The organism is Stenotrophomonas sp. SMYL20 (assembly GCF_036320045.1).
Taxonomy (GTDB): Bacteria; Pseudomonadota; Gammaproteobacteria; order Xanthomonadales; family Xanthomonadaceae; genus Stenotrophomonas; species Stenotrophomonas maltophilia_A.
The window spans coordinates 46,388-96,417 of sequence record NZ_JAWIRT010000004.1 but is presented as its reverse complement, the minus strand read 5'-3'; the positions used below and the strand labels follow the sequence as shown (position 1 = coordinate 96,417).

The 50,030-nt window shown below is 66.9% G+C and carries 46 protein-coding genes and 1 tRNA gene; 18 read left to right on the top strand and 29 right to left on the bottom strand.

Annotated elements, in window-relative coordinates; translation table 11 throughout:
* The first annotated feature begins 213 nt into the window (after positions 1-213).
* The 5 genes from recQ (at position 214) to V3B48_RS04330 (ending at position 6,006) form a co-directional block, all read left to right on the top strand.
* Positions 214-2,019 carry a DNA helicase RecQ gene (gene recQ / locus V3B48_RS04350; protein ID WP_329893269.1) on the top strand — a complete coding sequence of 602 codons (1,806 nt, stop codon included), beginning with the start codon at positions 214-216 and terminating at the stop codon, positions 2,017-2,019.
* An 85-nt stretch (positions 2,020-2,104) separates the two neighbouring features.
* Positions 2,105-2,488, top strand: coding sequence for a CopL family metal-binding regulatory protein (locus tag V3B48_RS04345; RefSeq protein ID WP_329893267.1), 384 nt, complete (start codon positions 2,105-2,107; stop codon positions 2,486-2,488).
* A 75-nt stretch (positions 2,489-2,563) separates the two neighbouring features.
* On the top strand, positions 2,564-4,375 hold the full coding sequence (locus tag V3B48_RS04340) for a copper resistance system multicopper oxidase (RefSeq protein WP_329893266.1): 1,812 nt from the start codon (positions 2,564-2,566) through the stop codon (positions 4,373-4,375).
* Entirely contained in the window at positions 4,372-5,412 is a 1,041-nt protein-coding gene (locus tag V3B48_RS04335) for a copper resistance protein B (protein WP_329893265.1), read from the top strand. The genes V3B48_RS04340 and V3B48_RS04335 overlap by 4 nt, the downstream gene beginning before the upstream one ends.
* A gap of 81 nt (positions 5,413-5,493) precedes the next feature.
* Positions 5,494-6,006: a GNAT family N-acetyltransferase gene (locus V3B48_RS04330; protein WP_329893264.1), complete on the top strand. Its 513-nt coding sequence runs from the start codon at positions 5,494-5,496 to the stop codon at positions 6,004-6,006.
* Positions 6,007-6,085: 79 nt separating this feature from the next.
* Here the strand turns inward: V3B48_RS04330 and V3B48_RS04325 are convergent, their stop codons facing one another.
* Complete coding sequence (locus V3B48_RS04325; protein WP_032128518.1) at positions 6,086-6,400, bottom strand: zf-TFIIB domain-containing protein; 315 nt, start codon at positions 6,398-6,400, stop codon at positions 6,086-6,088.
* Positions 6,401-6,549: 149 nt separating this feature from the next.
* Between V3B48_RS04325 and V3B48_RS04320 the strand changes: the two genes are divergently transcribed.
* Together V3B48_RS04320 and V3B48_RS04315 are read left to right on the top strand one after the other, a co-directional pair.
* Positions 6,550-7,317, top strand: a complete 768-nt coding sequence (locus V3B48_RS04320) for a CPBP family glutamic-type intramembrane protease (protein WP_329893263.1) — start codon at positions 6,550-6,552, stop codon at positions 7,315-7,317.
* Between the two features lie 94 nt (positions 7,318-7,411).
* On the top strand, positions 7,412-7,837 hold the full coding sequence (locus V3B48_RS04315) for a response regulator (RefSeq protein WP_032128520.1): 426 nt from the start codon (positions 7,412-7,414) through the stop codon (positions 7,835-7,837).
* A 107-nt stretch (positions 7,838-7,944) separates the two neighbouring features.
* Here the strand turns inward: V3B48_RS04315 and V3B48_RS04310 are convergent, their stop codons facing one another.
* Both V3B48_RS04310 and V3B48_RS04305 read right to left on the bottom strand, forming a co-directional pair.
* Positions 7,945-8,883 (bottom strand): alpha/beta hydrolase-fold protein, encoded by a 939-nt coding sequence (locus V3B48_RS04310; RefSeq protein ID WP_329893262.1) that lies wholly within the window; start codon positions 8,881-8,883, stop codon positions 7,945-7,947.
* 84 nt (positions 8,884-8,967) lie between these two features.
* Positions 8,968-9,819, bottom strand: coding sequence for an alpha/beta hydrolase-fold protein (locus tag V3B48_RS04305; protein ID WP_329893261.1), 852 nt, complete (start codon positions 9,817-9,819; stop codon positions 8,968-8,970).
* 585 nt (positions 9,820-10,404) lie between these two features.
* On the opposite strand from V3B48_RS04305, the gene V3B48_RS04300 reads away from it, so the two are divergent.
* Entirely contained in the window at positions 10,405-10,722 is a 318-nt protein-coding gene (locus V3B48_RS04300) for a hypothetical protein (protein ID WP_049463266.1), read from the top strand.
* A 75-nt stretch (positions 10,723-10,797) separates the two neighbouring features.
* On the opposite strand, the gene V3B48_RS04295 is transcribed toward V3B48_RS04300, so the two are convergent.
* A tRNA-Lys gene (locus V3B48_RS04295) sits at positions 10,798-10,873 on the bottom strand.
* 177 nt (positions 10,874-11,050) lie between these two features.
* Here V3B48_RS04295 and V3B48_RS04290 point away from each other — a divergent pair.
* On the top strand, positions 11,051-12,007 hold the full coding sequence (locus V3B48_RS04290) for a DUF2268 domain-containing putative Zn-dependent protease (protein WP_329893260.1): 957 nt from the start codon (positions 11,051-11,053) through the stop codon (positions 12,005-12,007).
* A gap of 122 nt (positions 12,008-12,129) precedes the next feature.
* Here V3B48_RS04290 and queC read toward each other — a convergent pair whose 3' ends face one another.
* The 18 genes from queC to aspS form a co-directional block, all read right to left on the bottom strand.
* The gene (queC, locus tag V3B48_RS04285) at positions 12,130-12,795 is read right to left on the bottom strand and encodes a 7-cyano-7-deazaguanine synthase QueC (protein ID WP_049422913.1); all 666 of its coding nucleotides are present in this window, start codon (positions 12,793-12,795) and stop codon (positions 12,130-12,132) included.
* A gap of 78 nt (positions 12,796-12,873) precedes the next feature.
* The gene (gene queE, locus V3B48_RS04280; protein ID WP_329893259.1) at positions 12,874-13,575 is read right to left on the bottom strand and encodes a 7-carboxy-7-deazaguanine synthase QueE; all 702 of its coding nucleotides are present in this window, start codon (positions 13,573-13,575) and stop codon (positions 12,874-12,876) included.
* 217 nt (positions 13,576-13,792) lie between these two features.
* Positions 13,793-14,611 carry a tol-pal system protein YbgF gene (gene ybgF, locus V3B48_RS04275; protein WP_010481611.1) on the bottom strand — a complete coding sequence of 273 codons (819 nt, stop codon included), beginning with the start codon at positions 14,609-14,611 and terminating at the stop codon, positions 13,793-13,795.
* A 3-nt stretch (positions 14,612-14,614) separates the two neighbouring features.
* The gene (gene pal / locus V3B48_RS04270) at positions 14,615-15,133 is read right to left on the bottom strand and encodes a peptidoglycan-associated lipoprotein Pal (RefSeq protein ID WP_032128527.1); all 519 of its coding nucleotides are present in this window, start codon (positions 15,131-15,133) and stop codon (positions 14,615-14,617) included.
* Between the two features lie 64 nt (positions 15,134-15,197).
* On the bottom strand, positions 15,198-16,517 hold the full coding sequence (gene tolB, locus V3B48_RS04265; protein ID WP_032128528.1) for a Tol-Pal system beta propeller repeat protein TolB: 1,320 nt from the start codon (positions 16,515-16,517) through the stop codon (positions 15,198-15,200).
* Positions 16,518-16,801: 284 nt separating this feature from the next.
* On the bottom strand, positions 16,802-17,857 hold the full coding sequence (tolA, locus tag V3B48_RS04260) for a cell envelope integrity protein TolA (protein WP_111117711.1): 1,056 nt from the start codon (positions 17,855-17,857) through the stop codon (positions 16,802-16,804).
* A complete protein-coding gene (gene tolR / locus V3B48_RS04255; protein WP_049400778.1) occupies positions 17,847-18,275 on the bottom strand; it encodes a protein TolR in 429 nt (142 codons plus the stop codon). The genes tolA and tolR overlap by 11 nt, the downstream gene beginning before the upstream one ends.
* A gap of 24 nt (positions 18,276-18,299) precedes the next feature.
* Entirely contained in the window at positions 18,300-19,079 is a 780-nt protein-coding gene (tolQ, locus tag V3B48_RS04250; RefSeq protein WP_006438802.1) for a protein TolQ, read from the bottom strand.
* 10 nt (positions 19,080-19,089) lie between these two features.
* The gene (gene ybgC, locus V3B48_RS04245) at positions 19,090-19,521 is read right to left on the bottom strand and encodes a tol-pal system-associated acyl-CoA thioesterase (protein ID WP_071229045.1); all 432 of its coding nucleotides are present in this window, start codon (positions 19,519-19,521) and stop codon (positions 19,090-19,092) included.
* Entirely contained in the window at positions 19,511-20,551 is a 1,041-nt protein-coding gene (gene ruvB / locus V3B48_RS04240) for a Holliday junction branch migration DNA helicase RuvB (RefSeq protein WP_010481595.1), read from the bottom strand. Before ruvB ends, ybgC begins: the two co-directional genes overlap by 11 nt.
* 500 nt (positions 20,552-21,051) lie before the next feature.
* Entirely contained in the window at positions 21,052-22,971 is a 1,920-nt protein-coding gene (locus tag V3B48_RS04235) for a potassium transporter Kup (RefSeq protein ID WP_032128529.1), read from the bottom strand.
* 49 nt (positions 22,972-23,020) lie between these two features.
* Positions 23,021-23,614, bottom strand: coding sequence for a Holliday junction branch migration protein RuvA (gene ruvA / locus V3B48_RS04230; protein ID WP_329893258.1), 594 nt, complete (start codon positions 23,612-23,614; stop codon positions 23,021-23,023).
* Between the two features lie 13 nt (positions 23,615-23,627).
* On the bottom strand, positions 23,628-24,149 hold the full coding sequence (gene ruvC / locus V3B48_RS04225) for a crossover junction endodeoxyribonuclease RuvC (protein WP_032128530.1): 522 nt from the start codon (positions 24,147-24,149) through the stop codon (positions 23,628-23,630).
* A gap of 105 nt (positions 24,150-24,254) precedes the next feature.
* On the bottom strand, positions 24,255-24,986 hold the full coding sequence (locus V3B48_RS04220; RefSeq protein ID WP_032128531.1) for a YebC/PmpR family DNA-binding transcriptional regulator: 732 nt from the start codon (positions 24,984-24,986) through the stop codon (positions 24,255-24,257).
* A gap of 162 nt (positions 24,987-25,148) precedes the next feature.
* Complete coding sequence (locus V3B48_RS04215) at positions 25,149-25,781, bottom strand: alpha/beta fold hydrolase (RefSeq protein ID WP_032128532.1); 633 nt, start codon at positions 25,779-25,781, stop codon at positions 25,149-25,151.
* Positions 25,782-25,856: 75 nt separating this feature from the next.
* Positions 25,857-26,378 carry a GNAT family N-acetyltransferase gene (locus tag V3B48_RS04210; protein WP_032128533.1) on the bottom strand — a complete coding sequence of 174 codons (522 nt, stop codon included), beginning with the start codon at positions 26,376-26,378 and terminating at the stop codon, positions 25,857-25,859.
* A 31-nt stretch (positions 26,379-26,409) separates the two neighbouring features.
* Complete coding sequence (locus tag V3B48_RS04205) at positions 26,410-26,727, bottom strand: hypothetical protein (RefSeq protein ID WP_032128534.1); 318 nt, start codon at positions 26,725-26,727, stop codon at positions 26,410-26,412.
* A 16-nt stretch (positions 26,728-26,743) separates the two neighbouring features.
* Complete coding sequence (aspS, locus tag V3B48_RS04200) at positions 26,744-28,495, bottom strand: aspartate--tRNA ligase (protein WP_329893257.1); 1,752 nt, start codon at positions 28,493-28,495, stop codon at positions 26,744-26,746.
* A 158-nt stretch (positions 28,496-28,653) separates the two neighbouring features.
* Between aspS and V3B48_RS04195 the strand changes: the two genes are divergently transcribed.
* Entirely contained in the window at positions 28,654-29,397 is a 744-nt protein-coding gene (locus tag V3B48_RS04195; protein ID WP_032128536.1) for a DUF3011 domain-containing protein, read from the top strand.
* A gap of 133 nt (positions 29,398-29,530) precedes the next feature.
* On the opposite strand, the gene V3B48_RS04190 is transcribed toward V3B48_RS04195, so the two are convergent.
* The 3 genes from V3B48_RS04190 to blaL2 all read right to left on the bottom strand — a co-directional run bounded on the left by V3B48_RS04190 (position 29,531) and on the right by blaL2 (position 32,439).
* On the bottom strand, positions 29,531-30,172 hold the full coding sequence (locus V3B48_RS04190) for a hypothetical protein (protein ID WP_049422905.1): 642 nt from the start codon (positions 30,170-30,172) through the stop codon (positions 29,531-29,533).
* 55 nt (positions 30,173-30,227) lie between these two features.
* The gene (locus V3B48_RS04185; RefSeq protein ID WP_049422904.1) at positions 30,228-31,442 is read right to left on the bottom strand and encodes a cation:proton antiporter; all 1,215 of its coding nucleotides are present in this window, start codon (positions 31,440-31,442) and stop codon (positions 30,228-30,230) included.
* An 85-nt stretch (positions 31,443-31,527) separates the two neighbouring features.
* Positions 31,528-32,439, bottom strand: a complete 912-nt coding sequence (gene blaL2 / locus V3B48_RS04180) for a L2 family extended-spectrum class A beta-lactamase (RefSeq protein WP_329893256.1) — start codon at positions 32,437-32,439, stop codon at positions 31,528-31,530.
* A 176-nt stretch (positions 32,440-32,615) separates the two neighbouring features.
* On the opposite strand from blaL2, the gene ampR reads away from it, so the two are divergent.
* The gene (gene ampR / locus V3B48_RS04175) at positions 32,616-33,479 is read left to right on the top strand and encodes a LysR family transcriptional regulator AmpR (protein WP_012511908.1); all 864 of its coding nucleotides are present in this window, start codon (positions 32,616-32,618) and stop codon (positions 33,477-33,479) included.
* 73 nt (positions 33,480-33,552) lie between these two features.
* Here the strand turns inward: ampR and V3B48_RS04170 are convergent, their stop codons facing one another.
* On the bottom strand, positions 33,553-35,418 hold the full coding sequence (locus V3B48_RS04170; RefSeq protein ID WP_100437656.1) for an ABC-F family ATP-binding cassette domain-containing protein: 1,866 nt from the start codon (positions 35,416-35,418) through the stop codon (positions 33,553-33,555).
* 336 nt (positions 35,419-35,754) lie between these two features.
* Between V3B48_RS04170 and V3B48_RS04165 the strand changes: the two genes are divergently transcribed.
* Positions 35,755-38,142: a TonB-dependent receptor gene (locus V3B48_RS04165; RefSeq protein ID WP_197615804.1), complete on the top strand. Its 2,388-nt coding sequence runs from the start codon at positions 35,755-35,757 to the stop codon at positions 38,140-38,142.
* Positions 38,143-38,293: 151 nt separating this feature from the next.
* Positions 38,294-39,991, top strand: a complete 1,698-nt coding sequence (ybaL, locus tag V3B48_RS04160) for a YbaL family putative K(+) efflux transporter (protein WP_049461518.1) — start codon at positions 38,294-38,296, stop codon at positions 39,989-39,991.
* Positions 39,992-40,388: 397 nt separating this feature from the next.
* On the opposite strand, the gene V3B48_RS04155 is transcribed toward ybaL, so the two are convergent.
* On the bottom strand, positions 40,389-41,675 hold the full coding sequence (locus V3B48_RS04155; RefSeq protein WP_032128543.1) for an aminotransferase class V-fold PLP-dependent enzyme: 1,287 nt from the start codon (positions 41,673-41,675) through the stop codon (positions 40,389-40,391).
* A 181-nt stretch (positions 41,676-41,856) separates the two neighbouring features.
* Here V3B48_RS04155 and V3B48_RS04150 point away from each other — a divergent pair, with 181 nt between their 5' ends.
* The 3 genes from V3B48_RS04150 (at position 41,857) to V3B48_RS04140 (ending at position 44,827) form a co-directional block, all read left to right on the top strand.
* Positions 41,857-42,594, top strand: coding sequence for a response regulator transcription factor (locus V3B48_RS04150; protein ID WP_329893255.1), 738 nt, complete (start codon positions 41,857-41,859; stop codon positions 42,592-42,594).
* Positions 42,591-43,886 carry an ATP-binding protein gene (locus V3B48_RS04145; RefSeq protein ID WP_164080389.1) on the top strand — a complete coding sequence of 432 codons (1,296 nt, stop codon included), beginning with the start codon at positions 42,591-42,593 and terminating at the stop codon, positions 43,884-43,886. The genes V3B48_RS04150 and V3B48_RS04145 overlap by 4 nt, the downstream gene beginning before the upstream one ends.
* A gap of 140 nt (positions 43,887-44,026) precedes the next feature.
* Positions 44,027-44,827 (top strand): MipA/OmpV family protein, encoded by an 801-nt coding sequence (locus tag V3B48_RS04140; RefSeq protein WP_329893254.1) that lies wholly within the window; start codon positions 44,027-44,029, stop codon positions 44,825-44,827.
* Between the two features lie 72 nt (positions 44,828-44,899).
* On the opposite strand, the gene clpB is transcribed toward V3B48_RS04140, so the two are convergent.
* Entirely contained in the window at positions 44,900-47,485 is a 2,586-nt protein-coding gene (gene clpB / locus V3B48_RS04135) for an ATP-dependent chaperone ClpB (protein ID WP_329893253.1), read from the bottom strand.
* Between the two features lie 181 nt (positions 47,486-47,666).
* Positions 47,667-48,488 carry a DUF3014 domain-containing protein gene (locus V3B48_RS04130; RefSeq protein ID WP_329893252.1) on the bottom strand — a complete coding sequence of 274 codons (822 nt, stop codon included), beginning with the start codon at positions 48,486-48,488 and terminating at the stop codon, positions 47,667-47,669.
* Between the two features lie 154 nt (positions 48,489-48,642).
* Between V3B48_RS04130 and V3B48_RS04125 the strand changes: the two genes are divergently transcribed.
* Together V3B48_RS04125 and V3B48_RS04120 are read left to right on the top strand one after the other, a co-directional pair.
* Positions 48,643-49,134 (top strand): hypothetical protein, encoded by a 492-nt coding sequence (locus tag V3B48_RS04125; protein WP_049422957.1) that lies wholly within the window; start codon positions 48,643-48,645, stop codon positions 49,132-49,134.
* 95 nt (positions 49,135-49,229) lie between these two features.
* Positions 49,230-49,940, top strand: coding sequence for a glutathione S-transferase (locus V3B48_RS04120; protein ID WP_032128550.1), 711 nt, complete (start codon positions 49,230-49,232; stop codon positions 49,938-49,940).
* Positions 49,941-50,030: the final 90 nt, after the last annotated feature.

Below are 50,030 nucleotides of genomic sequence, written 5' to 3'. Positions count from 1 at the left end.
GGGGGGGGGGTCTCGGCGCCCGCGCCCCCCCCCCCCCCCCCCCCCCCCCCCCCCCCCCCCCCCCCCCCCCCCCCCCCCCCCCCCCCCCCCCCCCCCCCCCCGCCAACCCACGGATCACCCCAGAGCCAGCTGTTGCCTTTGAGGTTGCTCTGGCTTGTAGCAGGTGCAGGGCGCAGCCCTGCCGAGACACCCCCGCCGGGGTAAACTAGCCGGATGGCTTCCCGTCCCGCGCACGACCTGCTCCAACGCGTCTTTGGTTACGACGATTTCCGTGGTCCCCAGCAGGACATCGTGGAGCATGTAGCTGCCGGTCATGATGCCCTGGTGCTGATGCCCACCGGCGGTGGCAAGTCGCTCTGCTACCAGGTGCCGGCCCTGCTGCGTGACGGTTGTGGCATCGTCATCTCGCCGCTGATCGCGCTGATGCAGGACCAGGTCGAAGCCCTGCGCCAGCTCGGCGTGCGTGCCGAGTACCTGAATTCCACCCTGGACGCCGAGACCGCCGGCCGCGTCGAGCGCGAACTGCTCGCGGGCGAGCTGGACATGCTCTATGTCGCCCCCGAGCGCCTGCTGACCGGCCGCTTCCTGTCGCTGCTGTCGCGCAGCCAGATCGCCCTGTTCGCCATCGACGAAGCACACTGCGTGTCGCAGTGGGGCCATGATTTCCGCCCCGAGTACCGCCAGCTGACCGTGCTGCACGAGCGTTGGCCACAGATCCCGCGGATCGCGCTCACCGCCACCGCCGATCCGCCGACCCAGCGCGAGATCGCCGAGCGCCTCGATCTGCAGGAAGCACGCCACTTCGTCAGCTCCTTCGACCGCCCCAACATCCGCTACACCGTGGTGCAGAAGGACAACGCCCGCAAGCAGCTGACCGATTTCCTGCGCGGCCACCGCGGCGAGGCCGGCATCGTCTACTGCATGTCGCGGCGCAAGGTCGAAGAGACCGCTGAATTCCTCAACGGCCAGGGCTTCAACGCCCTGCCCTACCATGCCGGCCTGCCGTCGGAGGTGCGCGCCAACAACCAGCGCCGCTTCCTGCGCGAGGATGGCATCGTGATGTGCGCCACCATCGCCTTCGGCATGGGCATCGACAAGCCGGACGTGCGCTTCGTCGCGCATACCGACCTGCCCAAGTCGATGGAAGGCTACTACCAGGAAACCGGTCGCGCCGGCCGCGATGGCGAGGCCGCCGAGGCCTGGCTGTGCTACGGCCTGGGTGACGTGGTGCTGCTCAAGCAGATGATCGAGCAGTCCGAAGCCGGCGAAGAGCGCAAGCAGCTGGAGCGGTCCAAGCTGGACCACCTGTTGGGCTACTGCGAATCCATGCAGTGCCGCCGCCAGGTGCTGCTGGCCGGTTTCGGCGAGACCTATCCCCAGCCCTGCGGCAACTGCGACAACTGCCTGACGCCGCCGGCCTCGTGGGACGCGACCATTCCGGCGCAGAAGGCACTGAGCTGCGTCTACCGCAGTGGCCAGCGTTTCGGCGTCGGCCACCTGATCGATGTCCTGCGCGGCAGCGAGAACGAGAAGGTGAAGCAGCAGGGCCACGACAAGCTCAGCACCTACGCGATCGGCCGCGACCTCGACGCGCGCACCTGGCGCAGCGTGTTCCGCCAGCTGGTCGCCGCCAGCCTGCTGGAAGTGGACAGCGAGGGCCACGGTGGCCTGCGCCTGACCGATGCCAGCCGCGACGTGCTGACCGGCCGCCGCCAGATCAGCATGCGCCGCGATCCGGCCAGCAGTACCAGCGGGCGCGAGCGCAGCGCACAGCGCACCGGGCTGTCGGTGCTGCCGCAGGATCTGGCCCTGTTCAACGCCCTGCGCGGCCTGCGCGCCGAGCTGGCGCGCGAGCAGAACGTGCCGGCCTTCGTGATCTTCCACGACAGCACCCTGCGCAACATCGCCGAACAGCGCCCGACCAGCCTGGATGAACTGGCCAGGGTCGGCGGCATCGGTGGCACCAAGCTGAGCCGCTACGGCCCGCGCCTGGTGGAGATCGTGCGCGAAGAAGGGTAGCGGCTCTACATTGGTGCTGGTCCAACCTTGAACCGGCCATTCAGCCGGAAGTGCATCCGCGCCCGCTTGCAGCTAGATTAGCGTCATGTCCCTGGCCTCGACCCTGCTCCGTGTCGTGCTCATGCTCAGCCTGTTGCTCAACGGGCTGAACGCGGCCATGGCCAGCGGTCACGAGGAAATGGGCCGGATGGCCCACGCCGCAGCCGCTGTCGTTGATGGCGGCACCGCCGACTGCCACCACCACGCCGGCATGCAGGCCGACGAGGCTCCGCAGGCCAAGGCCCCCGCCCATGACGCTCATTGCCAGATCAAGGACTGCGTGCGCAGCTGTGCCCAGCACCCGCTGCTGGTAGTGCTGCCGTTGCCGGTCATGGCCGGCCCGGCGCTGTCGCTGGCCCCGCAGCCGATGCCGGCCACTGGCCGCCCGGCGCCGCCGCTGCCGCCGATCTCGCGTCCTCCCATCGGCTGATTCCACACGCATCGTGCGCCCTGCGCACCGCAGCCGGCCGCCTGCCGGCGTCTTTACGTGTCTGGAGTCACCACCATGAATACCCGCATTCCCCCCGGTCCGGGCGCTGTGCCCATGCCGTCGCGCCGCCTGTTCGTGCAGGGCCTGGCCGCCGGCGGCGTGGTTGCCGGCATCGCCGCTGTCGGCGTGCCGCAGCGCGCGCTCGCCGCCGCCACGGCCGCCCCACGGCTGGCCGGCGCCCCCGCCGTGCTCAGCGACACCCGCATCGAACTGGCCATCGGCGAATCGCTCGCCAATTTCACCGGCCGCACCCGCCCGGCGATCACCGTCAACGGCTCGCTGCCGGCACCGATCCTGCGCTGGCGCGAAGGCCAGACCGTCGACCTGTTCGTGCGCAACACGCTGGAACGCCACCCGACCTCGATCCACTGGCACGGCATCCTGCTGCCCGCCAACATGGACGGCGTGCCCGGCCTGAGCTTCAACGGCATCGGCCCTGGTGAGACCTACCACTACCACTTCGAGCTGAAGCAGTCGGGCACCTACTGGTACCACAGCCACTCCATGTTCCAGGAGCAGGCTGGTCTGTACGGCGCGCTGATCATCGACCCGGCCGAACCGGCGCCGTACCACCACGACCGCGAGCACGTGATCATGCTGTCGGACTGGACCGACATGGACCCGGGCGCGCTGTTCCGCCGCATGAAGAAGCTGGCCGAGCACGACAACTACTACAAGCGCACCCTGCCCGACTTCCTGCGCGACGCGAAACGCGACGGCTGGTCGGCGGCGCTGTCCGACCGTGGCATGTGGGGCCGGATGCGGATGACGCCCACCGATATCTCCGATATCAACGCGCACACCTATACCTACCTGATGAACGGCACCGCCCCGGCCGGCAACTGGACCGGCCTGTTCCGCAGCGGCGAGAAGGTGCTGCTGCGTTTCATCAATGGCGGGTCGATGACCTACTTCGACGTACGCATTCCTGGCCTGAAGATGACCGTGGTCGCTGCCGACGGCCAGTACATCCACCCGGTGAGCATCGATGAGTTCCGCATCGCCCCGGCCGAAACCTACGATGTGATCGTCGAACCGAGCGGCCAGGACGCCTTCACCATCTTCTGCCAGGACATGGGCCGCACCGGCTACGCCGCCGGAACACTGGCGGTTCGCCATGGCCTGCAGGCACCGATTCCCGCGCGCGACCCACGTCCGTTGCTGACGATGAGCGACATGGGTCACGACATGGGCAGTGGTGGCCACGGCGGTCACGACATGGCCGCGATGAAAAGCATGGAAGGTGGCTGCGGCGCCAGCATGGGCCACGGCGCGCACGGCGGCGGCGATGCCGCCAGCAAGGCACCGAAGCACCCTGCCAGCGAACGCAACAACCCGCTGGTGGACATGCAGAGCTCGGCCTCCGAACCGAAGCTGGACGACCCCGGCATCGGCCTGCGCGACAACGGCCGCCAGGTGCTGACCTACGGCGCGATGCGCAGCCTGTTCGAAGACCCGGATGGCCGCGAGCCGAACCGCGAGATCGAGCTGCACCTGACCGGACACATGGAGAAGTTCTCCTGGTCGTTCGATGGCATCCCATTCGCCAGCGCCGAACCACTGCAGCTGAACTACGGCGAGCGCATGCGCATCGTGCTGGTCAACGACACCATGATGCAGCACCCGATCCATCTGCACGGCGTGTGGAGCGATCTGGAAAACGCACAGGGCGAGTTCCAGCTGCGCAAGCACACCATCGACATGCCGCCGGGCACCCGCCGCAGCTATCGCGTGCGCGCCGATGCACTCGGCCGCTGGGCCTACCACTGCCATCTGCTGTACCACATGGAAGCGGGCATGATGCGCGAAGTGAGGATCGAAGAATGAGCCGCTCACTGCTTTCCCCCAGCCTACTGGCCCTGGGCCTGGCCGCTGCATTGCCCGTGTTCGCGCAGTCGCACGCTGGTCATGACATGGCCGCGATGGATCCGCCCGCGAAAACCGCGAAGACGCCGGTCGAACCTGTCGATCATTCGAAGATGGATCATTCGAAGATGGATCATTCGAAGATGGATCATTCGAAGATGGATTCGGGCGCGATTGACCACTCAGCCATGGATCACTCGAAGATGGATCATGGCGCGAGGCAGCCGGCGACGATGGACCATTCCACGATGGACCACGCCGCGATGGACCACGGATCGCCTGCACCGACCGAACCGCGCGAACCCATCCCGGTGCCGACCGACGCCGACCGCGCCGCGGCCTTCCCGCCCATCGCACACGGTGCGATGGAGCATGCGCCAGAGATCAACAGCCTGCTGCTGATCGACCGTCTGGAACATTGGGATGGCAAGAGCAGCAATGGTCAGGCCTGGGAGGCGACCGGTTGGATCGGCGGCAACATCAACCGTCTGTGGCTGCGCACCGATGGCGAACGCAGCCGTGGCCGCACCGAATCGTCGTCACTGGAAGCACTGTATGGCCGCAGCGTGTCGCCATGGTGGGACGTGCTGGTCGGCGTGCGCCAGGACTTCCGCCCGGCCGACTCGCGCACATGGGCGGCCGTCGGTATCCAGGGCCTGGCGCCGTACAAGTTCGAGAGCTCGGCCACGCTGTACATGGGCTCCGGCGGCCAGGTGCTGGCCAAGGCTGAAGTCGAGTACGACGTGCTGCTGACCAACCGCCTGATCCTGCAGCCGCTGCTGGAAGCCACCGTCGCGGCCAAGGACGAGAAGGAGTACGGCATCGGTCGTGGCCTGAACAAGGTCGAAGCCGGGCTGCGACTGCGCTATGAGTTCAGCCGCCGCTTCGCGCCCTACATCGGCATCAGCCACGAACGCACGTTTGGTGACACCGCCGACTACGCCGGTGACCACGCACGCGACACACGCTGGGTGGCCGGCGTGCGCATGTGGTTCTGAGCAGCAGTTCGTGAGCAATGGCCAGCCCCGGCAGCCGCCGGGGCCGGCTACACTGCGCCACGTTCCAATGCAGGCACCGCCATGTCGTTGCAGATCCGCCGCGCCACCCTTGCCGACGTCGACGCGCTGTCGGCCATCGCGATTGCCACCTACAACGAAACCTGGGGCGACTCGTATCCGCCGCAGGAGCTGCAGGATTTCCTGCAGGCGCACTACAGCAGCGAACCGCAACGCATCGAACTGTCCGATCCACGCAGTGCCATCTGGCTGTTGATGGACGGTGACGCCGTGGTCGGCTATCTGGCCGCCGGTGCCAACACCCTGCCGCACACGAATGCACGCGAGGGCGACATCGAACTTAAGCGGTTCTACATCCTGGCCGCACACCAGAACGACGGCCACGGTGCACGCCTGATGGACGCGTTCATGGCCTGGCTGGACCAGCCGCAGCGCCGCACCCTGTGGGTGGGCGTGTGGGAAGAGAATTTCGGCGCACAGCGCTTCTATGCGCGTTACGGCTGCAGCAAGGTTGGCGAGTACGACTTCATCGTCGGCGGCACCCACGACCGCGAGTTCATCCTGCGGCGGCCGTGATCACGCGCTCCATGTAGAGTCGAGCTTGCTCGACTATTGGTAACAAGAGCCAGTCGAGCAAGCTCGACTCTACAGCGCCTCAGAAATCGAACAGCTCCGACAGGAAGCTGTCCTTCTTCTTTTTCTTGTATCCATGGCCCCGATTGTCCTCGTAGCGCTGGCCCAAGTGGCGGGTATCACGGTGCATCACCGGCGGCGGAGAGGATGCCGGATGCTGCTGTACAGGCGCGGGCGGCGGCACGGCCGCACCGGCACCGGCACCGGCACGCTCGATGATCTTGTCCAGTTCACCACGATCCAGCCACACGCCCCGGCAGCCGGGGCAATAGTCGATCTCGATGCCATGGCGTTCGGCCATCTGCAGGGTCTGGGTCTTGCACACGGGGCACAGCATCGGCATTGCTCCTGTCGGTCCTGCATCGACTGTACCTGTGCGGTGATGACTGTGCGGCAACGCATGACCGATGGCACAGGGACTTCCGACGCGCGCCGATGCGGCGGCAGTCGCACACACTGGGCCCCTGTTCCGCAGGGAGTGCGTACATGACCGCGTTGTCCCGCCTGCCCACCACCGCGCGCCTGCTGCTGGTCCTGCTGGGCGTTGGCCTGGGCCTGAACCTGCGCGATATCGCCGCGGCCGCAGGGACTCCGATTCCTGCCCTGCCCATGCCCTACGGCGGCAGCCTGCTGGACAATGCGCTGGCGGTGCTGGCGGCACTACTGTTGGCCGCACTGCTGCGGCCCCGTGGAATGGGTCTGTCGGCCAGCCTCGGGCTGCGCGGAAATGGCTGGGGAGGCCCGATGTGGGTGCTGTTGGCCAGCCTGCCGTGCTGGCTGGGCCTGGCGCTGCTCGGTACCCCGAACACGGCGTTGACCACGCTGGATGCCACGATGCTGGGCGTGCTGTTCCCGCTGGCCGAGGAAGTGCTGTTCCGCGGCCTGGGCTTCGTGCTGCTGGTGAAGATCGTGCGTGGTCCGTGGCCGCTGCTCGCGCTGCCGCAGGCGCTGCTGTTCGGCATGGTGCACTGGCTGGGCTTCGGTGGGTTCGACGGTGGCGGCATCGCGCTGTTCGTCGGCGCGGTGATCGCCCTCGGCGGCTTCATCTTCGCCTGGCTCGACCACCTCGACGGTGACACCCTGTGGTGCGGCCTGGTCCTGCACGTTTCGATGAACCTGGCCTGGAATGTGTTCAGCCTTGACGACGCCGTCGCGCTCGGCTGGCAGGCCACCAGCCTGCGCATCGGCACCGCGCTGCTGGCGGTGGCGATGCTGGCCTGGCACGTGCGCCGCCAGCGACGCGGACAGCTGTAACGCCCACTTAGCTTGCCGTGCACGCCGGGATCACTACTGGCTTGCGCATACTTGCGCGCCTTTCGCTCCCCTTGTTGTCCGGAGTTGCCGCGTCATGTTGCTGTCCAAGCGCTTTGTGGAACCGCGCGTCCTGCTGATCGAGGACGCCGAGGAAACCCAGGAACTCAGTCGTCTCGCCCTGGAAAGCCAGGCCTGCCAGGTCACCGCTGTCAGCAGCGCCGAGGCCGCGCTGGGCCTGCTCAACGCCGGTGAACCGTTCGACCTGCTGTTCACCGACGTCTGCCTGGGCGGCATCAGCGGCATCGAAACCGCCAACCGCGTGCGTGAGCACCTGCCGCAGCTGCCGATCCTGGTCACCTCCGGCATGGACCAGCACCGCGTGCTGCCGCAGCTGCGCGCCGGCATCCACTTCCTGCCCAAGCCGTACAGCATGAGCGAGCTGCTCGATGCCATCCGCCTGTGTTTCCGCCATGCAGCAGATGCCACCTTGATACCGCCGCCGCACGCCAGCGCGGCCTGAGGCAATCATCCACGCCTGGCGTGGATCTACTGATTCCGTTTCTCTTCGGCATGGATCCACGTCAACACCACCGGTAGATCCACGCAATACGTGGATGCAGCCCTCCATCAACCGCCGGTGTACGGCCCTTCACCCGGCATCACCTCCAGCAGTGCGCGAGTGATCACCTGCGGGTAGACCGTAAGATGGTCCTCGCCGTCAATCACCACGTTGTCCACCTTCAACTTGCGCCCCGTGCGCTTCAGCTGGGCAGCGAAGTCCGCGGTCTGCTTCAGCATGTCATTGCCGGTGGAATAACGCGGCCCTGGCTTGTCCGTCTCGTAACTGCCCACCGACAGCAGCACGCGCGTAGGCTGAGCCGGAACCACAGCGGCATCCTGCATGCGCGGCAGCAGAAGCTGGTCGAACCACAGCGAAGGACTGGACAGGATGTAGGTGCTGAACATGTCCGGTTGTGTGGTCAGCACATAGGCACCGAACAGCGCGCCATAGGAATGACCAGCGAACATGCGCCGGGCGGGATCGGTGCGATAACGCGCATCGACCATCGGCAGCACCTGTGCGGCCAGGAAATCGCGGTAATGTGCCGCACCGCCGTAGGTGACGTCATCACTGTAATAGCCATCGACCGTGCGCGCCGGATTGCTGGGCGTGTAGTCGCGCGAGCGGCTCTGCTTTGAAGTCAGGCCTTCCTGCGGCGGCAGACCGACCAGGATGAAATTCTCGATGTTGACGCCCTGCTGCCCCACCAGATTGCGCACGCTGCGGACCAGCGGGAAGCTGTACAGCGCATCGGTCACGTACAGCACCGGATAGTGCTTTTCCGGATGCGCCGCATAGTCGGCCGGCAGCGCCACCCAGATCGGGTAGTCGCGCCCCACCGGGTCATGTACGCGCAGCGCTTCGGTATCCGGCAGCACTACGCCCGGCACCGCCGTTGCCGCGCTTTCCTTCGCGTCACTCTGCGTTGCCGGTGGTGCCACCGACATCGCACAGCCACCCACGGCCAGGCAGGCCGCCACACTCCATCCACGCACACGCTGCATCCACGCTCTCCCGTTGCGGGCGACGCCCTCAGGTGGCGCCGCTACCGCATCCTCACACGTCATGCGGTGCAGTGCCACGCCGGATCAGGGCGACGCCGGCGGCGGTGCCGGGAACAGCGTGCGCAGCGCCTGCAAGGCGGCTGGGTGATAGATCGTGGCGTGGGTTTCCTCCGGCAGCGGCAGGTACTTCACCAGCGGCGACGGCGACGCCTGCTGCAGCAGCGTGGCCAACTGCGCGGCGGACGCAGCCAGCTCCAGCTGCCCACTGCTGGCCAGGAACACGCGCGGCTGCGCACGCGTCACCGCCGGCAACTGCTTGGCCGCAGCGGCCAACATCGTGCCCCGATTCCACCACAGGCTGGGGTCCAGTGCGATGTAGCTGTTGAACAGTGTCGGCTCCTGCAGCAGCGTCTCGACCACGAACAGGCCGGCCAGCGATTCACCGATCAGCGCGCGCTCGTCGGTGGTCGGGTAGCGTTGGCGCACCTGCGGCATCAGTTCATCGCGCAGGAAGCTGCGGTAGGCCGCTGAACCGCCGATGCGGGGCGCGATCTTCTGGTCTTGCGGGTCGCTGCTGGGGCCCGTCATGTCGCGGCGGCGCTCGGTGTTCTCGATGCCTACCAGCAGGAACGGACGCATGCTGCCGTTGCCACTCAGCACCTGCACCAGCCCGGCCACATGCAGGAAGTCCTCGCCGATGCCGCCATCGGCCATGTACAGCACCGGCAACGCCGCCTTCGGGTCCAGGCCCCACGGCTGCGGGCGGTAGACATTGATGCGGCGGGTTTCGCCCAGCGCCTTCGATTCAATGGTGAAGGTCTCGCCGATGACCAGCGGGGTTGCGGCGGCGGCCTGTGCGGACGGTGCCGGCTCGGCGGCCATCAACGGCGCGGCGGAGACAGCGGACAACAACAGCGACAGCACGATCAAGCGCATGGAGCGGCCCATCCTGGGAAAGTGCCGAGCATAACGCCAAGGCCAAGGCGTCGGCCGATTCGGCAAGCCTGCACGTATGCTACGGCGCTGCGCGATGCTTGAACTGTATCGGGAAATGACTGCAATCGCGTTTGCTAGCATTCGTCGTTTCCTACAAGGAGTTGGGACATGGGGGGCTTCAGCATTTGGCACTGGATCATTCTTCTGGCGGTCGTCCTGATCCCGGTCGGCATCGCAGCCGTCATCGCAGCGATTGTCCTCAGGCGAAAGTAGATCCACGCCATGCGTGGATGCGCATTCTGGGGATGCCTCAAGCGCATCCGCGATGGCACGCGCGAAGCGTGCCGCCGTTGGCATGCTGACCGTGGCGGAAATGCTGCACGCCGCTGAGCGCTGCCGGTCGATGGCCACGCCCGACTGCCATCTGGATGAAAGGGGGGCGATGGGTTGTTCTTCGCCTGCCGCGGGCTGGCGGAACGGGTGTGCCGGGATATCCGGCCGGCGTACCCGCCGTTGCACCCAGAACCGGTCCATACTTGGGACCGACTGGTCACCAGCCACTTCGAAACCTACAAGGAGGTTTGCATGTTGAGTGCAGTACTCATCGCCGCGCTGGCCGCCAGCCCGGCCGCGCCCGTACCGTATGCCGATTGCCTGCTCGGCAACATCCAGCCCGGGCTGTCTGATCGTGCCGTGCAACTGGTGCAGGAGGCCTGCGCTGCAAAGCATCCGGAGAGCTTCGCCGCAGCAATGGAACTGGAACGCAGAACCAGTCTGCAGCGGCTCACCTATTTCGAGGCTGCAAGAGCGGAGGCGGCACGTTCTGCGAATGCGGCAGCAACGGCCGCACAGGAGGCTGCCGACGCGGCGGCGGCTAAAGCGAAGAATGCGCGGACAAAGTAGTTGCCTTGGACGAGCGCCACAAAAAAGGCACCGCATTGCGGTGCCTTTCTGAATGACCTGGGTCATTGAATGCAATGGTGGGCCGTGAAGGATTCGAACCTTCGACCAAAAGATTAAAAGTCTTCTGCTCTACCGACTGAGCTAACGGCCCATTGCACTGCCCCAGCCTTTCGGCGGGGTGGGCATTCTACCCTACTTTGCCGGGCCGGGTGAAACCCTGGTGCATGAGGTTGCCGGCCAGCGGCCGGCACTACCCGATCCAGTGAGCCCGCTTAAACCTTCCGGGCCTCCGTCGCATCCCATCTGTGATCCTTCCCCGGAGCCACGGATGCGCCTGCCCTTCTGCCTCATTGCCGCCCTGCTGGTGCCCTGCGCAGCACTGGCCGCCCCGCCCCAGGTCGTCACTGATGATATCGGCCGCTTCTGGGCTACCTATGACGCCGTGCGCACCGAGCCCGACGTTGAACGCCAGGTCGCACTGGTCCAGGAGCGCTACATCGATCCGGGCAGCCCCGGCCTGCATGCGCTGATGCAGGTCCGCAACTACACCGCCCGCGAATACGCCACGGCCATGCGTACGTGGCCGCGCTTCTGGACGTCGGTACGGCCATTGACCGCCAACGCGCAGCAGGCCAGCGCCACCCTGGAACGGGACCTGGCTGCGTTCCGGGAGCTTTACCCCGCCCTGCGCCCCGCCAACATCACCTATGCGGTCGGTGTTCTGCGTACCGGCGGCACGACGCTGGGTGACAAGGTGCTGATCGGAGCGGAGATGGCGCTGGGCGATGAGCGCGTGGACGTGAGCGAGCTGCCGGAGCCGATGCGCAGCCGCCTGCGGATCTTCTACGACAGCCGCCCGGGGGCGAACAACGCGCAGAACAACCTGCACGAGTACGTGCATACGCAGCAGCGCGAGACCACCGGCAGCCTGGCCCAGTATGCAGTGCGCGAGGGTGTGGCCGAGTATGTGGCGGAGCGGCTGAGCGGGCGCCGGCCAGCATTACCCTTCTACGACTACGGCGCAACACACGAAGCGGAAATCCGCACGCGCTTCATTGCTGAGATGAACGGGGAAAATCTCGACAACTGGCTCTACAACAGCGCCCGCAATCCGTTCGGGGTGAGTGATGTGGGCTATTACGCCGGGTATCGCATCGCGCAGGGGTACATGCGACAACAGGCTGATGAGAAGGCGGGGATCGCGCAGATGATCGAACTGGACTATGCCGATCCGGAGGCGGTGCGGGCGTTTATTGAAGCATCTGGGTGGTTGCGGCAGCGGTAGCGCCGGGCCCGGCCCGGCGGCCCGGGCAACCCCTGGTGGCCACCCCCGGGCCGGCCGGCCCGCGGCCGGCACTACCAGATTCCAGACCCCGGCGGCGCCGGGCCATGCCCGGCACCCGTATTTCAGGCGTACAGCGTCGGGTCGGCTACGCCGGCCTCAGTGAAGCCCTGCGCGCGCAGGCGGCAGGCATCGCAGTGGCCGCAGGCGGCGCCGTTGGCGTCGGCGTTGTAGCAGGACACGGTCAGGCCGAAGTCCACGCCCAGGCGCACGCCTTCGCTGACGATCTGGCCCTTGCTGAGGAACTGCAGCGGTGCGTGCACCTTGATGCCCGCGCCTTCCACGCCCGACTTGGTGGCCAGGTTGGCCAGCGCCTGGAACGCGGCCACGAACTCGGGACGGCAGTCCGGGTAGCCGGAGTAGTCCACGGCGTTGACGCCGCAGAAGATGTCGTTGGCGCCGAGCACTTCGGCCCAGCCCAACGCCAGCGACAGCATGATGGTGTTGCGCGCCGGCACGTAGGTCACTGGAATGCCGGCACCGCCGGCCTCGGGCACGTCGATGTCGTCGGTCAACGCCGAGCCGCCGATGCTGCGCAGGTCCACGTCCACGGTCTTGTGCGCGATAACGCCCTGGGCCTTGGCCACGCGGGCGGCGGCATCCAGTTCGGAGGTGTGGCGCTGGCCGTAGCGCACGCTCAGGGCATGCACGGCGAAGCCCTGTTCCTGGGCCATGGCGATGACGGCGGCTGAATCCATGCCGCCGGAGAGAAGCACGACTGCCTTCTTCATGGGAAAAACATCCGGTTGGGAGGGGAAAGCCAGCACGCTGTCCCGCGCCGGAGCTACATCAGGGAACGTTGCGCCGGCTCATCGGCCCGGCTCGTCGTTCCACAGGATTTTATGCAACTGCATCTGGAAGCGCACTGGCAGCCGGTCTTCGACGATCCAGTCGGCCAGCTGCCGCGCGGTGATCTCACCCTTGCTGGGCGAGAAGAACACCGTGCAGCGCTTCACCAGTTCATGCTCGGCGACCATGGCCTTGGCCCAGTCGTAGTCCTCGCGGTTGCAGATGACGAACTTGACCTGGTCGCGTGCGGTCAGCAACGGCAGGTTGTCCCAGCGGTTGCGCGCCACTTCGGCCGAACCCGGGGTCTTGATGTCGACCACGCGCGATACCCGGGAGTCCACGGCGCTGACGTCCAGCGCACCGGAGGTTTCCAGCGAGACATCCATGCCGGCGTCGCACAGCTTCTGCAGCAGTACCAGGCAGCGCTTCTGTGCCAGCGGCTCGCCACCGGTCACGCAGACGTGGCGCACGCCCTGGGCCAGCACCTCGGCTACGATGTCGTCGATGTCCCACCAGGTGCCGCCATGGAAGGCATAAGCGGTGTCGCAGTACTGGCAACGCAGCGGGCAGCCGGTCAGGCGCACGAACACGGTCGGCCAGCCGGCGGTATCGGCTTCGCCCTGCAGCGAGGTGAAGATCTCGGTGATCTTCAGGCGTGGCAGCGGCGACTGCACGATCTCACTGGGCGTGGCGGCGGCGCTGGACGAGGTAACGGCGGTCATGGCGGGGACTTCTTGGTGGGACACGTGGCGGGTGGGCTACCGTGGCCGGTAACGAAAGCAGCCGAGCATGGCTCGGCTCTACAACAGCGGCCGGTCGGGTGTGGCCCGGCCGGTAACGCGAGCTGCCGGATCCGGGCGGGTTTGCTGAACCGGAAACGAAAGCAGCCGAGCGTGGGCTCGGCTCTACAGGGCACCCATTGTACGCCCGGTCAGCGGATCAGCGGATCTGCTTGCCGAGGCGGATCGACTGCAGGCGGTCCTGCGCGGTGCGCGCGGCGTCCGAGCCAGGGTACTGCGCCACGACGGTCTCCAGCGTCTGCTGGGCCTGGTCGACCTTGCCCTCGCCATACTGCGAGAGGCCGACCTTGAGCAGGCCGCCAGCGGCCTTGTCGTGGGTCGGATAGCGCGAGAGCAGTTCACGGAACTGGGTCTCCGCCATCGGGAAATTGCGGGTGGCGTAGTAGCTCTCGCCCAGCCAGTACAGCGCGTTCGGCGCGTAGACGCCGTTCGGGTACAGCTGCAGGAAGCTCAGGAACAGCTGCGCCGAATCATCGTACTTGCCGGCCTTCAGCGAATCGAAGGCGACGTTGTAGGAGGTGCGCTCGTCGCCGGTGGCGGCAAGGCTGCCGGCATCACCATGGACGGAAGGCGGCCGCTCGGAAGTGGCCGCCGCTGCGGGTTTTGCCGGGGCCGGGGCGGCCTTCGGCGCGCTCGCCGGAACGGGCGGCAGGGCCGGGGCGGCATTGCCCCCTTCCAACCGGTTCAGGCGGCTGTCCAGATCCAGGTACTGGTCCTGGGCGGACTGCTTGAGCTGGGCGTTGTCGTGCTGCAACTGCTCGATCGAGGCCTGCAGGCTGGTGACCTGCTGCCGCAGCTGATTGATCTGGTTCAACAGGTCCTGGTTGGCACTGTTGTTGTACATCTGCTGCTCGATCGCGCCAACGCGGTCGGCCAGGCTCTGTCGCTGTGCATGCGCCGGTGCGGCAGCCACGAGGGCTGCCGCAACGACCAGCATCAGTTTGATGCCAATACGCATGGATTACTGCGCGGTGTAGACGATTTCGACGCGACGGTTCTGCGACCAGCAGGACTCGTTCGACTCGGTGCAGACCGGACGCTCTTCACCGTAGGACACGACGGTCAGCTGCGAAGCCGAGCCACCGTTGGCCTGCAGGGCCGAGTTGACGCCGTTGCCACGACGCTCGCCCAGGGCCTGGTTGTACGCGCGCGAACCGCGCTCGTCGGTGTGGCCCTGCAGGGTGATGCGCGAGGACGGACGGTCACGCAGGTACTTGGCGTGGCACGCCATGATGGCCTGGAATTCCGGCTTCACGTCTTCCTTGTCCAGGTCGAAGTAGACAACGCGCTGGCGCAGGCAAGCGTCGGTGTCCAGGTCGCCCGGGCCGTACAGGCCGGAGGTCGACGGAGCGGTCGGGGTGGTGGTCGAGGTGCCGGTGTCAACCGGGGCTGCCGGCTCTTCCTTCACCTTCTTCGAGCAACCGGCCAGGACGGCCACAGACAGCAGGGAAACAAGCAGAACGCGGGTGGACTTGTTCATGGCGATACCTTTGTGGCTCCTAGGCCGATGAGGGGTTCAAGACAGCGAAAATATTAACACTCTTTTAGCGCTGGGTACGGTATGGGGACCATGCCGGTTCGCGCACATCTCCGTCAGCCAGAACCAACCGCTGGCGCACGCGCGCATCGGCAGAAACGGCGTACAGCACACCACGGCCACCCTCGCGGGCGGCGTACAACACCATGCTTGCGTTGGGCGCAAAGCTCGGAGATTCATCCAGCGAACCCGGGGACAGCGTGCTCCAGCGGGGCGAACCCAGCGAGCTGTCCATCATCGCGATCTTGTAGCTGTTGCCCGAGCCCTGGGCGACGGCGATCTTCTTGCCATCGTAGGACACCGAGGGCTTGGCGTTGTAGTTGCCCTGGAAGGTCACGCGTTCGGCACTGCCGCCGCCCGCACCGACCTTGTACACCTGCGGACGGCCGCCGCGGTCGGAGGTGAAGTACACCGCGCTGCCGTCCGGTGCCCAGGTCGGCTCGGTATCGATGGCGAAGTGGTTGGTCAGCTGGGTCAGCTGCTTGCTGCCCAGGTCCATCACGTAGATTTCCGGGTTACCCGAACGCGACAGGGTCAGGGCCAGCTTGCGGCCGTCCGGCGAGAACGCCGGGGCGCTGTTGATGCCGCGGAAGCTGGTGACCAGCTCACGCGCACCGGTGCCGATGTTCTGGATGTAGATGGCCGAATTGCCACGCTCGAAGCTGACGTAGGCCAGCTTGCTGCCATCCGGGCTCCACGACGGCGACAGCAGCGGCTCGGCCGAACGCACGATGGTCTGCGGGTTGTAGCCATCGGAGTCGGCCACCATCAGCGCGTAGCGCATGGCGTCGCCCTTGCCGCTGGCGGTCACGTAGGCGATGCGGGTCCAGAAGGCGCCACGGACACCGGTGATCTTCTCGTAGATGGCATCGGCCATCTGGTGGGCGACGTCACGCATGGCGTTGCCACGGGCGGTCATCGCCAGGCCCAGCAGGCGCTCGCCCTTCGGTACGTCGAACAGTTCGTACTCGACACGGTAGGCGCCGGCACCAGCGTCGAGCACGCGGCCGACCACGATGTAGTTCTGCTTCAGCGCGCGCCAGGTGGCGAACTGGATGTCGCCGCCCCGCACGGGCTTTTCGACGATCTGTGCTTCCGGCAGCGTGCGGAACTGGCCCGAACGCTCGAGGTCGGCGCGGACCACCCCGGCGACGTCGGTCTGCGGTGCAGCCGCCGAACCCTGGTAGGGCATCGGCACGATGGTGATCGGCAGCGCGGAGGCATTGCCGCCGATGATGTCGATATCCAGCCCCTTCTGCTGCGCGACGGCAGCAAAGGGCAGCAACAGGGCCGCAAACACGGCAAGCCAGCGAGGCATCTTTTTCATGGAGCGCTCAATAGGGGGAAACCGGAACGAGGGATAACAAAGCGGGAGTGAACCGCTTCGCAATCATGAACCAAGGGTACGTGAATTCCGGGTCAGTTCCAGCCCGTCCTCTCACGCACCGTTAACGTCGTGGCTAACATCGCACCGCCTGCCCCGGCCACACCGCCCCGCAGGGTGGTATTCCACAGCAGCCCCCAGCTTGCCCGGCTGAAACCGGGCCCGCCAGAGGCAGGCGCGACATCCGTGGGCGCAGGTGGCCCGATGGCCACCCAGCCCTGCCCGCCTCAGCGATCCTGGGCGGTAAAGGTGAAGTTGAGCGTGCGTGCGAACACAGACTCGAAGCCGCGGTACGGCAGCGGCTGCGCGTTGAGCACGGCGGCCTCGATCGAACGCTTGCCGGCCTCGTCGTACGGGCAGTTCGGGCTGACCTTGGCCTGCATCACCGTGCCCCCCGGAATCTGGGTGATGGTGATCTGGCAACGCTGGCCGAGCGGCACCGTATCCGGGCGCACCCACTGCGACAGCACCTTGGCCTGGATCGCGGCCGCGTACTTGGCCGAAAGATCATCGCTGTTGCCACCGCCACCGGCGGCCGGCTGGGAGGCACCGCTGGAACCGGCAGCGGCACTGCCGGCAGCATTACGCGCGGCTGCCACCTGGCGCAGCTTCTGCTCGGCCAGCTTGGCTTCCTTCTCGGCCTGCTCGCGGCGGGCACGGATCTCGGCGATCTTCTTCTGCTTCTCGGCCTCGGCCTTGTCAGCCGCCACGCGCTCCTGCTCGGCCTGCTTCTTCTTTTCGTCCGCTTCCTGCTGCTTGGCCAGGCGCAGCTTCTGCTCCGCTTCCTCCTGGCGCTTGCGTTCGGTCAGGTCGATCTGTTCCTGGCGGCGCTTGGCTTCCTGTTCCTGCTTGGCCTTCTCCTGCGAGATGGCCAGCGCGCTCACCGCTTCCTGGTCCTTGGTGTCTGGCTGCGCGACACGCTCCTGCGCCTGTTGCTGCTGCGGCGTGGGGGCGTCCTGCGGCCGCGGTTCGGGAATCGGCTGCGGCGGCGGGACGGTGTCTTCAGGCACCGGGATCGGCTCGGCCACCGGCGGCGGCAGGTCCTCCAGCTTCTCCGACTGGCGCAGGGCCTGGCGCGCGGCGGAGGCCTCGGACGCGGACAGCGCCAGGCTGGCCTCGACCGAGGGGTCGCCGGCGGCGGCATCGGTGTTGCGCTCGGGCGACCAGAACCAGGCCACGATGAACACCAGCGCGACCAGCAGGTGCACCAGCAACGCCAGCGCCAGGGGCAGGCCCCAGCCGGGTTCGCGCTGATGCGGGGGTGGCAGGGCGTCAGCGTGCATCGGTGGCCAGGCCTACCTTGTCTACCTTGGCGCGCTTGATCACATCCATTGCAGCAATGACCTTTTCATAGGCCACGGCGCGGTCGGCGGCGACGATCACGCGCACGCCCTTGTCCTGGGCGGCGATGCCGGCCAGACGGCCTTCCAGTTCCTCGGCCGACACGGCGGTCGGGTCCTTGGCGTCGGGCAGCTTCAGGCTGAGCTGGCCGTCCTGGCGCACCGAGACGATCACCGGATCCTGCTTGCTCTCCAGCGCCTTGGCGTTGGACTGCGGCAGGTCGACGTCGAAGCTCAGGGTGAGCAGCGGTGCGGTGACCATGAAGATGATCAGCAGCACCAGCATGACGTCGATGTAGGGAACGACGTTGATTTCCGATTTCAGCTTGCGGCGCTTGCGGCGACCGATGGCAGCGGACATGGCTTGGACTCCCGGGTCAGGCGCTTACTCGTCGCCAGCGCTCTGGCGCTGCAGGATGGAGCTGAACTCTTCGGCGAAGGTCTCGAACCGCACCGACATGCGCTCCACGCGCGTGGTGAAGCGGTTGTAGGCCCACACCGCCGGGATCGCCACGAACAGGCCGATGGCGGTGGCGAACAGTGCCTCGGAGATGCCCGGCGCGACGGCGGCGATGCCGGCCTGCGCACCGCTGCTGATCATGTCGTGCATGGTCACCATGATGCCGAACACGGTACCGACCAGGCCCACGTAAGGCGCGGTCGAGCCGATGTTGGCCAGCAGTTCCAGGTTGCGCTCAAGCTGGTCCACTTCGCGGGTGTAGGTGGTGCGCATGGCACGCTGTGCGCCTTCCAGCTGGGCACGACCGTCCAGGCGGCGCTTGTCGCGCAGGCGGGTGTACTCGCGGAAGCCGGCTTCGAAGATGGCTTCCAGGCCGCCGACATTGCGGCTGCGGTCGGTGGCCGAGCTGTACAGCTTGCCCAGGTCCGCACCGGACCAGAAGCGGTTCTCGAACTCGTCGGCTTCGCGGGTGGCCTGCTTGAACACGCGGGCCTTGCGGAAAATGATCACCCAGCTGACGAACGAGCCGACCAGCAGCAGCAGCACGATGATCTTCACCGGCAGGCTGGCCTTGGCCATCAGTTCGAGGTAGTTGATGCCGCCGCCAGTGGTGGCCTGGGCAAGGGTCTGTGTCGCGGCATTGCTGACGTCGGCCGGCAGTGCCTCGGTGACCGTGGCCTGCAGGGCCAGGAGCGTTGCGATCATCCGTTGTTCCTCAGTGTTCGGATTCGGGGTGGAGGTGGGGTTGCAGCACGGCAAGGACGGCCTCGTCCATGCCACGCGGGCGGAAACTGGCCGCTTCCAGTGCGGCGATGCGGACCTGCGCCGACAGCAGCAGCTCGCCGTCGCGCAGGATCTGCTGGTCGAAGACCATGCTGGCCTTCTTCAGCTGGACCAGACGGGCACTCACCTGCAGGGTGTCATCCAGCCGTGCCGGCTTGATGAAATCCATCTGCATCGAGCGCACCGCGAAGACCATCCCGTGCTCGGCGCGCATGCGCTCCTGGCCGTAGCCCAGCGCACGCATCCATTCGGTCCGGGCCCGTTCCATGAAGGCCACGTAGCGGGCGTGGTAGACCACGCCACCTGCGTCGGTATCTTCCCAGTAAATGCGTGTCGGCCAACTGAATCGGGGCTCAACCGACATCGGGAACCTCCGCGAACAGGTCCTGCGGCGGGTTCTTCGGCTTCAGGCCCATGTGCCGGTAGGCCTTGTGGGTGGCCATGCGGCCACGCGCGGTGCGCACCAGGAAGCCCTGCTGGATCAGGTACGGCTCGACCACGTCTTCCAGCGTGCCGCGCTCTTCAGACAGCGCCGCCGCCAGCGATTCGATGCCGACCGGACCGCCGTCGAAGTAGTCGACCATGGTCTTGAGCAGGCGCCGGTCAAGCTCGTCGAAGCCCTCCGGGTCGACCTTGAGCATCTTCATCGCGGCCTGGGCCACGGCCTCGTCGATGTGGCCGCCGGCCTTCACCTGCGCATAGTCGCGCACGCGGCGCAGCAGGCGGTTGGCGATACGCGGGGTGCCACGCGCGCGGCGTGCGATCTCGCCGGCGCCATCGGCGGTGCAGTCGATGGCCAGGATGGCCGCCGAGCGGCGCACGATGCGGGTCAGCTCCTCGACACTGTAGAACTCCAGGCGCTGGACGATGCCGAAGCGGTCGCGCAACGGCGCGGTCAGAAGGCCAGCACGGGTGGTGGCACCGATCAGGGTGAACGGCGGCAGGTCGATCTTGATCGAGCGGGCAGCGGGGCCCTCGCCGATCATGATGTCGATCTGGAAATCTTCCATCGCCGGGTACAGCACTTCCTCCACCACCGGCGACAGGCGATGGATCTCGTCGATGAACAGCACATCGTGCGGCTGCAGGTTGGTCAGCAGCGCGGCGAGGTCGCCGGCCTTCTCGATCACCGGGCCGGAGGTGACCCGCAGGGCCACGCCCAGTTCGTTGGCGATGACATGGCTGAGGGTGGTCTTGCCCAGGCCGGGCGGCCCGAAGATCAGCACATGGTCGAGCGCGTCGCCGCGCCCCTTGGCCGCCTGGATGTAGATCTCCATCTGCTCGCGCACCGGCACCTGGCCGAGGTAGTCGGCAAGGCGCTTGGGGCGGATGCTGGCGTCGGCGGCGTCATCCTCGCGGGTGGCGCCGGCGCCGATGATGCGGTCGTCGGTCATGTGCTGATTATGCGGCAAAAGCGCGGGTTTCGGCCGGGCTGCGCCCGGCACCCGCAGAGGCAACGGTAACGGCAACATCCAGAGCAACAGCCGAAGCGGGCTTCCTGGGGAATGGCGGGGTGGGTCGGGCGGGGTGCCGCCGCGTGCGGGCCACGCGGCAAGTACGTCCATGTAAGCTCGGTCGCCGCATCCATGCGGCTCACGCCCCCGCAACCGGACCCACCCCGCCTTCGACAGTTTCCTGCGGCCTGTCGGAACGGCGTTCTGCTTTGGTGGGTGCCGACCGTTGGTCGGCACGGGGTCGGATCTGGTAGGTGTCGACCTTGGTCGACACGGTATATCCACGCCATGCGCGGATGGACCTGAGGAGTCGAGTGGTCTCCGCAAGCGGAGCCCCCTTGTTGTTCAAGGGGGCGCGCCGACAGGCGCGGGGATAAGGTGGAATGCGCGCGGGACCCACGGTTTGCGCAGCAAATCGTGGGACGTAGCGCAGGTGGAGATTAAATCTCCACCTGCGCGCCCAGTTCCACCAATCTGTTGCCCGGAATCCGGAAGAACCCGGTCGCCGGAGCGGCGTTCCTGTGCATCAGCGCGAACAGCTTGTCGCGCCAGATCGGCATGCCACGGTTGGCGGTGGCGACGATGGTTTCGCGGCTGGCGAAGAAGGTGGTGTCCATCGGGTCGAAGTAGATGCCGCCGTGGTCGCACGAGCGCATCAGCGCCAGCGGCACGTCCGGGGTCTCCATGAAACCGAAGCGCACGTAGACGCGATAGAACTCGTCGCCCACCGATTCGATCTTCAGCCGCTGCCCTTCCATCGCATAGGGAATGGGCAGGGTTTCCACGTGCAGGAACACGTTGCGCTCGTGCAGCACCTTGTTGTGCTTGAGGTTGTGCATCAGCGCGTGCGGGGCCACGGTCGGGTCGGCGGTGAGGAATACCGCGGTGCCCGGCACGCGTACCGGCGGCGCCAGCATCAGGCCCGGCAGGAAGGTATCCAGGCGGATGCCGTCCTTGCGGATCTCATCGCGCAGCAGCTCGCGGCCACGGCGCCAGGTGCGCATCATGGTGAACAGGAAGATGCCCAGCACCACCGGGAACCAGGCGCCCTGCAGCAGCTTGGCGCCGTTGGCGATGACGAAGCCGAGGTCGATGACGAAGAACACCACACACAGCGGCAGGATCCACTTGCGCGCCTTCGGCCACAGCGAGCGCGCCACCAGGGCCAGCAGCAGGGTGTCGATCAGCATGGTGGCCGACACCGAGATGCCGTAGGCCACGGCCAGGTTGGACGAGCTGCGGAAGGCCAGCACCAGGCCGATCACCATCACCGCGATACCCCAGTTGATTCCCGGGATGTAGATCTGGCCGATGGTGTCGTGCGAGGTGTGCTTGATGCGCATGCGCGGGATGTAGCCCAGCTGCATGGCCTGGCGCGAGACCGAGAACGCGCCGGTGATGACCGACTGCGAGGCAATCACCGCGGCCATGGTGGCCAGGATGATCATCGGATACAGCGCCCACGACGGCACCGCTTCGAAGAACGGATTTTTCACCGCCTCGGGGTGGTTGAGCACCAGCGCACCCTGCCCCAGGTAGTTCAGCACCAGGCACGGCAGCACGAAGAAGTACCAGGCGTGGCGGATCGGCTTGGCACCGAAGTGGCCCATGTCGGCGTACAGCGCCTCACCGCCGGTCACTGCCAGCACCACCGCGCCGAGAATGAAGATGCTGTGCCAGCCATGCTCCATGAAGAAGCGGATTGCCCACCACGGGTTGAACGCCTTCAGCACTTCCGGTGCATCGACGATGTTGTAGATGCCGATCGCCGCCAGCGAAATGAACCAGATCGAGGTGATCGGCCCGAACAGCTTGCCGATCTTCGCGGTGCCGAAGCGCTGTACCGCGAACACCGCCAGCAGTACCACCACGGTGATCGGAACGATGAAGGCGTGCAGTCCTGGCGCGGCAACTTCCAGGCCTTCCACCGCACCCAGCACCGATATCGCTGGGGTGATCACGCCATCGCCGAAGAACAGCGAGGCACCGAAGATGCCGAGGATGCCGACCACATAGGCCGAGCGCGACCCGTTGCGCAGCGTGCGCTGGGTCAGCGCCATCAGCGCCATGATGCCGCCCTCGCCGTCGTTGTCGGCGCGCATGATGATGGTCACGTACTTCAGCGTGACCACGATGTTCAGCGCCCAGAACGCCAGCGACAGCACGCCCAGCACGGTGTCATGGTCGCTGTTGAGCCCGTAGTGCGGCGAGAACGCCTCCTTCAGGGTGTACAGCGGGCTGGTGCCGATATCGCCGAAGACCACGCCGATCGCACCGATGATCAGCGCCAGGCCTCCGGCTGGAGGAGCGTGACCGTGGCCGCCGGGGGCAGCTGCGTGCGGGGTTTGACTGCTGGACATGGGACTCCTGGCGGGGCTCAGGCGGTTCGTTGGAGGAAAGGAAAGCGGGTCAGCGCAGCGCCGACTGCAGCGCCTTGCGGATCACGGTGGCCACTTCATCACCTTCATTGAAGGCATCGCGGGCCATGCGCGCCGCTTCGGCCGGCTTGTAGCCCAGCTGCTGCAGGGCCACGGTGGCATCGGACAGCGGATCGGCCGGGGCCGGGCCGCTGCCGGTCGGCAGCGCGCCGCCGGCACCGAACTGCGCCGCGCGGTCACGCAGCTCCAGCACCATGCGCTCGGCGGTCTTCTTGCCGATGCCCGGAATGCGGGTCAGCGCGGTGATGTCACCGGCCTGGACCATGCGCGCGAATTCCTCGACGGTGACGCCGGACAGCACGGCCAGCGCGATCTTCGCGCCGATGCCACTGACCTTCTGCACGTCGCGGAACAGGCGCCGCTCACCTTCGCGCAGGAAGCCGTACAGCGAGACGCTGTCTTCCTTCTGCGAGTAATGGGTGTACAGGGTGACCTCGCGGCCGATCTCGGGCAGGTCGTAGAAGGTGCTCATCGGCGCCTCCAGCTCGTAGCCCACTCCGTTCACGTCCACCACCAGCCACGGCGGCGCCTTGTAGGCGACGATGCCGCGCAGTCGACCGATCATTGCGTGCAGCTCCTCATTTGCGGCCCCACGCCTGGCGGGCACTGAGCCCCAGGCGGTTGGCCGTTGCCCTTACGTGGGCATGGGTGATCGCCACTGCCAACGCGTCGGCCGCGTCGGCCTGCAGCTTGGTTTTCAGGTTGAGCATGAGCCCGACCATGTGTTGAACCTGTTGCTTTTCGGCGCCACCGCGCCCGACCACCGCCAACTTGATCTCGCTGGCGGCGTATTCGTGCACCGGCAGGTCACGCAGCACCACGGCGGAAATGGCCGCGCCACGGGCCTGGCCCAGCTTCAGCGCCGAATCGGGGTTGCGGGCCATGAACACGCGTTCGATGGCCACTTCCTGCGGCTGGTACTCGCGGCACAGGTCAGCCAGGCCCAGCACCAGCAGCTTCATGCGCTGCGGGAAATCGTCGGCGCCGAGCAGCACCAGCGGCTGGTGGTGCACGTGGCTGACGCGGCCGGTGGCGTCGACATCGATGATGCCGACCCCGGTCCGCTGCGAACCGGGGTCGATGCCGAGGATGCGGGTCATGCTGCACTCCTGGCGGGGCGGAACGGGAGGCGCTGGCAGGCGTATGGGCTCATGACTGTCCGCGGTGACCGTTCAACGGCCCGCGCCCAGGCCGTCAAGGACGGCTCAGGCGTAGGCGTCGGCGCCGAGTTCGGCGTTGGAGTACACGTCCTGCACGTCGTCCAGGTCTTCAAGCATGTCCAGCAGCTTCTTGACCTGCAGGGCAACCTCGCCCTCGACCTTGATGTCGTTGTCCGCGCGGAAGGTGATTTCGGCGTGGTCGGCGACATGGCCAGCGGCGGCCATCGCATCCTTGACCGCGTTGAACGCGTCAGGGCTGGTGACCACGTCGATCGAGCCGTCGTCCGGGTAGACCACGATGTCATCGGCGCCGGCCTCGATGGCCGCTTCGGTGATGGCTTCCTCGTCAGCACCCGGGGCGAAGCTGAGCACGCCCAGGCGCTTGAACATGAAGGCGACCGAGCCTTCGGTGCCCATGTTGCCGCCGCACTTGCTGAACGCATGGCGGACATCGGCCACCGTGCGCACGCGGTTGTCGGTCAGGCAGTCGACGATCACGGCCACGCCACCCGGGGCGTAGCCCTCGTAGCGGATTTCCTCGTAATCGACGCCTTCCAGTTCACCGGTAGCCTTCTTGATGGCGCGCTCGATCACGTCCTTGGACATGTTCACGGCCAGGCCCTTGTCCACGGCCACGCGCAGGCGCGGATTGTTGTTGGGGTCGCCTCCACCGCCGCGCGCGGCAACGCCGATCTCGCGGATGATCTTGGTGAAAATCTTGCCGCGCTTCGCGTCGGACGCGTTCTTGCGGGCTTCGATGGAGGGGCCTCTACCCATGGGTGCTACCGTCTGGCTGCTTCAGGATCAAGGCGCGGATTCTACCTGATCGGGGGCGGCAACCGTGTCTAGGGCGGAGGGATGCCGCCAGGTCATGCCCGGCGGAGAGCGTGCGAACCAACGGTTCGCACCCACCGAGGCAGGCCGGTCGCACCTACTCAATCATGCAGCGGCGGCGTCGCGGCTGTGATCGAACTGGCCGTGGCGCAGGAAATGCGCGGTCTGCCGCGCGGCATCGGGCGATACCACCAGGCCACTGTGGCTGGTGCGCACCACGCAATGGTCGGCCAGGCCCGGCAGGCGTGTCTCGGCCAGGGCCACGGTACCGTCGGAGGCATCGTCGATGGCGCCCAGCAGGCTGCCCAGGCCGTGCGGCACCGAACCGGCGATCAGGCCAACCTCGGCCCTGCCCTGCCAGTCCGGCAGGCCATCGAGCAGCAGATCGCTGCTGCGCCCCAACGCCAGGCCCCAACCGTGCTCGGACAGCGAACGCGCAGTGCCACTGCCGCGCAGCGGCGAGCCCAGGCAGACCACGCGCTGCACGTCCAGCTGCGGCTGGCGGCGCAAGGCCTCCAGCGCCAGCAATCCCCCCAGGCTGTGGCCGACCAGCGACAACGGGCCGGCATCGGCCAGCCGCTCCAGCAGCTGCGGCACGGCCACGTCGGGGCCACCGAACACCGAGGAGTAACCGAACGCGTGCACCTGGAAACCACGCGCGCGCAGGCGCCAGGCCAGCGGCCCGACCCAGGCACGGGCATTCCAGATGCCATGCAGCAGCAATACGGGGGGAGTCATGCAAACAGCCTGGCGGTCAGCGGGGCGGAAACGTACGGTGATTGAACACGCGCGCGCAGCAAGCGGCGGTGAACGTCAGGTCGCGCGCGGTGCGCGGCGCAGGATGAACTCGAGGTCCTGGGTGTCACCGACCGGGAACAGGTACTCGCCGGCCTTCTCGAATCCATAGCGGGCGTAGAAACGCTGTGCGCCGAAGTTCTCCGACCACACGCCCAGCCACAGCGTGCGCGGGCCTTCGTGTTCCAGCCAGGCCAGCGCGGTTTCCAGCAGGCGGCTGCCCCAGCCGCAGCTCTGCTGCGTCTTGATCAGGTACAGGCGCTTGAGTTCGCCGTCACCGGGCTTCACGTCCGGGTGCGGCAAGCCACAGGGGCCGGCGGCGGCATGGCCGACCGCCTCCCCATCCAGCTCCAGCAGCCACACCGCGTAATCCGGGTGGGCCAGGATCACGCGCTGGCGCTCGACCGTGTAGGCCTCCTCGAGGAAGGCCTGCAGGTCCTGCGGCGGATACAGATGGCCGAAGGTTTCGGTGAACGTGCGGGCAGCCAGCGCCGACAGGGTCGGCGCGTCGTCCACGGTGGCGCGGCGGATCGAATACATGCAGGAAGTTGACGTCAGGGCGAAGCGCGGGTCAAGCCTTTTCAGGCGATTCCGCTTCTTCTTCCTCGTCCTCTTCCTCGTACTCCTCTTCGTCCTCGTCCTCTTCTTCGCCTTCCTCGTCCTCGTCGTACTCTTCCTCTTCGTCGTCCTCGTAATCCTCGACGCCGAAGTCTTCACCGTCCCAACGGCCTTCGCCGTCGGCGACGAAGGTCAGGGCCATCGCCGCCGGGTTGGTTCCGACGCGAACCAGCCAACCACCGAACACGCGCGCACGCTCGGTGACCAGGGTGGCCTCGGAGCCTTCATTGCCCAGCTTTTCCCACTCCAGCGAAAACGCAAACTCGGTCATTGCCTGGATCTCCTGATCAGTTGGTCTTGGGGCGAACCTGGATGTGCACTTCGGCCAGCTGCGCGTCGACGATCGGCGACGGCGCGTCGGTCATCAGATCCTGTGCACCGGTGGTCTTCGGGAACGGGATGACGTCGCGGATCGACTCGGTGCCGGCCATCAGCGCGGCGATGCGGTCGATGCCGAAGGCGATGCCACCGTGCGGCGGCGCGCCGTAGTTCAGCGCGTCGAGCAGGAAGCCGAACTTGGCGCGGGCTTCCTCGGCGCCGATGCCGAGCAGTTCGAACACCGCGCTCTGCATGTCCGGACGATGGATACGGATCGAACCGCCGCCGATTTCATTGCCGTTGAGCACCATGTCGTAACCGCGCGAAACGGCGGTACGGGCATTGGCGCGCAGGTCGGCGATGTCGTCCACAGCCGGTGCGGTGAAGGGGTGATGCAGGGCGACGTAGCGCTGTTCTTCCTCGTCCCACTCGAACATCGGGAAGTCGGTGACCCACAGCGGTGCCCAGCCGTCGGCGACCAGGCCGAAGTCCTTGCCGGCCTTCAGGCGCAGCGCGCCCATGAAGTCGGAGACCTTGTTGTAGCCACCGGCGCCGAAGAACACGATGTCACCGTTGCCGGCGCCGACATGGGCGACCAGCGCGGCGAAGGATTCCTCGCTGAAGAACTTCTGGATCGGCGAGCTGACTTCGCCGTTGTCGGCGATCTTGATGTAGGCCAGGCCCTTGGCGCCGTACTTGGCGGCATGCGCTGCGTATTCGTCGATCTGCTTGCGGCTGAGCGCTGCACCGCCCGGGATGCGCAGCGCGGCGACGCGGCCTTCGGCGTCATTGGCCGGGCCGGTGAACACGGCGAACTCGCTGTCCTTGACCAGCTCGGCCACGTCGACCAGCTCCAGCGCGATGCGCAGGTCCGGCTTGTCCGAGCCGTAGCGACGCATTGCCTCGGCCCAGGTCATGCGCTGGAAGCTGGCATCCAGCTGGACGTCGACCACTTCCTTGAAGATGGCGCGGATCATGTCCTCGACGAAATCCTGCACGTCGCGCTCGCGGACGAAGGCGAATTCCATGTCCAGCTGGGTGAATTCCAGCTGGCGGTCGGCACGCAGGGCCTCGTCGCGGAAGCAGCGCGCGATCTGGTAGTAGCGGTCGAAGCCGGCCACCATCAGGATCTGCTTGAACAGCTGCGGGCTCTGCGGCAGGGCGTAGAACTCGCCCGGGTGCATGCGCGCCGGCACCAGGAAGTCGCGCGCGCCTTCCGGGGTGGCCTTGGTCAGGATCGGGGTCTCGATGTCCTGGAAGCCCTTTTCGTCCAGATGGCGGCGCAGGGCCTGCACCAGCTTGATGCGGGTGCGCTGCATGCGCTGCATTTCCGGGCGGCGCAGGTCCAGGTAGCGGTACTTCAGGCGGGTTTCCTCGCCCGGATTCTCGTGGGCGTGGAACGGCAGCGGCGCGGCCTTGTTCAGAACGGTGATGGCGGTGGCGATCACTTCCACCTTGCCGGTGCGCATCTTGTCGTTCACCGCGTGGCGGGCACGCACCACGCCTTCCACCTGCAGCACGTCCTCGTAGCCCAGCGACGCGGCCACGGCGAACACGTCGGCGTTGTCGACTTCCACGGTCACCTGCACGATGCCTTCATGATCTCGAAGATCGATGAAGCAGACGCCGCCCTGGTTACGGGCCACGTCGGTCCAGCCGGCGAGGGTGACAGTCTGGCCAATCAGGGTCTCATCGACCAGGCCGCAGAAGTGGGTACGCATGGGGGGAAGCTCCGCTGGAGAACGCCGGCACCGGATGGGGGCCGGAAAGCCTCGTATTCTGCGGCCGAGGCCCCGGCCGGGGCAAATCCGGCCAGTCACACCGGCTTGATCGCCCCCCTCCCTATAGTCGGGCACCTGCCACCGTATGGGATGCCGCCATGAAACCGCTGTCCCTGGCCAGCCTGGCCGTAACCCTCAGCCTGGGTGCCGCGGGCACCCTTGCCCTGCCCGCCCCTTCCGCGCATGCGCAGAGCGGCGTGGTCCGCTGCGAAAGCCAGAACAACCGCGAACGGGTCTGCAACACCGGCTGGCGCAATGCGCAGCTGGTGCGCCAGCTGTCCGGCTCGGACTGCGATGAAGGACGCACCTGGGGCAGCCGTAACGGCAGCATCTGGGTCACCAACGGTTGCCGCGCCGAATTCGTCGAGGCCCGCGGTGGCTGGGGCGGCGGCAATGGCGGTGGCTGGGGCGGCAACAACGGCCGGCCTGGCGAGACCATCCGCTGCGAGAGCCAGAACAACCGTGAGCGCAGCTGCCCGGTCGGCTGGCGCAATGCCCGCCTGGTCCGCCAGCTGTCCGGCAGCCCCTGCAACGAAGGGCGTACCTGGGGCGTGCGCAACGGCGCGGTCTGGGTCAGTGGCGGCTGCCGTGCCGAATTCGCCGAAGCCCGCGGCTGGGGCGGTGGTGGCGGTGGCTGGGGCGGCGGCAACAGCAATTACTCGGTTACCTGCAGCAGCAACAACAACCGCTCGCAGACCTGCGACTGGGATGAGCGCCAGGGCCGCCCGGTGCTGCAGCAGCAGCTGTCCGGCAGTGCCTGCCAGGAAGGCCGCAGCTGGGGCTACTCACGTGGCCAGGTGTGGGTGAGCAACGGCTGCCGCGCGCGTTTCGGTACGCGGTAAGTACACAGTCGGATCCCTGGCCGACGGCCAGGGCTCTGGCCCCGGTCCGGTATCCCGCATCCACGCATGGCGTGGATCTACTGAGGGCCTTTCTGGGGTCGGGGCCCTCCGCAGGAGGGATCCGACCCTGGGATCACGGGGCGGACGCTTTATCGTCGCCCCACGGTGCAGGCGGCAGGGCAACCGGCTTGCTCAGGTCGAACTGCACGCGGAAGCGGCGGCCCTCCGGGCGGGTCAGCTCGTAGACGAAGGTCTGGTCGGGATCAATCTCCATCGCCCAGGTGTTGTGCGTGGAGGCCAGCATGTCGGCGCGGCGGAACATCGCCACCGAATCGGCGTCGGCGGGGAACTGCTGGCGCTCGGCGGTGCCCGGCGGCGTGCTGTCACCACCGTAGAGGGTGATCGCGTCGGGGCTGCCGTCTTCGTGGCGATGGTCGTGCTTCAGGCGCAGGCCGGTTTCCGTACGGGTCAGCACCCAGGTCCGCGAGTGGTCATCGCCGACATGGAACGGGATGCGCAGCTCGTGCGCCGGATCGGCACAGCCGCGCACATGCATGACCAGGCGCTGCCCGGCGAACGGATCCTTGCCGGTCGGTGCCGGCGTGTCCTCCACTACCTTGCCGGCGTAAGCCTGGCCGCAATGCGCGGCGATGGCGGCCATGAAGGCATCGGCCGGTGCGGTCGCCAGATCATGGGCGACCGTATCGGAGCGCTGCGAACACGCAGCAAGGCTGAGCAGGAGGGCGGAAGCGGTGACAACGGCAGGCAGTTTCATGCCCCAACCCTAACGGCCATGGCCGAAGTGCGCAAACCGCACGCGCAGCATCCGCTCAGCGATCGACTGCAGATGCCGCTGGCAGCGTTTCGGTGGCCGCCACCGGCGCGGCTTCGCCTTCACCCGCAGGTTCCTGTTCAACCGGATCGACATCGAACGGCGTGCGGAACACCAGCGACGGCAGCAGCGTGGTCAGCGCCGCATACAGCAGCAGCGCGCCGAACAGCACCGCCGGGATCTGGAAGCGCTCGCGCATGATCGCGGCCAGCACCAGGGTGAAAATCAGCGTCGGGGCCAACGCCAGCGAGACCCGCAGGCTGCTGCGGAAGCTCTCGCCGAACATCACCCGGCGCTGCAGCCAGACCACGCCGATGCGCAGCGGCAGCACCACCAGGGTGATCACGATGCCCAGCCCCAGCGCCTCAAAGCTCAGTGCTTCGCTGGGCACCTTGGTGCCGGCGTTGAAGAAGTAGAACGGCACGAAGAACGAGGCGAACAGGCGCAGCGCATGCAGGTTCTCGTGCGAGGCCAGCAGCGGCATGCGCTGGTGCAGCAGGCGCGCGACCAGGCCGGCGATGAACGCACCGACCAGGTAATACACACCCAGCAGATAGGTGATGTACGCCGCGACCATGCCGACCATCACCAGCAGCGAGAACTCCGAACCCGGCGCGTGCGGCGCCACCCAGCGGCCCAGCGCGATGAACAGCAGCGGCAGGCCGATCATCATCGCCAGCAGCGCCAGGCTGGACAGCGCCATGTGCCCCGGGTCGCCGGCCTGCAGCACGATGAACAACGCCGCCAGCGCCAGCAGTTCGCCAGCGATGGCCTTGCTGGTCACCCAGAACCGCTCGTCCTCGCTCAGGCCCAGCCGCGACAGCGAATCCATGATGAAGCCGGTGGACGGCGTCAGCAGCGCCAGCGCCAGCAGGCCGGCGGCCTGCCACGGCAGCCCCGCGTAACGCCAGGCCAGCCAGCCCACACCGAACAGCGTGCCGGTACGGATCACCAGATGCGCCAGCAGCGGCCACATGCCACGGCGCAGCGCCTGCAGATCCACTTCCAGGCCGGCGAACAGGAACAGCGAGGAAATGCCCAGCGTGGCCAACAGACCGATCACCGCGTCGTGCGCCTGGTCGCCCAGCCAGAGCATGCCGATGATGCCGAACAGCAGGCAGGTCAGCGGCGCGGGCAGGCTGAAACGCTGCAGCGCGCGTGGGATCACCAGCAGCGCGAAGATCAGCAGCAGGTAGATCAGTTCATGGCTCATGGGGGACTTCCGTGTGATTCGAACGCGCGCAGGATGCGCGCGCCGAACCGATCCGGCAAGCCACTTCTGAATGACCCCGGTTACCTCAACCGATCAGCCGATCGGCGATGCGGCCTACCTGCGCCAGCACCGTGGCACGCTGTTCGTTGCTGATCGCACCCGCCTGCAGGTAGGCGGTCAGCACCCAGGGCGTGCCGCCGGCCAGCGGCCACAACACGGCGATGTCGTTGCGCGCGTCCTCGCCGTTGCTGCCGGTCTTGTCACCGACGCGCCAGCGCTTGCCCAGGCCCGCGCGCAGGCAGGCGTCGCCGGTTTCGTTGTCGATCAGCCAATCGGCCAGCTGCTGCCGCGACGCCGGCTGCAGCACCTCCCCCAGCACCACGCGCTGCAGGGTCGCAGCCATCGCCGCCGGCGTAGTGGTGTCGCGCGGATCGCCCTTGGCAAAGCTGTTCAGCTCCGGCTCCAAGCGATCACTGCGGCTCACCGCATCACCGCTCGCGCGCAGGAACGCAGTCACCGCGGGCGGGCCACCGACCACGCCGAACAGCAGGTTGGCTGCAGTGTTGTCGCTGGTGATGATCGTGGCACGGCACAGATCGCGCACGGTCATGTCCTTGCCGGCGTGGCGGCGGGTGACCGGCGCGTGCGAGAGCAGGTCGGCATCGCGCACCGGCACGCGCGTGTCCAGCAACGCGGGCCTGCGCTCGGCCTGGCTGAGCACGGTGGCGGCCAGCACGCTCTTGAACGTGCTGCACATCGGGAAACGCTCGTCCTGGCGATGACCGATGCGGCGGCCGCTGGCGGTATCAAGCAGGGTCACGCCGAGGCGGCCGGCACAGGCCTTTTCCAGTGCGGCGAAGTCGGTGGCGACGGTGAGGGCGGCATCGGTCGGTGCACTGGCGGCGGTCTTGCCCGCCGCACGGGCCAGCAACGGCAGGGCAAGCGAGGAAGCAACGGCAGCACCACTGAACTGCAGGAATCGGCGACGGGCGAGCATGCGGGTTCTCCTGGGGGACCGCCCGATTATTGAAGCCTCGCACGCAGGCGACCAGCGCGAAAAATCAGCGGAAGGCATTAGCTGGATTAATGCCTGTCGCAATCAACCCTTTAATTCTTCTGAACTGGCTACTGGGAAGGTAGGATCAGCCATCACCCTGACTCACGACTACTCTGATGCTGCACCCTACCCTGCCGCTGAACGCGCTGCGTGCCTTCGAGGCGGCCGCACGCCACCAGAACTTCACCCGTGCCGCGCTGGAGTTGTGCGTCAGCCAGGCCGCGCTGAGCCACCAGATCCGCGGGCTGGAGGACCGGCTCGGCATCCGCCTGTTCCATCGCCTGCCGCGCGGCGTGGCGCTCACCGAGGAGGGCGCGGCGCTGTATCCGGTGCTCAACGAATCGTTCGAGCGCATCTCGGCCAGCATCGCGCGCTACACCGGTGGCCCGGCCCGTGAAGTACTGACTCTGGGCGTGGTCGGCACCTTCGCCACCGGTTGGCTGCTGCCACGGCTGGCTGCGTTCGAGGCCGCACACCCGGACATCGAGCTGCGACTGCAGACCCACAACAACCGCATCGATCTGGCCGGCGAGGGCCTGGACCTGGCGATCCGCTTCGGTGATGGCGACTGGCAGGGCCAGGCCTGCACAGCGATCCTCGACGCGCCGTTTGCACCGCTGTGCGCACCAGCATTGGCGCGGCGGCTCAAACAGCCACGCGACCTGGGCACCCTGCCCCTGCTGCGCTCCTACCGCAGCGACGAATGGCCGCGCTGGCTGCAGGCGGCAGGAGTGAGTGGCGTGGAAGCCCGCGGGCCGGTGTTCGATTCGTCGTTGACGGTGGCGATGGCCGCGGTCGGCGGTGCCGGCGTGGCGCTGCTGCCGCTGCGCATGTTCGAGCAGGAGCTGGCCGAGGGTCGCCTGCTGCAGCCATTCAGCACCACGCTGGAGCTGGGGCGCTACTGGCTCACGCGACTGCGCTCGCGTGCCGAGCGTGAGCCGGCGAAGCGGTTCCGCGAATGGCTGCAGGCGCAGGGATGAAAAAGGGGACGGAGGGGATTAAGTCGTTTGTGCCACAAACGACTTAATCCCCTCCGTCCCCTTTTTTGCGTGATCAGGACTCCAGCAGTTCCATCCACGCGGCTTCGGCTTTTTCCAGCTGGGCGGCAGCGGTTTCGCGGTCACGGCCGATCACCGCCATGCGGGTGACATCGGCGTAGTTGGCCGGGTCGGCCAGCTGGCGGTCCAGCTCGGCCAGGGCGCTTTCCAGTTCGGCCACCTTGGCTTCGGCGGCGGCCAGCTTGTGCGGGTTCACCGGCTTCTTCTGCACCACCTGAGCCACCGGCGCGGTCTTGACCACCACCGGCTCTTCCACCTGTTCCATGCGCGCCTTGGTGCCCTGCGCCTGCGGACGGGTGCGCAGCCAGGCCGCGTAGGCGTCGAGGTCGCCGTCGAACGGCTCGACCACGCCATCGGCCACGCGCCAGTAGGTATCGCAGACCAGGCCGATCAGATGGCGGTCATGCGAGACCATCACGATCGCGCCTTCGAAGGTGGCCAGTGCCTCAGCCAGCGCTTCGCGCATTTCCAGGTCAAGGTGGTTGGTCGGTTCGTCCAGCAGCAGCACATTCGGCTGCTGCCAGGCGATCAGCGCCAGCGCCAGGCGCGCGCGCTCGCCGCCGGAGAAACCATCGACCGGCTCGAACGCGCGGTCGCCCGGGAAGTTCCACTTGCCAAGGAAATCGCGGAACGACTGGTTCGGTGCGTCCGGCGCGATCTCGCGGAAATGCTCCATCGGCGACTGGCCTTCGTGCAGCGACTCCACCGTGTGCTGGGCGAAGTAGCCGATCTTCAGGTCCGGGTGCGCCATGCGCTCGCCGACGATCGGCGCCAGCTCGCCCACCAGGGTCTTCACCAGGGTGGTCTTACCGGCACCGTTGGGGCCGAGCAGGCCGATGCGCTGGCCCGCTTCCAGGCCGAAGCCGACGTTGTGCAGGATCACCGCGTCCTTACCATAGCCAGCCTCGACGTGGTTCAGGCGGATCAGCGAGAACGGCAGCTTGGCCGGCGGCGCGAACTCGATGCGGAATTCGCGCTCGGCACGCACCGCTTCGGTGCCGGCCAGCTTGGCCAGGCGCTTCATGCGGCTCTGCGCCTGCGCGGCCTTGCTGGCCTGCGCCTTGAAGCGGTCGATGAAGCTCTGCAGGTGGGCACGCTCGGCCTGTTCCTTCTCGTGCGCGATCTGCTGCTGGCGCAGCTGTTCGGCGCGCTGGCGCTCGAAGTCGGTGTAGCCGCCCGGATAGAGCTTGGCGCCGCCACCGTGCAGGTGCAGGGTGTGGGTGGCCACGTTGTCGAGGAACTCGCGGTCATGCGAGATCAGCAGCAGGGTGCCCGGATACTTCAGCAGCCACTGCTCCAGCCAGTACACCGCGTCCAGATCCAGGTGGTTGGTCGGTTCGTCCAGCAGCAGCAGGTCGCTTGGCATCATCAGCGCGCGGGCCAGGTTCAGGCGCACGCGCCAGCCGCCGGAGAACGAGGACACCGCGCGGTGGTGGGTCTCTGCCGGGAAACCGAGGCCGTGCAGCAGCTTGCCGGCGCGCGCTTCGGCGTCGTAGGCATTGAGCTCGGCCATCTTCGTGTGCGCCTCGGCCACCGCTTCCCAGTCTTCACGGGCGGTCGCCTCGGCCTCGGCGGCCAGCACTGCGGCCACCTCGATGTCACCGCCCAGCACGAAGCTCAGCGCCGGGTCGGGCAGCGACGGGGTTTCCTGGGCGACGCTGGCGATGCGCACCTTGCCGGGCAGATCGACATCGCCCTTGTCCGCCTCCAGCTCGCCCTTCACCGCCGCGAACAGGCTGGACTTGCCAGCACCGTTGCGGCCGACCACACCCACCCGGTAACCGGCGTGCAGGGTCAGGTCGACATTGGACAACAGCAGCCGCTCGCCGCGGCGCAAGGCGAAATTACGAAGGGAAATCATCGGGGGAGGCGTCCATATAACCAGATGGAATGTGCTGGTGAGCACTGTTCCTGCGACGCAATTCTAGCGTTAACGAATACTTGACGCGTCCCGGGATGCGCGGCGGCCGGCGTTCCTCTCTCCCACGTCCTTGCCGCGCGCGTCCCGGGCTCCCTCCCCCGCCAGTGCCGATCCGGGCTAAATGGTTGCTGCTGCAACGTTTTTTCCGATGACCGGCATTTGACACGCACTGAATATCCCGTTAATTCCTGCTTTGCGCACCGCAACAACCGCCGTCCGCCTCACCCCCGTGATGTCGATTCCGGTGCCGCCCCCGCCAACCGGAGCTCCGTCCCGATGACCCGCAAGACCAGCCTGATCGCCGCCGCCGTCGCTGTCGCACTCGGTGGCTCTCCGTTCGTTGCCGCTGCCCAGCAGGCCGGCACCGCCGCCAACACCCTGGACACGGTGATCGTCACCGGCACCCGCGTGGCCGACCGCACGGTGGCCGAATCGCAGTCGCCGATCGACATCATCACCCCAGAAGCCCTGCAGTCCACCGGCACCAGCGAGCTGGCCACCGCCCTGTCGCGTGCCCTGCCCTCGCTGAACTTCCCGCGCCCGGCGCTGACCGATGGCACCAGCGGCGTGCGCCCGGCGCAGCTGCGCGGCCTGTCACCGGACCAGGTGCTGGTGCTGGTCGACGGCAAGCGCCGCCACACCTCGGCGATGATCAACGTCAACGGCAGCATCGGCCGTGGTTCGTCGGCAGTGGACATCAATGCGATCCCGATCGCCGCCATCGAACGCGTGGAAGTGCTGCGCGACGGTGCGTCGGCGCAGTACGGCTCGGACGCCATCGCCGGCGTCATCAACATCGTGCTCAAGGGCAGCGGCAGTGGCGGCAGCCTGGCGGTGGACTACGGCCAGTACTCGGCCGGTGACGGCAACAAGTACCAGCTCTCCGGCGATACTGGCGTCGAGTTCGGCAACGGCCGTGGCCGCGTGCACGTGGCCGGCCAGATCAGCCAGCAGGACGAAAGCAACCGCGCCGGCCCGTACCGCGGCACCACCCCGAACACCGGCAACTTCCCGAGCATCGGCCAGAAGACCTTCATCGTCGGCGACCCGCGCGTGGATGCGACTGCGGCTTCGGTCAACGCCAGTTTCGATTTCAGCGACCGCGTGACCGGCTACGCCAGCGCGCTGCTCAGCAACCGCGACATCACCTCGTTCGCGTTCTACCGCTCGCGCAACCACAGCGGGCAGAGCGCGCTGCTGGCGCAGACCTACCCGGACGGCTTCGTGCCGGAGATCAACCAGTACTCCAAGGACCGCTCGCTGGTGGCCGGGGTCAAGGGCAACACCGGCAACGGCTGGACCTGGGACCTGAGCCTGAACCACGGCGAGAACACCCTCGACTTCCACACCCGCAACAGCATCAACTACAGCCTCGGCGCAACCAGCCCGCGCTCGTTCTACGACGGCACGCTGAAGTACCAGCAGGACATCTTCAACGCCGACCTGACCAAGTCGCTGGACTGGGGCCTGGCCTACCCGGTCACGCTGTCCTTCGGTGGTGAATACCGCAAGGAGAAGTGGGACCAGAAGCCGGGCGAGCTGAACTCGTACACCGGCAGTGGCGCGCAGGGCTTCGGTGGCTTCACCCCCACCAATGAAGTGCATGCCGACCGCCACAACTACGCGGTCTATGCGGGTCTGGAAGCGGACCTGACCGAGAAGTTCTCGGCCGGCATCACCGGCCGCTACGAGGATTACTCGGACTTCGGCGACCGCTTCTCCGGCAAGCTGTCGGCGCGCTACGCGTTCACCGACAAGGTTGCGCTGCGGGCCACCGCGTCCAGCGGCTTCCGTGCGCCGTCGCTGGCGCAGCAGGGCTACCAGGCGGTCACCAGCCAGTTCCTCAACGGCGTGTTCGTCGAGCGCGGCACCTTCCCGACCACCAGCCCGGCTGCGCAGGCGCTGGGCGCCTCGCCGCTGAAGGCCGAGACCTCCACCTCCTACAGCCTGGGCCTGGTGCTGCAGCCGGTCGACCGCCTGTACATCACCGTCGACGCCTACCAGATCGACATCGATGACCGCATCGCATTGTCGTCCAGCATCACCACCAACACCGCCACCAGCGCGCTGCTGGGCACGCTGGGCCTGCCGCAGGTGACCGCGTTCTCGTACTTCACCAACGGCCTGGATACGCGCACCCGCGGTGTCGATTTCGTGTCCAGCTACACGGTGCCCTTCAGCGCCAGCAGCCTGGAACTGACCGCCGCGTACAGCTACAACGACACCGAAGTGCGCCGCGTCGGCGGCACCCCGGCGGTGTTCGGCACGCTGGGCCTGACCCAGTCGCTGATCGGCCGCGATGAGATCGGCCGCATCGAGGACAGCTATCCGCGCGACAAGGCGATCCTGAGCGGCACCTGGCGTTCGGACCACTGGGAACTGGGCCTGGCCGCGACCCGCTACGGTAAGTTCACCGTGCGCAACTCGGCCACCGCACTGCGCGACCAGACCTATGGCGACGCCTGGGTGGTGGATGCCTCGGCCAGCTACAAGCCGAGCAGCAACTGGACCCTGACCGTGGGCGCCGACAACCTGCTGGACAAGTACCCGGACCGCACCGAAGACCTGCAGAACTCCACCTTCGGCATGCTGCCGTACAGCAACTACTCGCCGTTCGGCTTCAACGGCGCGTACGTATACGGCCGGGTCAAGTACACCTGGTAAGCGGTAGTGCCGGCCGCTGGCCGGCAACTCCCCGGTGGGGTCAGATCCCTTTTCCTGCGGGAGAGGGATCTGACCCCATTCGCATTTAAGGTTTGCCGTATCTGGCGTCATCGGTGAAAATCGGGATACCCCCGTTTTTCTGCGAGTGCCGATGCACCATGACACCGACCTGATCAACATCGTTGCCGTTGGCCTCGGGCTCGCCTTCATCTTCGGCGCGCTGGCCAACAAGCTCCGCTTGTCTCCCTTGGTCGGTTACCTGGTTGCTGGCATCTGCGTAGGCCCGTTCACCCCCGGCTTCGTCGCCGACCAGGCGCTGGCCAACCAGCTGGCCGAGCTGGGCGTGATGCTGCTGATGTTCGGCGTCGGCCTGCACTTCTCGCTGAAGGACCTGATGGCGGTCAAGGCCATCGCCATCCCCGGTGCCATCGGCCAGATCGCGGTCGCTACCCTGCTCGGCTGGGGCGTGGCCTCGCTGATGGGCTGGCCAGCCCTGCATGGCGTCATCTTCGGTTTCTCGCTGGCCACCGCCAGTACCGTGGTGCTGTTGCGGGCGATGGAGGAGCGCCGCCTGCTGGAAACCATGCGCGGCAAGATCGCGGTCGGCTGGCTGATCGTGGAAGACCTGGCCTGTGTGCTGGCGCTGGTGATGATGCCGGTGATGGCCGGTGTGTTCGGCCCCGATGCGGCCAAGGAATCGCACTCGCTGGGCAGCGTGCTGGCCGACATCGGCTGGACCTTCGTGCAGCTGGGCCTGTTCGTGGCGGTGATGCTGGTGGTCGGGCGCCGGGTCATCCCGTGGATCCTCGAACGTATCGCCGGCACCGGTTCGCGCGAACTGTTCACCCTGTCGGTGCTGGCGATCGCGCTGGGCGTGGCGTTCGGCTCGGCCATGTTGTTCGGCGTCTCGTTCGCACTGGGCGCGTTCTTCGCCGGCATGCTGCTCAACGAATCGGAACTGAGCCACAAGGCCGCACACGATTCGCTGCCGCTGCGTGATGCGTTCGCAGTGCTGTTCTTCGTCTCGGTCGGCATGCTGTTCGACCCGAACATCCTCATCCAGCACCCGTGGCAGGTGCTGGCCACCGTGCTGATCATCATGTTCGGCAAATCGGCCGCCGCGTTCTTCATCGTGCGCGCGTTCGGGCACCCGACCAGCACTGCGCTGACCATCTCTGCCAGCCTGGCGCAGATCGGCGAGTTCGCCTTCATCATCGCCGGCCTCGGCGTGGCGCTGCAGATCCTGCCGAAGGAAGGCCAGTCGCTGGTCCTGGCCGGTGCGCTGGTGTCGATCATGCTCAACCCGCTGGTATTCGGCCTGCTCGACCGTTGGCAGGCCAAGCAGGAGCAGTCGCCCCAGGCCGCCGAGCCGGAAGAGGCCACCGGTCCCTCGCGTGACCTGCATGACCATGCCATCGTCATTGGTTACGGCCGGGTCGGCAGCGAGCTGGCGCAGGTGCTGCGCGATCGTGGCGTGCCGGTGCTGGTGATCGATGACAACAAGGAGCACGTCGAACAGGCGCACGCCAAGGGCCTGGCGGCGATCCGTGGTAGTGCCGCTGCCGACCGCGTGCTGGCCGAAGCGCATCCGGAACGCGCGAAGATTGCGGTGCTGGCGATTCCTCAGCCGCTGGAAGCCGGTGAGGCGCTGGCCAAGCTGCGTGCGATCAATCCGGATCTGACCCTGCTGGCGCGAGCACACAGCGATGCAGAGGTGAAGCATCTGTTGGAGCACGGTGCGGATGGCACGGTGATGGCCGAGCGTGAGCTGGCGTACTCGCTGGCCGAGATGGTGATGGCCACGCCGCCGTATCGCGGGCTGGGACAGCACAGTATTCCGGTGGTGTGAGGAGTGTGGGTGCGGCAGGGCTTGCAGCCCTGCACCTGCTGAAGCAACGGCAACGACAAAAGCAAAAGCTGGCATTCCGTGGGATGGCGGGGTGGGTCCGGTTGCAGGGGACGCCGTGAATCCGTCCATGGAGGCTCGGTCGCGCCATCCATGGCGCTCACGCCCCTGCAACCGGGCCCACCCTGCCTTCGACAATTTCCTGCGGCTGTTGGTAGGTGTCGACCTTGGTCGACACGGCGGTGCATCTGACCCCGGAAACAAAAAAATCCCCGGTCGACCCGCATCGACCGGGGATCTGGATCGCCACGTTGCCATGCCTTGGAGAGGCAGTTCCACCGTAGCGCATCGCGGTGCCGGTGGTGATCGCCTGTGGCGATGACGACCAAGCGTGCGGCTATCAGGCGCCAGCCAGGGCCTGCTCCAGGTCGGCACGCAGGTCGCCGATATGCTCGATGCCGATCGACAGCCGCACGGTGTCCTCGCTGACGCCGGCCTTGGCCAGTTCGGCGGCATCCAGCTGGCGGTGGGTGGTCGAGGCCGGATGGGTGGCCAGCGATTTTGCATCGCCCAGGTTGACCAGGCGGGTGAACAGCTTCAGCGCATCGAGGAAACGTGCGCCGGCTTCACGGCCGCCCGGCAGGCCGAAGGTCAGTACGCCCGAGCCGTGCCCGCCCAGGTAGCGCTGCGCGGCGGCGTGCTCGGGGTCGTCGGCCAACCCGGCGTAGCGCACCCAGGCCACCTTTGCGTGTGACTTCAGAAACTGCGCGACAGCCAGCGCGTTGGCGTTGATGCGCTCCATGCGCAGCGCCAGGGTTTCAATGCCCTGCAGGATCAGGAACGCATTGAACGGCGACAGCGCCGCGCCGGTATTGCGCAGCGGCACCACCCGCGCGCGGCCGATGTAGGCCGCCGGCCCCAGCGCTTCGGTATAGACCACGCCGTGATAGCTGGGGTCGGGCTGGTTGAGCCGTGCGAAGCGCTGGGGTTGTGCAGCCCAGTCGAAGCGGCCGGAATCGACGATCGCGCCGCCGAGGCTGTTGCCGTGGCCGCCGAGGTACTTGGTCAGCGAATGCACCACGATGTCGGCGCCGTGCTCGAACGGGCGCAGCAGGAACGGCGTGGCCACGGTGTTGTCGACAATCAGCGGCACGCCGGCGGCATGCGCGACCTCGGCAATCGCCGCGATGTCGGTGACGTTGCCACGCGGGTTGCCGATCGATTCGACGAACACCGCCTTGGTGCGTTCGTCGATCAGCGCGGCGAAGGCGGACGGATCGGCCGGGTCGGCGAAGCGCGCCTGGATGCCGTACTGCGGCAGCGTGTGCGCCAGCAGGTTGAGGCTGCCGCCATACAGCGCACTGGAGGCAACGATGTTGTCACCGGCCTCGGCAATGGTCTGGATGGCATAGGTGATCGCCGCCTGCCCCGAGGCCAGTGCCAGCGCGCCGATGCCCCCCTCCAGCGCGGCCAGGCGCTGTTCCAGCACGTCGGTGGTGGGGTTCATGATGCGGGTGTAGATGTTGCCGGGCACCTTCAGGTCGAACAGATCGGCGCCGTGCTGGGTGTCATCGAAGGCATACGCCACCGTCTGGTAGATCGGCACCGCCACCGCGCGGGTGGTCGGGTCGGGACGGTAGCCGCCATGCACGGCCAGGGTTTCCAGTTGCCACTGCGGGTCGCTCATTGCGCCAGGCTCCATCCGGGGAAACCGCCACCATAGGCCAGCCAGAACCACGCGTTGAAAGCTGCTGGCGATGACGCCAGTACCACCGGTTATCAGGTTGGCCGCGATTCAGGCAGCCGTCATGGGCCGTTGCTAGGCTTCGCCGCCGGGCGCTCCTGCCCGGGCACGGAGGCCCAAGCGCATGCAGTCATCCCCCTGGACACCCGCCGCCTGCGGCTCGCCGACCCCGGTGCTGCTGGTGGAGGACGACCGCCGCCTGGCCGAACTGGTCAGCGACTACCTGCACGAACATGGCTTCGCCGTGCAGCATGTGGCCCGTGGCGACCTCGCCGGTGCGGCCTGCCGCCAGCACGCGCCGGAACTGGTGGTGCTGGACCTGATGCTGCCCGGCCTTGGCGGCATCGATGTGTGCCGGCAGATCCGCAGCTTCTCCGATGTGCCGATCCTGATGCTGACGGCCTGCGAGGACGACATCGAACAGGTGCTCGGCCTGGAATCGGGCGCCGACGACTATGTGCACAAGCCGATCGAGCCGCGCCTGCTGCTGGCCCGCCTGCGCGCCCTGCTGCGCCGCCGCCATGGCAGCAGCAACACCGGCAGCCCCTGCCGCCTCATGCACGGCGAGCTGCTGATCGACCGCATGCAGCGCGAGGTGCATCTGCACGGCCAGCCGGTGGACATGGGCACCACCGAATTCGAGATCCTGTGGCTGCTGGCCAGCCAGCCGGGGCAGATTCTCTCGCGTGACCAGATCCTGCAGGCGGTGCGCGGCATCGGCTTCGACGGGCTGGACCGCAGTGTCGATGTCAGCATCGGCAAGCTTCGCCGCAAGCTGGGCGATGACGCGCGCGAACCGCGGCGGATCAAGACGGTGTGGGGCCGCGGCTACCAGTTCAATCCCTCGTCCTGGTCGGCATGAAGCGGCTGTTTCTGCGCCTGTGGCTGGTGGTCGGCGCGAGCTTCCTGATCACCCTGCTGCTGATCAACGTGATCTTCGATCGCATCTACCTGCCGTTCCAGCAGCGTGTGTTCGCAGAGCAGGTGCGCGGCCAGTTGTATGCATTGCGGCAGGGGTTGGACGGAAAGGACTCCGCCGCCCAGCAGGATCAGCTGGCGCAATGGCAACCCCACTATGGCATCGCATTGGCTCTGCTGCCGTCAGCACCGGCCCTCGCGGCCGGCGAACAGGAACAGCTGCAGCGCAACGGGCTCATTTCCCGGCAGAAGTTCGAGATCGTACTGGCGCCGCTTGATCCACTGCATCCCGATGGCCCCTGGCTGCGCCTGCATCTGCCAGGCGAGCCGTCGATGACCCTCTATCTCACCCTGATCGCCTATTCGGTGATGCTGGCCCTGTTCGGGCTGTGCCTGTACGCCTGGGTGCGCCTGCTCTGGCGCGATCTGGACGCGCTGCGCGTGCACGCCGATCGCATCGGTGCCGGCGATCTGCAGGCGCGCGCGCAGGTTTCGCCACGCTCGCAGATACGCGTCATCGTCGACCATTCCAACCGCATGGCCGCACGCGTGGCCGAACTGGTCCAGCGCCAGCGCGACCTCACCCATGCCATATCGCACGAACTGCGCACGCCCATCGCGCGCGTGGCCTTCGGCCTGGACCTGATGCAGGACAGCGACGATCACGAACGCCGTACACGGCTGGCACAGGGGCTGCACGGCGACCTGGCCGAACTCAACCGGCTGGTCAGCGAACTGCTGGCCTATGAGCGTCTGGAGCATCCCGGCGAAGGCGAGCCGATGCAGCGCATTGAAGCCAACGACTGGCTGCAGGCCTGCCTGGCCGATGCACGCCGTGATGCCGAACGAGCCGGCGTGGTCCTGCGCGTGCAGCCCAGTGCGTTGCCGCGGGTGGATGCCGAACCGCGGCTGCTGCAGCTGGCGCTGAGCAATCTGGTGGGCAATGCGCTGCGCCACGCGCGTTCGCAGGTGGAAGTGTCGCTGGTCGGTGTCGGCGGCCGCGCGTGCCTGCGCGTGGATGACGACGGCCCGGGCATCGCCGAGGCCGACCACGAAAAAGTGATGCGCCCGTTCACCCGCCTGGATGACAGCCGCAGCCGCGATACCGGCGGCTTCGGGCTGGGCCTGGCCATCGTCAGCCGCATTGCAGCCCGCCACGGTGGCGAGCTGCGCATCAGCCGCGCCACGCTGGGTGGCGCGCGCCTGGAAATGCACTGGCCGCTGGCTGCCAGCTGAACGTCCACGGGCGCCATTACAGTTGATTACAACTCCCGCACAACTGCGGAGGGATCGGTCGCCGGCATATCGCCACGCTGGCGACCCTGCAGCACTCGCCGGATGCGCGCGCTGCTTTCCTCCCATTGTCGAGAGATTCCATGTCCCAGCTTCGCCGTTCCCCCACCCTGCTCTGCCTGGCCCTGCTGCCGCTGTTCGCCGCGCCGATCGCCCACGCCAAGGATGACCACTGGACCTTCGAGCTCGCCGCTGGTGGTGGCGTGACGCCGCGCTACAGCGGCAGCGAGGAATACCGCGCGACGCCGTCGCTGTCGTTCGATGTCACCTCGCCGGGGGGATGGTTTCTGGGCACCAGTGGCATCGGTTGGGGCACGTCCATTGGCGAGCACACCCGCGTGCGTGCCTACATCGGCGCCAGCGGCATCCGCCGCGACAAGGACTCCCTGCTCGGCGGTTCGGACTTCCTGCGCGGCATGGGTGATATCGATACCCGTCCCCTGGTCGGTCTCACCGCTGGTTATACGCTGGGCGAAGCCGTGCTGAGCGGCTCCTGGCAGTTCACCCGCAAGGACGAGGACAAGGCCGAGAACGGCCTGGCTACCCAGCAGATCCATCTGAATCTGAGCATGCCGCTGTTCGACCTGGCCGGTGGCGTGGTCAGCGGCAGTGTTTCCACCGACTACGGCAATCGCGGTTACATGCAGACCTGGTACGGCGTCAGCCCGGAACAGGCGGCGCGCACCGGCTTTGCCCAGCACACGCCGAAGGCTGGGCTGGTCAGCGCCGGTCTTGGCCTGAAATGGAGCCACCGCGTGGGCCGCAATGGCAACTGGTACATCTCGGCCGAAGGCACGCGCCTGCTCGGCGATGCGGCCGACAGCCCGATCGCGCAGAAGGCGAACCAGTTCGGCTTGATGAGCGGCTATACGCACCGCTTCTGAGTGAGCGCCGGGCATGGCCCGGCGTACTTCGCAGGAAACGGGGCGCCGCGGTCAGGCAGCGCCCCGTGTGAATCACGCCTTTGCGAATACCAGATGTCCGCCGTCGTTGCCGACTTCGATGATGTCGCCGTTGACGAAGGCGCCGGACAGGATCTTCTGCGCCAGCGGGTTCTCCAGCTGCGCCTGGATCGCGCGCTTCAACGGACGTGCGCCATACACCGGATCGAAACCAACGTTGCCGAGCAGGTCGAACGCTGCATCGGACACCAGCAGCTTCAAACCACGTTCGGCCAGGCGCTTTTCCAGCCCACGCATCTGGATACGCGCGATCTGCTTGATCTGCTGCTTGTCCAGCGGGTGGAACACCACGATGTCGTCCAGGCGGTTGATGAACTCCGGGCGGAAGTGCGCCTGCACCACGCCCATTACCGCCGCCTTCATCTGCGTGTGGGCCTCCGGGCTGTCATCAGCGCTCATGTCCTGGATCTGGTGCGAGCCCAGGTTCGAGGTCATCACGATGACGGTGTTGCGGAAGTCCACGGTGCGGCCCTGGCCATCGGTCAGGCGGCCATCGTCCAGCACCTGCAGCAGGATGTTGAACACATCCGGATGCGCCTTCTCCACTTCGTCCAGCAGGATCAACGAATACGGACGGCGACGCACGGCCTCGGTCAGGTAGCCACCCTCCTCGTAACCAACGTAGCCCGGGGGCGCACCGATCAGGCGGGCGACGCTGTGCTTCTCCATGAACTCGCTCATGTCGATGCGGATCATCGCGTCGGCACTGTCGAACAGGAACTCGGCCAGCGACTTGCACAGCTCGGTCTTGCCAACGCCGGTCGGGCCGAGGAACAGGAACGAACCGGCCGGGCGATTCGGATCGGACAGGCCCGCACGCGAACGGCGCACGGCATCGGAGACGACCTTGATCGCTTCCTCCTGGCCGACCACGCGGTTGTGCAGCACCTCTTCCATCCGCAGCAGCTTGTCGCGCTCACCTTCGAGCATCTTGTTGACCGGAATGCCGGTCCAGCGCGACACGACCTCGGCGATCTCCTCGTCGGTGACCCGGTCCTGCACCAGCTTGAAGTCCCTGTGTTCGGCTTCCTGCGCGGCGGCCAGCTGTTTTTCCAGCTGCGGCAGCAGGCCGTACTGGATCTCGCTCATCTTGGCGAAATCCTGGCGGCGCTGCGCGGCTTCCAGCTCCAGCTTGGCCTGCTCGACCTGCTCCTTGATCTTGGTCGCACCCTGCAGCGCGGCCTTCTCCGACTTCCAGATTTCATTGAGGTCGGAGAACTCGCGCTCCAGCGCCTCGATGTCGTTCTCCAGATCGGCCAGGCGCTGCCGCGAGGCCTCGTCCTTTTCCTTCTTCAGCATCTCGCGCTGGATCTTCAGCTGGATCACCCGGCGTTCCAGGCGGTCCAGCTCCTCCGGCTTGGAGTCGATTTCCATGCGCAGGCGCGAGGCCGCCTCGTCCATCAGATCGATGGCCTTGTCCGGCAGCTGGCGGTCGGTGATGTAGCGGTTGGACAGCGTCGCAGCGGCGACGATGGCCGGGTCGGTGATCTCAACGCCGTGGTGCACCGCGTACTTTTCCTTCAGCCCGCGCAGGATCGCGATGGTGTCTTCCACCGACGGTTCGCCCACGAAGACCTTCTGGAAGCGGCGCTCCAGCGCGGCGTCCTTTTCGATGTACTTGCGGTACTCATCCAGCGTGGTGGCGCCCACGCAGTGCAGCTCGCCGCGTGCCAACGCCGGCTTGAGCATGTTGCCTGCATCCATCGCGCCGTCTGCCTTGCCGGCGCCGACCATGGTATGCAGCTCATCGATGAACAGGATGATCTGCCCTTCGCTCTTGGCCAGGTCGTTGAGCACGCCCTTCAACCGCTCTTCGAACTCACCACGGAACTTGGCACCGGCAATCAGCGCGCCCATGTCCAGCGACAGCACACGCTTGCCGCGCAGGCCCTCGGGCACTTCGTCGTTGATGATGCGCTGGGCCAGGCCTTCGACGATGGCGGTCTTGCCCACGCCGGGTTCGCCGATCAGCACCGGATTGTTCTTGGTCCGGCGCTGCAGCACCTGGATCGTGCGGCGGATTTCCTCGTCACGGCCGATCACCGGATCGAGCTTGCCGCTCTCGGCGCGCGCGGTCAGGTCGATGGTGTACTTCTCCAGCGCCTGCCGCTGTTCCTCGGCATTCTCCGACTGCACGTTCTCGCCGCCACGCAGCTTGTCGATGGCGGCCTGCAGGCGGGTCTTGTCGGCGCCGGCGGCGCGCAGCGCCATGCCCAGCGTGCCACTGTCTTCCAGCGCCGCCAGCACGAACCACTCGCTGGCGATGAAGGCATCGCCGTTCTGCTGGGCCAGCTTGTCGGTCTGGTTGAGCAGACGCCCCAGGTCATTGCCCATCGAAACGTTGCCGGCCTGGCCGGACACCTTGGGCAGCGCATCCAGCGCCTCGGTCAGGCGCTCGCGCAACACCGGCACGTTCACCCCGGCCTGGGCCAGCAGCGGGCGCGTGCTGCCGCCCTGCTGGTCCAGCAACGCGCTGAACAGGTGAACCGGTTCGATGATGCTGTTGTCGCGGCCTACGGCCAGCGACTGTGCGTCTGCCAGCGCCTGCTGGAAACGCGAGGTGAGCTTGTCCATCCGCATTGCGAATCCTCATCGGTCATCAGGGCCGGCCCGCGCCGGCGATGCTGGAAAGATGCGGTTGCCCCACCCCGTTTCAAGGGTGACTGCGACTGCACCCCGAGGCCAGTCAGCCTGCGGCCAGCATGCCGGAACGGGTGTGGTCGGCGCGTTGATCCCGATCAGTTCCGCGCGGTGGAAGGGTTCAACGGGTGATCGCGCTGCGGATCGCCCGCAGCTGCTGCTTGACCGCCCGCGCCTGCGCCGGGTCCATGCGCAGCAGGGCCTTCTGCCCGATCGAGCGTGACTGCAGGGTGGGATCGACGAAGCGATAGCGGCCCCGTTCGTCGCGCTGCACCAGCGGCGGCTGGGCCAGTTCCGGGGTGTCCAGCAGGTGGTCGATCACCGCGACCAGGCGATCATTGAAGTACCCGTCGGGCCGGCCCAGGTCCACATAGGCCTGCTGGATCAGTGGATAGAAGCGCTTGTAGGCCGTGGCCGTTGCCGCCGGGTCCAGCGCGGTGAAGGCCTGCACGTAGGGCGCATAGCGCGCCGCATTGGCTGCGGCGATGCGTTCGCCGCCCTCACCCGCCTCGACCTGCAGGTTGCCCGGCAGCGGCCGCGCGGCCAGCGCGGTGGGTGGTACGCTGGGCTTGTCCAGGTTGTCGACCTGGGTGACCAGGCGCTGGATCAGATGATCGCGCAACAGCAGGGTCAGCGGGCCCTCGCCCTGGAACAGCTGGCTCAGCGCGCCCCAGGCAGCGGCATCGCTGTCAGCCAGCTTCGGCAGTGCCGGGTCGGCGGCGGCCTCGGTATCCAGCGGATGCCTGATCGGGGGTGGTGTTGGAGCGGGTTCCGCAGCCGCCTTCGGTTGTGGCGGTGTGCCGGTACTGGCGGGGGGCGATTGCACCGGCACCGAAACACCGTCTGCCAGGCTCTTCAGCTGATCGCGGAACAGCCAACCGCCCGCGCCACCGATCACCACCACGCCCAACACCCAGGGCCAAGCCGCTTTTCCACTCTGCATGATGCAGCACCTCGTTCTCACACGCATGGACAAGGTGTGACCCGGCTGATTTCCGTGGGTTCCCCACCCGTTCCGGTAAGGTTCGGGAAACGCGTTGACAGCGCAGTGCGACGGGCGGCCCAATGAGCAGTCCAGCCCCTTCGACGAACGACCCATGGAGCTTCGCCCGGAACCGGTGCCTTTCCGCATCAGCACGCTCGACCTGACACTGGTGTATCGAGAGCAGAACGCGAGCGCACAGGTGAACGTGGAGGCACAGACGCTGGAGGACTATGCAGCGCAGCCGGGCATGCGTTACCGCTCACTGCAGGTGGATTTCGAACTTGTCCATGAAGCGCGTTGCCGGGGCGGAAATTTTCACGAGATGCGCCACGGCGAGATCTTCGAGGAAACCGGACCAGCCGATGAAACCGCGCACTGGCGGCAAACCGGTCTCTGCCCTTTCCCCGGCTTCTACCGGGTCATCCACGATCCTGGCCTGGCGGCACTGCTCGCGCACTACGATCCCCGCAATGTCCACGACCTGCAGCTTTTCATCCTTGCCGCACATGACAGCTACGTTGAAGTCCTGGCCAAGGGATATCGCTACACGCTGGCTGGCAGCGTCAATGAGCACGACATCATCACCGTCGCGCCATCGGCCTGAACACTCCGACATCCAACGCCAGGTAGGCATTGCACTCACGCCCGCTTTGCGCGACCAGCGCGACGCTATGCATCCTGTCCCGTGGAGACACTGCCATGCAGTACGCGCTGTATTACTGGACCGGCATCCAGGGCCGTGGCGAGTTCGTGCGTCTGGCACTGGAAGATGCCGGTGCCGACTACATCGACATGGCGCGGGTGCACGGCGATGCAGTGATGCAGCCGTTTCTCGATGGCAGCAGTGAAGGTGCGCAGCCCTTCGCGCCGCCGTTCCTGAAGGCCGGTCGCCAGGTCATCGCGCAGGTCGCGGCAATCCTGGATTTCCTGGGCCCGACGCTGGACCTGGTGCCACAGGCAGCCTCGCGGCGGATGCAGGCGCTGCAGTTGCAGCTGACCATCGCCGACCTGGTGGCCGAGGTGCATGACACCCACCATCCGATCGCTGCATCGAAGTACTACGAAGAGCAGAAGACCGAGGCCAAGGCACGTGCCGCGTCGCTGCGCAGCGAACGGCTACCGAAGTTCCTCAGCTACTTCGAGCAGGTGCTGGCGGCCAACGGTGGCCGCCATGCACTGCGCGAGCACTCGTATGTGGATCTGTCGCTGTTCCAGCTGCTGAGCGGGCTGAACTACATGTTCCCACGCCGCATGCAGGCACTGGAACCGACCCTGCCCCTGCTGCGCGCGCTGCAGGAGCGGGTGGCGAAACGACCCAACATTGCCTCCTATCTGGACTCGGAACGGCGATTGCCGTTCAACACCAACGGCATCTTCCGCCACTACCCGGAACTCGATGGAGAGCGGTAGTGCCGGCCGCTGGCCGGCAGCTGCACGCTACGTCCGAGGTCCATGAGGAGGGGGGGCCCCGGCCCGCCCAACAAGGGGGGCAGCTGTGGT

What these genes read in the sequence shown, in the direction of transcription:
- V3B48_RS04315 (WP_032128520.1), top strand. Translation starts at nt 7,412, where the DNA reads ATGTTGCTGTCCAAGCGCTTTGTGGAACCGCGCGTCCTGCTGATCGAG.
- ybgC (WP_071229045.1), bottom strand. Translation starts at nt 19,521, where the DNA reads ATGTCGGTTGAGCCCCGATTCAGTTGGCCGACACGCATTTACTGGGAA.
- queC (WP_049422913.1), bottom strand. Translation starts at nt 12,795, where the DNA reads ATGAAGAAGGCAGTCGTGCTTCTCTCCGGCGGCATGGATTCAGCCGCC.
- V3B48_RS04205 (WP_032128534.1), bottom strand. Translation starts at nt 26,727, where the DNA reads ATGACCGAGTTTGCGTTTTCGCTGGAGTGGGAAAAGCTGGGCAATGAA.
- V3B48_RS04340 (WP_329893266.1), top strand. Translation starts at nt 2,564, where the DNA reads ATGAATACCCGCATTCCCCCCGGTCCGGGCGCTGTGCCCATGCCGTCG.
- queE (WP_329893259.1), bottom strand. Translation starts at nt 13,575, where the DNA reads ATGACCGCCGTTACCTCGTCCAGCGCCGCCGCCACGCCCAGTGAGATC.
- V3B48_RS04210 (WP_032128533.1), bottom strand. Translation starts at nt 26,378, where the DNA reads ATGTATTCGATCCGCCGCGCCACCGTGGACGACGCGCCGACCCTGTCG.
- V3B48_RS04325 (WP_032128518.1), bottom strand. Translation starts at nt 6,400, where the DNA reads ATGCTGTGCCCCGTGTGCAAGACCCAGACCCTGCAGATGGCCGAACGC.
- V3B48_RS04140 (WP_329893254.1), top strand. Translation starts at nt 44,027, where the DNA reads ATGTCCCAGCTTCGCCGTTCCCCCACCCTGCTCTGCCTGGCCCTGCTG.
- aspS (WP_329893257.1), bottom strand. Translation starts at nt 28,495, where the DNA reads ATGCGTACCCACTTCTGCGGCCTGGTCGATGAGACCCTGATTGGCCAG.
- V3B48_RS04215 (WP_032128532.1), bottom strand. Translation starts at nt 25,781, where the DNA reads ATGACTCCCCCCGTATTGCTGCTGCATGGCATCTGGAATGCCCGTGCC.
- V3B48_RS04220 (WP_032128531.1), bottom strand. Translation starts at nt 24,986, where the DNA reads ATGGGTAGAGGCCCCTCCATCGAAGCCCGCAAGAACGCGTCCGACGCG.
- V3B48_RS04320 (WP_329893263.1), top strand. Translation starts at nt 6,550, where the DNA reads ATGACCGCGTTGTCCCGCCTGCCCACCACCGCGCGCCTGCTGCTGGTC.
- V3B48_RS04125 (WP_049422957.1), top strand. Translation starts at nt 48,643, where the DNA reads ATGGAGCTTCGCCCGGAACCGGTGCCTTTCCGCATCAGCACGCTCGAC.
- V3B48_RS04130 (WP_329893252.1), bottom strand. Translation starts at nt 48,488, where the DNA reads ATGCAGAGTGGAAAAGCGGCTTGGCCCTGGGTGTTGGGCGTGGTGGTG.
- V3B48_RS04345 (WP_329893267.1), top strand. Translation starts at nt 2,105, where the DNA reads ATGTCCCTGGCCTCGACCCTGCTCCGTGTCGTGCTCATGCTCAGCCTG.
- V3B48_RS04290 (WP_329893260.1), top strand. Translation starts at nt 11,051, where the DNA reads ATGCGCCTGCCCTTCTGCCTCATTGCCGCCCTGCTGGTGCCCTGCGCA.
- V3B48_RS04165 (WP_197615804.1), top strand. Translation starts at nt 35,755, where the DNA reads ATGACCCGCAAGACCAGCCTGATCGCCGCCGCCGTCGCTGTCGCACTC.
- V3B48_RS04305 (WP_329893261.1), bottom strand. Translation starts at nt 9,819, where the DNA reads ATGCGCTTGATCGTGCTGTCGCTGTTGTTGTCCGCTGTCTCCGCCGCG.
- pal (WP_032128527.1), bottom strand. Translation starts at nt 15,133, where the DNA reads ATGAACAAGTCCACCCGCGTTCTGCTTGTTTCCCTGCTGTCTGTGGCC.
- tolA (WP_111117711.1), bottom strand. Translation starts at nt 17,857, where the DNA reads ATGCACGCTGACGCCCTGCCACCCCCGCATCAGCGCGAACCCGGCTGG.
- ruvA (WP_329893258.1), bottom strand. Translation starts at nt 23,614, where the DNA reads ATGATCGGTCGACTGCGCGGCATCGTCGCCTACAAGGCGCCGCCGTGG.
- V3B48_RS04120 (WP_032128550.1), top strand. Translation starts at nt 49,230, where the DNA reads ATGCAGTACGCGCTGTATTACTGGACCGGCATCCAGGGCCGTGGCGAG.
- V3B48_RS04155 (WP_032128543.1), bottom strand. Translation starts at nt 41,675, where the DNA reads ATGAGCGACCCGCAGTGGCAACTGGAAACCCTGGCCGTGCATGGCGGC.
- ampR (WP_012511908.1), top strand. Translation starts at nt 32,616, where the DNA reads ATGCTGCACCCTACCCTGCCGCTGAACGCGCTGCGTGCCTTCGAGGCG.
- recQ (WP_329893269.1), top strand. Translation starts at nt 214, where the DNA reads ATGGCTTCCCGTCCCGCGCACGACCTGCTCCAACGCGTCTTTGGTTAC.
- clpB (WP_329893253.1), bottom strand. Translation starts at nt 47,485, where the DNA reads ATGCGGATGGACAAGCTCACCTCGCGTTTCCAGCAGGCGCTGGCAGAC.
- V3B48_RS04195 (WP_032128536.1), top strand. Translation starts at nt 28,654, where the DNA reads ATGAAACCGCTGTCCCTGGCCAGCCTGGCCGTAACCCTCAGCCTGGGT.
- V3B48_RS04150 (WP_329893255.1), top strand. Translation starts at nt 41,857, where the DNA reads ATGCAGTCATCCCCCTGGACACCCGCCGCCTGCGGCTCGCCGACCCCG.
- ruvB (WP_010481595.1), bottom strand. Translation starts at nt 20,551, where the DNA reads ATGACCGACGACCGCATCATCGGCGCCGGCGCCACCCGCGAGGATGAC.
- blaL2 (WP_329893256.1), bottom strand. Translation starts at nt 32,439, where the DNA reads ATGCTCGCCCGTCGCCGATTCCTGCAGTTCAGTGGTGCTGCCGTTGCT.
- V3B48_RS04190 (WP_049422905.1), bottom strand. Translation starts at nt 30,172, where the DNA reads ATGAAACTGCCTGCCGTTGTCACCGCTTCCGCCCTCCTGCTCAGCCTT.
- ybgF (WP_010481611.1), bottom strand. Translation starts at nt 14,611, where the DNA reads ATGCGTATTGGCATCAAACTGATGCTGGTCGTTGCGGCAGCCCTCGTG.
- tolQ (WP_006438802.1), bottom strand. Translation starts at nt 19,079, where the DNA reads ATGATCGCAACGCTCCTGGCCCTGCAGGCCACGGTCACCGAGGCACTG.
- ybaL (WP_049461518.1), top strand. Translation starts at nt 38,294, where the DNA reads ATGCACCATGACACCGACCTGATCAACATCGTTGCCGTTGGCCTCGGG.
- V3B48_RS04185 (WP_049422904.1), bottom strand. Translation starts at nt 31,442, where the DNA reads ATGAGCCATGAACTGATCTACCTGCTGCTGATCTTCGCGCTGCTGGTG.
- V3B48_RS04310 (WP_329893262.1), bottom strand. Translation starts at nt 8,883, where the DNA reads ATGCAGCGTGTGCGTGGATGGAGTGTGGCGGCCTGCCTGGCCGTGGGT.
- tolR (WP_049400778.1), bottom strand. Translation starts at nt 18,275, where the DNA reads ATGTCCGCTGCCATCGGTCGCCGCAAGCGCCGCAAGCTGAAATCGGAA.
- V3B48_RS04335 (WP_329893265.1), top strand. Translation starts at nt 4,372, where the DNA reads ATGAGCCGCTCACTGCTTTCCCCCAGCCTACTGGCCCTGGGCCTGGCC.
- V3B48_RS04145 (WP_164080389.1), top strand. Translation starts at nt 42,591, where the DNA reads ATGAAGCGGCTGTTTCTGCGCCTGTGGCTGGTGGTCGGCGCGAGCTTC.
- ruvC (WP_032128530.1), bottom strand. Translation starts at nt 24,149, where the DNA reads ATGACCCGCATCCTCGGCATCGACCCCGGTTCGCAGCGGACCGGGGTC.
- V3B48_RS04330 (WP_329893264.1), top strand. Translation starts at nt 5,494, where the DNA reads ATGTCGTTGCAGATCCGCCGCGCCACCCTTGCCGACGTCGACGCGCTG.
- V3B48_RS04300 (WP_049463266.1), top strand. Translation starts at nt 10,405, where the DNA reads ATGTTGAGTGCAGTACTCATCGCCGCGCTGGCCGCCAGCCCGGCCGCG.
- V3B48_RS04170 (WP_100437656.1), bottom strand. Translation starts at nt 35,418, where the DNA reads ATGATTTCCCTTCGTAATTTCGCCTTGCGCCGCGGCGAGCGGCTGCTG.
- V3B48_RS04235 (WP_032128529.1), bottom strand. Translation starts at nt 22,971, where the DNA reads ATGTCCAGCAGTCAAACCCCGCACGCAGCTGCCCCCGGCGGCCACGGT.
- tolB (WP_032128528.1), bottom strand. Translation starts at nt 16,517, where the DNA reads ATGAAAAAGATGCCTCGCTGGCTTGCCGTGTTTGCGGCCCTGTTGCTG.